Below are 47444 nucleotides of genomic sequence, written 5' to 3'. Positions count from 1 at the left end.
ATCATGGACTGCGCGAGAAGTCGGTACAGTGCATCGGGCCGCACGGTTTCCACCGCATGGCCTATACGGAGTGGGGCGATCCTGCCAACGGCAAGGTGCTGATCTGCGCTCATGGGCTGACGCGCAACGGGCGCGACTTCGACTTTCTGGCCCAGGCGCTGGCCGATGACTATCGCGTTGTGTGTCCGGATGTCGTGGGGCGGGGACGCAGTGACTGGCTTGGCGTGAAGGCCGATTACGGGTTTCCGCTGTATGTGTCGGACATGATTACATTGTTAGCGCGCCTCGATGCCCGGACTGTGCATTGGATCGGCACGTCGATGGGCGGGATTATCGGCATGCTGATCGCGAGCCAGCCGCATAGCCCGATTTCGCGCCTGGTCCTCAATGATGTCGGCCCCGTGATCACCGCCACATCGCTGCGACGAATCGGGGAATATGTCGGCCGTGCGCCGAAATTTCCCAGTATGCAGGCCGCCGAAGCGTGGATCCGCGAAGTCAGCGCGCCATTCGGGCCGCTTACCGACGAGCAATGGCAGCACCTGACGCGCTATTCGGTGCGCCCGGTCGAAGGTGGGTTTGCGATGATCTACGACCCCGGCCTGGGGGATGTCTTCCGTGACGCTCCGATCCTGCTCGACGTCGATCTGTGGGATGTCTACAGGGCGATACACTGTCCGACGCTTGCGATCCGCGGAGCGGAGACCGATCTGCTCGAAGTGGCAACCTTCCAGCAAATGGCCGAGCACGGGCCACGTGCGCGCCTGGCCGAGGTTCCGGGTGTGGGCCATGCGCCGATGCTGATGGATGCCAGCCAGATTGCATTGGTGCGGGACTTCCTGCTCGCAAAGTAAATCGGGAATTCCGCGGAGCGAGCGCCTGATGACCAAGATATCGATTCTCGACTGGGTTGCGCTTGGCTGGTTCCTGGTTGCTTGGGCGGGTTACGGCTGGTTCTCGGAGAACAGCAGGTGGGCGGCGAAGGGCTTGATGGACGTGAGCCACCGCTACCGCCTGCAATGGGCGCGCGAACTGCTGATACGCGAGGTGCGCGTGACCGACGCATCACTGGTGGGTAACCTGATGCAGAGCGTGTCCTTCTATGCGAACACCACGATCTACATCATCGCCGGTCTGCTCGCGGTGCTCGGTGCGCTGGACCAGGTGATCCGCTTTGCCGCCGACCTGCCGTTCGCGCGCGAAACCTCGCGCGAGCTATCGGAATTGAAGCTCGTGCTGTTGTTGACGGTGTTCGTGGTGGCGTATTTCAAATTTACCTGGTCGCTGCGCCAGTTCAACATGCTTTCGATCCTGATCGGCGCAAGTCCGTCCGGCGTTTCGGGTGCCGTGGCCGAGGCTGCGGCGCAGCGGCTCGCGATGGTCAATTCGCTCGCCGGTGACGAGTTCAATCGCGGAATTCGCGCCTATTACTTCGGTCTCGCGGCGGTCGCCTGGTTCATCCAGCCATGGTTGTTCCTGTTGGTCACCACGGTGATTGTCGTCGTGCTGTACCGGCGAGATTTCGCCTCGTCAGTTTTGACGTCGCTCGCGAGCGAAATGGATCGTACCTGAAGGGGCGAGCGCGGCGCGAAACGCTATTCGGTGTCGCTGCCGGAATTTTCCGGGTCGAAGCGAATCGATGCCGAATTGATGCAGTAGCGCAGTCCTGTCGGGGCAGGGCCGTCCTCGAACACATGTCCGAGATGGCCGCCGCACTGGTGGCAAAGCACTTCGGTGCGGTGCATCAAGTGGCTGCGGTCTTCGGCACTGTCGACATTTTCGGGCGCCGCCGCGGTCCAGAAGCTTGGCCAGCCGCAGCCGGCATCGAACTTGTGCTCCGAATGGAACAGCGGAGCGCCGCAGCATACGCAGCGGTACTCGCCCTTGTCCCAGCAGTTCCAGTATTCGCCGGTGAAGGCGCGCTCAGTGCCTTTCTTGCGGGTCACTTCGTACTGTGTCGGGGAGAGTTGCGCGCGCCATTCCGCATCCGTTTTCTCGATCTTGCGGCTCATCAGGATCTCCTTCGCTTGGGACTGCGCGCGCCTGCCGTGTCAATGCAGGTGCCGGGGGGGCTGTTCGCCGTGCTCGTCGGGCATCTCCGCATGCACGATCTCGCCGTCCGGCGATGGGTACAGGGGGGCGCCGCAGTCATCGCAGTATTCGAGCGGGAAACGGTGCTCGAGGTTCACGATATCCGTTACGCCACAGTCGCGTAGCACCGCTTCAATCTCGGCCGGGCCGTCGACATTCTCGTCCTCGGCGCCCAGCAATGGCCACACTACGCCATGCACCACCTGATCCTTTCCACGCAGGGTCAGGCCTACGCGGTACTCCTCGAGCTCACGGTCGTGGAAGGGTGCGATCACCGCGCGCACGCTGGCGGCGGGGGTCTCGAGTTCGGCGCCGAGGAAGGCGACCGAGGCGCGGATCGCATACGGACGGCCATCCTTGTCGGCTTGACGGCTGGCGGCGAAATACGCTTCCGGCAGCACGACTTCCATTGCACAGCCGGGCATCAGCGGTGCCAGACAGGCGCCGCCCTGCATGCGCCACTGGGTCAGTGACTGTTCACGGGTGCGGTCGGCCTCCTGCCAGGCAAACAGGGCTTCGCCCTTGGGTACTGCGATGGCGGCCAGCAGATAGCGTGTGTCCGACAGGAATTGCGCAGTTTCCGGCATACCCTCGGTGTCGATATGCAGATCGCGCCCGCCGATCGCGGCACGCCCGAGTTCGGCCACAAAGGCGGCCGTGGCGGAGTAGCCCTGCGGCAACTGATCCGGGCTGAAGAGGAAATCGGCGAGTGCCAGTTTGACCTTGTTGGCGAGCACATGCGCCTGCAGGTGCACGCGCAGGTTGGCGAGTACCGCGGACGGAATGCTGTTGGCGGGGATGCGGTAGCGCGACCACGCAAGTACCGGCGCAGCGATCAGCAGGATATCGTGCTCGGGCGATACGCCCGGCGCGCTCTCGGCACGCGACTCGATGAAGTCGGCCAGTTCGTCATAGCCGCGCGGTTCGGCGCTGTAGAGATGATCGAGCGCGGCGTTGAGGGTCTCCTCGTCGCCCTCTTCAAGGATGCGGTCGATGGTGTCGCACAGATGCCGGTCCCAATAGCGGTCTTCGGCGCGGCTGCCCGATTCGGCCAGCCCGGTGGCCAGCCAGATCAGCTTTTCGGCATCGCGGCCCAAACCACCGCGGCGTTTTTGACGGGGTCTTTTCATGATGATTCCTGTTTGGGAGATGTTGCAGCCGTGCGCGGCTCAGTAGGCGGGCTTGTTCAATCGCACGGCCTGCAGGATGGTAGCCGAAATCTCTTCGATCGATTTCGTCGTCGAGTCCAGCCACTGGATGTTCTCGCGGCGCATCAGCTTTTGGGCCGCGTCGATCTCGAAGCGGCAGTTGTCGATCGACGCGTAGCGGCTATTGGGGCGTCGCTCCTGGCGAATCTGCGACAGGCGTTCGGCGGCGATGGTCAGGCCGAAGAGTTTGGGGCGATGGCGATGGAGCTCTCCCGGGAGTTTGTTGCGTTCGAAATCCTCGGGGATTAGCGGGTAGTTCGCCGCCTTTACGCCGAATTGCATCGCCAGATACAGGCTCGTCGGCGTCTTGCCGGAGCGCGACACGCCGACCAGGATCACGTCCGCGTCGGCCAGTTCGCCGTCTGTCGAGACACCGTCATCGTGTGACATCGCGAAGTTGATCGCCTCGATGCGCGCCTTGTAGTTCTGGCTGTCGGCAATGCCGTGGAAGCGCCCGACTGCGTGTGTCGAACGCTGACCGAGTTCTGCTTCGAGAGGCACGATGAATTGCTCGAACAGGTCGACGAACAGCGCGTCGATTCCGTGCAATCCGCTTTTCGGGTCGGGGTTGACCAGCGTGCTGAAGACGATCGGGCGCACGCCATCAGTTATCCGTGCCTCGCGGATCTGGCGTGCGGCGTCGAGCGCTTTGTCGAGATCGTCGACGAAAGGGATGCGAACCTGACGCAAGCGCGCATCGGGAAACTGTGCAAGCAGGCTGTGGCCCAGCGTTTCGGCGGTGATGCCGGTACCGTCCGAGACGAAGAAGACGGTACGAATGGGTAGATCGCTCATTGTCCAGGCCAAAAAATGGGGTATTGGGGAAAACCTGCCGTGCGGCAGAGCAGCAATTGCCGGTAAAATCGCATTTTGCTTTCTCCCCAACAAAATCGGAAGGCCATTCATGACCCGTTATGTCATTCCCTTCACTGAACTGCGCATGTCAGACGTAGAGCAGGTCGGTGGCAAGAACGCCTCGCTCGGCGAGATGATCAGCCAGCTACCTGCCAGCGTGCGGGTGCCGGGCGGTTTCGCGACCACTGCGGACGCGTTCCGCGAGTTCCTTGCCCATCAAGGCTTGGCGGAGCGGATTCGTGCTGCACTCGATGCGCTGGACGTGGATGACGTGGAAAAGCTGGCAAAGACCGGCGCGCAGATCCGTCAGTGGATGATCGATACGCCTTTCCCCGCCAGGCTGGAAGCTGAAATTCACGCTGCCTACAACGCGCTGACCGCAGAAGGCGAGGGTAGTTTCGCGGTGCGTTCATCGGCCACGGCCGAGGATCTGCCCGACGCCTCGTTTGCGGGGCAGCAGGAAACCTTCCTCAACATCCACGGCTACGAGAACATCCTGCACGCGATGAAGGAAGTGTTCGCGTCGCTGTATAACGACCGTGCCATCGCCTACCGCGTGCACAAGGGCTTCACGCACGCCGAAGTGGCGCTGTCGGCCGGCGTGCAGCGCATGGTGCGCTCGGACACCGGCGCGTCGGGCGTGATGTTCACCATCGATACCGAGTCGGGCTTCGACCAGGTGGTGTTCATCACCGCTTCGTATGGTCTGGGCGAAACGGTGGTTCAGGGGGCGGTGAACCCCGACGAGTTCTACGTGCATAAGCCCACGCTGGCGCTGGGCAGGCCGGCCGTCATCCGCCGCAACCTGGGTTCCAAGCTGATCAAGATGGTCTTTGCCGACAAGAAGGAAGCCGGCAAGTCGGTGCGCACCGTCGATGTCGCCGAAGTCGAACGCGTCAAGTTCTCGCTGACTGACGAAGACGTGCTGGAACTCGCGCGCTACGCCGTCGTGATCGAGCAGCACTACGGTCGTCCGATGGACATCGAGTGGGGCAAGGATGGCGAGGATGGCAAACTGTACATCCTGCAGGCGCGGCCCGAGACGGTGAAGAGCCAGTCCACCGGCCACGTGATGGAAAAGTACCGCCTCAAGCAGTACGGCAAGGCACTCACCCACGGCCGTGCGATCGGCCAGAAGATCGGTGCGGGCACCGTGCGCGTGGTTGCCGACGCGTCGGAAATGAGCCGCGTGCAGGCCGGCGACATCCTCGTCACCGACATGACCGACCCGAACTGGGAGCCGGTGATGAAGCGCGCCAGCGCGATCGTCACCAACCGCGGCGGGCGTACCTGCCACGCAGCGATCATCGCGCGCGAGCTGGGCATTCCGGCAATCGTCGGCTGCGGCAACGCCACCGAGGTGCTGGCGGAGGGCGATTCGGTGACGGTTTCCTGCGCCGAGGGCGATACCGGCTATGTGTATCGCGGCCGCCTCGACTTTGAGGTCATCACTACCGACATGGGCAACCTGCCCGAGATTCCGGTGAAGATCATGATGAACGTCGGCAATCCCGAACTCGCTTTCGAGTTCGCGCAGATTCCGAACGGTGGCGTCGGCCTGGCGCGCCTCGAGTTCGTCATCAACAACATGATCGGCATCCACCCGAAGGCGATTCTCGAGCTCAGCCAGGTGCCGGCCAACCTGCGTGACGAGATCCTGCGCCGTTCGCGTGGCTACGCGACGCCGAAGCAGTTCTTCATCGAGAAGTTGGTCGAGGGCGTGGCGACGATTGCCGCGGCCTTCTACCCGAAGCCGGTGATCGTGCGCATGTCCGACTTCAAGTCGAACGAGTACCGCAAGCTGCTCGGCGGCGAGATCTACGAGCCGGAAGAAGAAAACCCGATGCTCGGCTTCCGCGGCGCCTCACGCTACATCGCGCACAGCTTCCGCGACTGCTTCGAACTCGAATGCATCGCGATGAAGAAGGTGCGCAACGAACTCGGCCTGACCAACGTGCAGATCATGATTCCGTTCGTGCGCAACGTCGAGGAAGCGAGCGGCGTCGTCGACCTGCTCGCGGCGCACGGCCTGAAGCGCGGCACCAACGATCTCAAGCTGATCATGATGTGCGAGATTCCGTCGAACGCGCTGCTCGCCGACGCCTTCCTTGAGCATTTCGACGGCTTCTCGATCGGCTCGAACGACCTGACCCAGCTTACGCTCGGCCTCGATCGTGACTCGGGTCTTGTCGCCCATGCGTTCGACGAACGCGATCCGGCGGTCAAGCAGCTGCTGTCGATGGCGATCAAGTCTGCCAACCGTCTCGGCAAATATGTCGGTATCTGCGGCCAGGGGCCGTCAGACCATGCCGATTTCGCCGAGTGGCTGATGGACGAGGGCATCCAGACCATCTCGCTGAACCCGGATACGGTCGTCGATACGTGGTTGAAGCTGGCGGCGCACGTCAAGAACTGAGCCTGATCAGTTTGCGGAATGGAAACGGCGGCTTCGGCCGCCGTTTTTGCTCCCGCATTGGGAATCCGCTGTGAGATGAGCCGCGCCAACCGTCACCAAGCAAAAAGATGAATTCGCCTGCGTCGGTACCGACTTTCCTCGGCTTTGACTGGCCCCTTGCCCGCAAGGCCCTGGCGCTTGCACTCGCAGCGTGGCTGTCGTTTGCGATTGCCGCGGCGCTGCATGTTCACAATGCCTATTGGGCGGCGATGCCGGTGTGGGTGCTCACGCAGGCGTCGCGTGGCCTGGTTGTGGAGCGCGCGCTGTATCGGATCGTCGGTACCCTGATCGGCGCGGGCGTGGGTTTTGCCCTGATGCACATTCCGACTTCGCCGTATGTGCAACTCCTCGTACTGGCGGTTTGGATCGCGGTAAATGCAGGACTGACCCATGTCCTGCGCGGTGTGCTCGGGTACGCCGCCCTGTTGGCTGGAATGACGGCGGCGGTGGTTGTAATTCCGTCGGTGCTGATGCCATCCGATTCGATCGATATCGCCATGGCGCGCGTGCTGTGTACGCTGATCGGCGTGGTGGTCAGCACACTGGTGCTGGCGGCGCTGACGCCCGAGTCGCCGCTGTCGGATTTTTATGCCCAGATACGAGCCGTGTCCGCAGAGGCCGTGGCGTATGCGGCGCGCGTGCTGCGCGAGGGCATGTCGGAGCATCATGGCAAGGAAGAGCGCCGGATACTCGGTCTGATCAGCAAACTTGATGCCTCGGCGCGTCTGACTTCGGCCGGATCGGTGGCGGGGTATCGGCGCTTGGGTGACGTGGATCTGCTCATCATCGGATCGCTGACGACGATGGCTGGGGCGCAGGCGATACGCAACAAGAGCATCCCTTGTGATGCGGTCTTGCTGGATCAGTTGGATCGCATCGCGGCCCACCTCCGCAGCGCATGGGACAGCCCTATGGCGGAGGATGAGCGGCGCATCGATACGCGCCAAGACGCAGACTTGCTGCGTTTGAAGGGCGCCATCTGGCAGATTCTCGACGCCGACGTCGCACTGAACCGCCCAGATGCGGTTTCCGGTCCTTCCGTTGCTCCGAGACTGCGTCAGGCCTGGCTGGCACCGCACCGTGAGTGGCGGCTGGCATGGCGCGCCGGTACGCTGGCAGGGGGGGCGAGCTTTGCGGCCGCGCTGCCCGGATTATGGTGGCCGTGGCCACCACTTCAACTGGCAGCTTTGGGCGTGAGCATCTTCGTCATGGTGCTGGGTTCCTTGCCCTTGCCCCAGTTGATCGCGCCAAAGTTGTTGACCGGCGTCGTTGCTGGCGTTGTCGCGGCCGTCTTCTACCGCCTGGCGGTGCAGCCCGAGATCGCCACCACAACGGGGCTATTGCTGACGATCGCGCCGTTCCTGCTCGTGGGCGGATTCGTCCGTGTGCATCCGCAAACCGCCATCCCTGCCGTCGACGCCAACATGTGCTTCCTGCTGGCCTCGCAAGCCGGTATGCCCGCTACAGATGACGTCGGCAGGATCCTCGGCGATTCGGCCGCACTGATCTTGCCTGCGGTCGTACTGGCCGGCGGTTTCATCCTCTTGCCACGCCGTGCCGAACGACAAGCGGTGGATGCGGCGGCAATGATCCGTCGCGACCTGCTTCGCATCGTCGAGTTCGGTGCAAATACGAATCCTGTGGATTGGCACGCCCGGGGCGCACGCCAGATTCTGCGTCTGACGCTGCATCTGGGGCGGGCGGAAGGGCTTGGCGAACGCTGGCCCGAGGGCTTGCTGGCGACGCTGAACGTGGGGCAGTCGCTGATCGACATGCAGCGTCTGGGCATGCCGGACGCCGTGAAAGCGCTGCTCGTCGGGATACTGAAGCAGCAAATGCTGCCGCAACAGACCGCGCAAGCATTGCTCGCGTTGGCGGACGCGGCCGATGACGACACGCACAAGCTAGCGATTCGGTCACTCGCCGGCATGCTCGTCCGCGCGGCCGACCTGTTGAACTTTGGTGTCCCGGCAAGGCCGGACAACCGGGAATAGCCCTTGCGAACTGAATCCCCGGATTGCGCCGCCCCCGGAGGCTGCGCAATCCGGGGGCGAGATTCAGAGTGCTGCCGCGACGCGCGTGCCTTGGTCGATTGCACGTTTGGCATCGAGTTCGGCTGCGACATCGGCGCCACCGATGAGCCGTACATCAATGCCCTCCGCCTGCAAGGGCCCATGCAGTTCGCGCAGCGGATCCTGGCCGGCGCAGACTACGATGCTGTCGACATCCAGACAGCGGGACTGCTCGTCGACGGTAATGTGCAGGCCGGCGTCGTCGATGCGGTCGTAGGTCACTCCGGCGAGCATCTTCACCCCCCGCCGGGTGAGCAGGGTGCGACGGATCCAGCCGGTGGTTTTCGCGAGACCTTCGCCAACCTTGGTGGGCTTGCGCTGCAACAGCCAAAGCTGGCGCGGTCGTTCTTCGTCCTGCGGTTCGCACAGGCCGCCGCGGCCGGCATAGGTCGAATCGATGCCCCATTCGCGCCGGTAATGCTCGATCGGGTCCGTGGCGAGATCGGCGTGGGTGAGGAATTCGCTGACGTCGAAACCAATGCCGCCGGCACCGATGACCGCTACCTTGCGCCCGACCGGCTTTCTGCCCGTAATCACGTCGATGTAGTTTGTGACTTTCGGGTGCTCAATGCCGGGGATATTCGGTGTGCGAGGCGCGATGCCGGTTGCGAGCAGCACCGAGTCAAAGCGTCCGGCAAGGTCGCCGGCCGTCACGCGCTGATTCAGGCGCAACTCGACGCCGGCTTTCTGCAGCCGGCGGCCGAAGTAGCGGAGCGTCTCGGCGAACTCCTCCTTGCCCGGAATCCGCTTTGCGAGATTGAACTGACCGCCAATTTCGGCCGCGCTGTCGAACAGCGTTACGCTGTGGCCGCGTTCGGCTGCCGTTGCTGCCGCGGCCATGCCTGCCGGGCCGGCGCCGACCACCGCGACGCGCTTGCTCGTCGCCGCAGGAGAGATAATGAATTCGGTCTCGCGGCAGGCGATCGGGTTGACCAGACAGGTGCAAGGCTTCGCCTCGAAGATGTGGTCGAGGCAGGCCTGATTGCAAGCGATGCAGGTATTGATCTCGTCGCTGCGGCCGGCTTCCGCCTTGACGACGAAATCGGGATCGGCAAGGAAGGGGCGGGCCATCGAAACCATGTCGGCGTCACCGCGTGCAAGCACCTGCTCGGCCACTTCAGGGGTGTTGATGCGGTTTGACGTGATCAGCGGGATCTTCACTTCGCCCTTCATGCGCTGCGTCACCCAGGTGAAGGCCGCGCGGGGCACCATTGTGGCGATGGTCGGGATGCGCGCTTCGTGCCATCCGACCCCGGTATTGATCAGCGTCGCGCCGGCGGCCTCGACGGCTTTGGCGAGCTCAACGATCTCTTCCCACGGTGCACCGGCCTCGACGAGGTCGAGCATCGATATACGGTAGATGACGATGAATTCGCGCCCTACCCGTTCGCGTACCCGCCGGACGATCTCGACCGGAAAGCGGTGGCGGTTCTCCATGCTGCCGCCCCAGCGGTCCTTGCGGTGGTTGGTCTGCAGCACGGTAAATTCGTTAATCAGGTAACCCTCGGAACCCATCACCTCGACGCCGTCGTAGCCGGCCCTGTTCGCCAGTGCGGCGCAATGAGCGTAGTCTTCGATCGTGCGCTCGATGTCGTCTTCCGTCATTTCGCGCGGAGTGCTCGGCGAAATCGGCGCCTTCAGCGCCGACGGCGCGACCGAACCGCGGTGGTAGGCATAACGGCCAGTGTGCAGAATCTGCATGCAGATTTTTCCCCCCTCTGCATGTACGGCCTCCGTAATCAGCCGGTGATGGGCGACCTCGTCCTCATTGGTAAGTGCCGAGGCCCCGGGGAAGATCACGCCTTCGCTGTTGGGGGCAATGCCACCGGTCACGATCAGGCCCACCCCGCCACGCGCGCGCGCCGCGTAGAAGGCCGCAAGCTTGGCGAATCCGTTGCCCGACTCCTCCAGTCCGGTGTGCATCGAGCCCATCAGGACGCGATTCTTCAGCGTGCAGAAGCCGAGGTCGAGGGGTTCGAGCAGCCGCGGGTAGGCGGCAGTCGGGCGTGCATCGGCGGGGCGCATCATGATTTGTCTCCTTGATATCTTTATGTTATTCGACGTACGGTACCGTATCGTCGCGATACGCCGATGATAGTGCCTTGCCTCCCTCACGGCCAGTAGGAGGGGGCAGCTCGCGGTGATATGACGTGCGTCGGTGAGGCTTCGGGCGGGTGGAAACGTTGGGGAAATGAGTGGACGCCGGACTACGATTTTGGTGATAGAATCGCGCACCTTTGTTCCGGCAAGTTCATTTTGTGCAAATGGATTTCGTCGGAATCCGTTTTCGCCCACCGCGATTTGTTCGTTCGCGGTGCCTGGTCAACGTCTCATCATGGAGGCGACGGATGGCATTTGTCATTCTTTCCGCCGGAACCCTGGCCCAGTCCAACTTACGCACCATCAGCGCGCGTACCTTCCTGGGTGTCTCTGCGCTTGCGGTTATGGCGGCAGTGGGGGGCGGTTTTGCCCTTGGTTATGGTTTCAGCCCCGCGCCGGAAAGCCGTCCGGTGACGGTCGACAGTGCATCGATCGATCCCGCACAGCCGGAAGGCCGTCTGCTCATTGATCGTTTCGGGGAGCTGTCCGGTCGTATGGTTCAGCTCGAAGCCGAGGCTGCCGGCCTTGCAGCCCGCATCGGTCTGATCAAGGATTTCGAGGCCCGTATCAAGGACAGCTCCGCGGCCGAAATCAAGTCGGGCCGAATTGCCAAGACGCCGCCGGCGGCTTCCGCTGGCGGTCCCTGGCTGACGCCGTCGTCCGCATTCTCGCCGCGCGTGGCGGACCCGGTTTCACGCCTTGTCGAAGCATCGCAGCGTGTCGAAATGGGTGAGCCCAGTTTGCTGACCGACGAGCTTTCCCGCATGGAGCAGGACATCGAGCGCGTCCGTGACGCCTTCATGCACATTGATAAGCTTGCTACCACATTCAACCTGGCCTACATGGCGTTTCCGGGCCGTTCACCGGTGGCCGACGTCGACATCACGTCGACTTTCGGCAACCGGGTCGATCCGTTCCAGAGGCGCCCCGCGTTTCACAGCGGCGTCGATTATCCTGCCCTGAAAGGTACGGCGATTGCCGCGAGCGGGGGCGGGCGCGTGAGCTTTGCCGGGTATCGCGCGGAATACGGTAATACGGTTGAAATCGACCACGGCGGCGGTCTCGTAACGCGTTATGCCCATGCTTCGAAACTGCATGCGCGGGTCGGCCAGATCGTGATGCCCGGTCAGAAGATTGCCGAGATCGGGTCCACGGGGCGGTCGACTGGGTCACACCTGCATTTCGAGGTCATCAAGGACGGGCTCGTCGTCGATCCAGCGTATTATCTGGCGCGGTTCTGAGTGTCACCGATGTCTTCGGGGCGCTTCTCGTACAGTTACGACCTCACGCGCAAGGCCTACGCTTTGGCTCCTTCGCGCGGCTATCGGAGGCTGTTCGTGACGCTCCTGCTGGTACTGGGGGGGGTGGTTCTTGCGGTGGTCGGTTTCCGATATTTCGAGAATCATCTCGCGCCGGCGTCCTTTCTTTCGGACGTACGCGCCGAAAACCACCAATTACGGGATGCGTTGGCGAAGTCGCGTTTCGATTTTGAAGTGGAGCTCGCCACCCGCGGCGAGCTGGAGCGTCAGGTGGTGACTCTCAACGAACAGCTCAAGCAAGTGCGCGAAGAGCTGGCGTTTCTCAAGTCTGCGGGCGCGCGTGCGCCGGGCAAGTGAAGGACTCAGGCAAGAACGCGGGGCGGGCAATAAATCAGGAGTGCAGGAGTAATGTTCGGACGCAAGCGCAACAAGTCGATCGAAGTGACCAAACTCTCGAGCCTTGTCGCGGACAATCTGGAAATTGTCGGTGACGTGCTGTTTTCCGGCGGATTGCGGGTGGATGGCAAGATCGAGGGGAATGTGCTCAGCAAGGATGGTGAGCGCAGCCTGCTTGTGCTTAGCGATAAAGGCACGATCGTCGGACGCGTGCGCGCGTACGATGCCGTGATCAACGGAAGCATCTCCGGCGATCTTGAAGTCGAGCATTTTCTCGAACTCCAGTCGAACGCGCGCGTTTCGGGAAATATCACTTACCGCCAGCTGCAGATGGAGTGTGGTGCGGTGGTTGACGGTCAGCTCGAAAAAGCAGTTGAATCGAGTGCGGACGGCAAGGTCATCGATATTTCGGCATCAAGTCCGGCAGCGGCCTCACGCTGACCAGGGCCACCGCGACGGGGAGCTCAGTTTACGTGCTCTGCTTGCAGCGGGTCGGCTGCGGGATTGGGTTCATCCGGTAGCCAGCCGAATTGCCGGAATGCCAGCCATGCCAGCCATGCCGCGAACCATGTCGCGTAGAAGCTGAATACGATATCGCTGAGAAAATGCCCACCCTGCGTGATGCGGCCAAAGCCGAATAGCGCTCCGGCTGCCAATCCAATCAGCGTCCAGCGCCGGCGTGCCGCCGCGCCGCCGAGAAAACCCAGGCTCACCAAGTAGAACCCTGCAGACGCGTGGCCACTGACGAAGGAACAGTTGTTCTGGCACTGATCGGTCGGTTTCAGGGCCGGAGAAAAAATCTGGGTTCCTCCAAAATCGACAATCTTGGCTGGGCGGGCGCGCCCCCAATTGTCTTTCAGTGCGACGTCGATCAGAAGTCCGGGGCCAAGTGCCAGCGCGACGATCAGGTAACCGACCTGAATGCGCCGCCGCGCCCCGGTCTCCCCCCGCTGGATCGAGTAGGCAAACATCGCGATCAGCAGACCAATGATGATCGCGCGCGACATCAGCGGGACGCCTTTGTAGAGCGACTGCACGAAGGCGTCGCGCTCGCCGACGAAACCTTGCTCGGGCTCGAAGAACGCGCGTGACACGGCCAGGTCTATCTCGGGAACGCTCGTGAACAGCACTGCACACGCCAGCAAGCTGACGCACATAACCAAGGTCAGGCGGCTCATCGCGTTGCGCCTCGATGGGTGTTAGAACCTGCCGGTCTGCGTGTCGTGCTGATGTTGCCTGGAGGCATCCGTCTGTTCCGTTGGATTGATAAAGGTTCGAGTCGCGCGGGGCTTTTCAGTCTGGCAGCTTGCGTATCAGCGCGACCCCGCCTTTGCTGTAGAGCATTTCGATACCGCTCGCGGGCAGTCGGTCGGTACGCGTGAGGGCAAGCTCGCCGGGAGCAGGGACGCGATCGACGGTTATGGCCTGACGATAGACACTGAAGCTCGGTGCGTAATAACGCCAGGCTACGACCGGTTCTCCGATTTTCCGTGCCAGCAATGCTGCTTCCTTGACCGGCCCCTGCAGGACAGCGCCAGCCCACGGTACGACCACTGTACTGAGAACCACCACTTGAATTACTGCAGCTGCGGCAACCTTCATCCACGTGGCCGCATTCCAGCGTGCCGCCAGCCAGAGCCAGACCAGCAAGCCACCGATCGTGATCAGATAGTATTCGGGCGAGGCTTCGCCCAGTGCCAGGCCAAGCTGGGCGCGGTAGTACGCATTGCCTGCATCGCTCGCTGCCAGCGCATTGAAGATCAGCGGTAGCAGCGGCAGGGTAATCAGGAACAGTGTTGGTGCAAGCAGGTGGAGCCGCGCGCGGCGCAACTCGTTGCGGTGCACGGCGATCAGCAAGAACAGTGGTGTCGCGCCGTACAGCACGTAATGCGGCAATTTGGTGCCGGAGAGCGAAAAGAACACGACGACAAACGCGGCCCAGACCCACAGAAATCGCCGCACCCCCGTGGCGATGTCCGCGCGCACGTGGCGCACCGTGGCGACAAGCGGCCCGGTCCACGGCAACAGCAGAAGTGGAACCGCCAGCACGTAATAGAACAGGCTGCCGGCGTGGCCTTCGAGTGTGCCGGTAAAGCGCTCGACGTTGTGCTTGAGGATGAAGCCGTCAATAAACGCCTGACCGTGGATCGCCAGCGCCGCTGCGTACCAGGGTACGACCAGTGCCGCGAGAATCACCAGACCCACCGGGTCGAACACCGCACGTGTCCAGCGCTTCCATTCGCCGCGACTGGCACAGTAGAGGAAGCTGACGGTGCCCGGCACCAGCAGCGCGATCGGCCCTTTTGTCAATACCCCCAGGCCGATCCACACGAAGCTGCGCAGCAGCGGCGCACGACGGCCGGATTCGAGGTGTCGCCAGGCGTCGAACAGCGCGAGCGCAAGCAACAGATTGAGCAGCGCATCGGCGGTGGCGGCACGGCCGATCGCGAAGGGCCCGAGTGCGGTGGCGGTGACCGCCAGCGCAGCAAGCGCGGTATTGGCGCCGAAGCGTTCGCGGGCGAAATACCACGTGGCGTAGCTCCACAGTGCGGCGGCGACCGCGGAGGGAAGGCGGAACGCCCACTCGGTGGCACCGAACAGGAGATAGCCGAGTGCCTGCAGCCAGTAGATGAGGATCGGCTTGTCGAAACGATGCTCGCCGTTCAGATAGGTCGACAGGAAATCTCCCCGCTCGAACATCTCGCGGGTGGCTTCCGAGAATGCGCCTTCGTCGACGTCGAACAGCGGCGCCCCGCCGAGGCGCAGGAAGAATGCCACGATCGGCAACAGGAAGATCAGCAGGGCGAGTTGAGGCCTCGGGCGCGGGAGGGCGGTTGCTGACGTGCTCATCGACTGTCGTTCCGGTGCCAGCCGGCCGTGTCGTCAAGCGCCAATGCGGGCCGTGCCAGATAGGCGCGCGACGAGCCGGATTCGTAATAGATGCGTGTGAGCAGTTCGGCCAGCACGCCCGACGTGACCATCTGTACACCGGCGATGACGAGGAAGAAGCCGCCGAAAAGCATCGGACGGGTGCCGATGTCTTCGCCGAGCACGAGTTTCACTGCGAGCAGGTAGGCGAGAATCAGGCTGCCAACGGTACCGAGCGCGATGCCGATGCCACCGAAGAAATGGCCGGGGCGAGTGCGATAGCGCATGAAGAAATACACGAACACCAGGTCCAGCACCACACGGAAGGTGCGCGAAATACCGTATTTCGACTGGCCGAATACCCGTGCGTGATGGGTGACGACCTCCTGCGCGATACGCCGCGGCGTAGTCACCGTTGCCAGCCACGCGGGGATGAAGCGGTGCATTTCGCCGTAAAGCCGCACGCTCTTGATCGCGCTGGCGCGGAACACTTTGAGGCTGCAGCCGTAGTCCTTCAGATGCACGCCCGTCATGCGCGCGATCAGGCGGTTGGCGATGCGTGAGGGAATCTTGCGCAGCAGCAAGCCGTCCTGACGGTCCTTGCGCCAGCCGGCGACGAGGTCGAGGTCTTCCTTGAGCAGGCGATTGACCATCCGCGGGATGTCGATCGGGTCGTTCTGCAAGTCGCCGTCCATGGTCACGATGACACTGCCGCGCGCGGCATCCAGTCCCGCCTGCATGGCGGCTGTCTGCTTGAAATTACGCATGAGTTCGACGATCCGCACGTGCGGCCCGAACTGTTTTGCGCAGCGAACGAGTTCCGCCGGTGTCGCGTCCGAACTGCCGTCGTCAACGAGCACGACTTCCCACGGCCACTCGTAGGGGCCGAGTGCGAGGTGGATGCGTTGGAGGAGCGGTTCGACGTTGTCCGCTTCGTTGTACATTGGTACGACGACCGACAAAGTGTGTTCGGGCATTTCCGCGGGAATCTGCGGTTCGGCCGGCGGCAGGGGAGATTTGTTCATGCGGATCAATATTTTCCGGAAACGGGCGGGCGATCGGGGGGCGCGGTGTCTGCCGCGCGGGCAGGAAGCAGCCACGCCAGGCCTCCGGCGCCGACCGCGCACGCAATCACAAAAAGATGAAGCGCGAGAGCGGCTTGCAGGCCGCTCTCGAATGAAATTCCATGCGGCAGGAGCGCCGCCGCGGCACCCGCCTCGTAGGTGCCGAAGCCGGCGACACCCTGGACAGGCAGGATTGCCGCGAGTTCCGCACCCAGCGCGCCGGCGGCGCCTACGGCCGGTCGGGCGGGCAGCAAGGCGGCAAATAGCCATGCCTGGGTTGCGAGTTTGACTGACCAGTTGGCGATCGTCCACATCCAGCCGAAGCGGGCATGGCGCGTCGACTCCGCAAATGCATCGCGCAGCTTGGCGAATTTGGTCGCCATGGCCCGGCCTTCAGCCCAGTCGTGCGGCGTGCGAGCCCATCGCGGCAGATACCACGCAAACGCGATCAATACTGCGACCGCGGCGCAGCGTAGCGCGAGCGATAGACCGGGCCAGATGATCACTGCGAGCACCGCGACCACCAGCGCATCCTGCAGTCGGAACCAGAACAAGGATGCAAGCGCGCGTCCGAGCGGCGTGCCGAAGGACTGTCGCAGCAGTAACGGAAAGGCAGCTTCGCCGCCGCGGAACGGGACGACATTGACCATCGCGTTGTGGATCAGAACGATGCGCAGGCACACGCGAAAACGGTTGCCCGCGTCGCCGCGAAATTCGTCATGGACGCGTGCCGCACGCAGCACGTAGCTGATGAAGAGGCCCGCGACGCCAACGATGAGAACTGGGACGGTCAGGCGGGCAAAGGCAGCTCCCAGTTCGCGCCAACGCGCGTCGCTCGCCAGCCAGGCAAGCAGGGCAAAACTCGCCAGTAAGGCCAGCACCCGCTTCAATTCACACTCCTGCGGCCGCCGGTCTTCAGCGCAATGAAGGCGCCGGCCAGGCCCCACGCTGCAAGGACGTACTGTGTCCAGACGCCTTGCGGGTAGCCCAGTTCCTCGAAGATCAGCGATATGGACAGGGCAGCCATCAGGATTGCGAGTACTCGAACACCGCCTGGTGTGGTCCAGAACCGCCAGCGTGCCGACCACCACACGCCGATGGCGCCGCATAGCCAGCCGCCGGCGCCACCGGCAAAAATGTCCAGCGGCCAGTGGGCGCCAACCGCGACGCGCGAGAAAGCCACCAGAGCGGCCACTGTTAGCGCGAGCAAGGCAATTCGGCGGGTGCCGGTCATCAGGCTGCACAGGGCGACCACGGCAGCGAACCCGAAGGCCGTTGTAGAGTGACCGGAAGGAAAGGAGCCCGTGCGCAGCGCTTCTCCGATGATTTGGATCTGTTCGGGTGGCAGCACCGCAGCCGGGCGGGGTTCGGCGAAAAATTCCTTGAGTCCGTGCGTGTACGCCGCCCCCGCCGGGACCGCCAATACCGCGGCCGCAATCCAGCGCGGGCGCCATGCCAGCCAGCCGGCGAGCAGCGCAAAGGCTCCCGAGGTCGAACCGATGTTGGTCACGCCGGCCCACAGAAACGCTGGCACCGCAGTGGCGATGCTGTTCCACTCGACGAACCACTCCGTGTTGCGTCCGCTTGCCAGCGTCGCCAGCGCAAGCAAAGCGAGAATCCCGGCGGGCGCCACGATCCAGTACGTGCTTTCATTGCCGGGGAGGGAAGACGGTGTTTCGGAGGTCATCAGGCTGCGCCGGACAAAGGGCGCAATTCTAACCGATCGCCCCGGTCTCGGGCGGAGCGTTGGGGCGCGGAACGACTGGGGCGCAACATGGCGGACGGGATGAAGCCCGGTCGTCGGGTATAATTTCGCGCTTCCGATCGTCGAACCCCGTTCGCGTCCTACTTTACCCTTCGCTCCGACTCAAATGGCCGAAATTCTCAAGCTGCGCGGCGCTGTAGCGCTTTCTTCCTCCCGCCTGGAGCGACTCTCGCGTTCCGTTGCCGATGCGCTTCCCAAGCTCAAGGGCCTTGCAGCCGAGCACTGGTATTTCATCGAGCTCGCCGCACCGCTCGCCAGCGAAGAGCTGGAGCGGCTGGTTGATCTGCTCGGCGCGGTCCCGGCGACGCCACATGCGCCGGCCGGTACGCTGCTGGTGGTTGTTCCGCGCCTCGGGACGATCTCGCCGTGGGCATCCAAGGCGAGCGACATCGCGCGTCAGTGCGGCTTCGACAAGGTGTTGCGCATCGAGCGCGGGATCGTCTATTCGCTTGAGGTGCGCGGCGGTTTCGACGAGCGTCACTTCGCCGCGGTGCTGCCGCTGCTGCACGACCGCATGACGGAGTCGGTGCTGCCGACCGTCGATGCTGCTGAAGCGCTGTTCCATCACTACGAGCCGAAGCCGCTTACCAGCGTCGATGTGATCTCCGGCGGGCGTGATGCACTGGTGGCGGCGAATGCGGAGCTGGGGCTGGCGCTTTCGGACGACGAGATCGACTATCTCGTCGACAACTTCACGCGTATCGCGCGCAATCCGACGGATGTCGAGCTCATGATGTTCGCGCAGGCGAACTCCGAACATTGCCGCCACAAGATTTTCAACGCGGACTGGGTCATCGACGCCCGGGCGATGGACAAAACGCTGTTCGGGATGATTCGCGAAACGCACAAGGCGCATCCCGAAGGCACGGTGGTGGCGTATTCCGACAACGCCTCGGTGATCGAGGGCGCGACCGTCGATCGCTTCTACGCCGACCCCGATGGCCAGTGGCGATTCCGTGCGGAGGAAACCCATATCCTCGCGAAGGTCGAGACCCACAATCACCCGACCGCGATCTCGCCCTTTCCGGGTGCGGCAACCGGTGCTGGCGGCGAAATCCGCGATGAAGGTGCTACCGGCCGCGGCTCGAAGCCGAAGGCGGGTCTGACCGGTTTCTCGGTGTCGAACCTCAGGATCCCGGAATTCGAACAGCCATGGGAAAAGCCCTACGGGAAGCCGGACCGCATCGCTTCGGCGCTCGACATCATGATCGAAGGCCCGATCGGCGGCGCGGCGTTCAACAATGAATTTGGTCGTCCGAACCTCGCCGGTTATTTCCGCACTTTCGAGCAGGAAGTCCAGAACGAGGTGCGCGGCTACCACAAGCCGATCATGATCGCCGGTGGCCTCGGCAGCATCCAGGCGCAGCAGTCGCACAAGGTGCAGTTCGCACCCGGCACGCTGCTGATACAGCTCGGCGGTCCGGGCATGCTGATCGGCCTCGGCGGCGGTGCGGCGTCGAGCATGGCGACCGGCACGAACACGGCCGATCTGGATTTTGCCTCGGTGCAGCGCGGCAACCCGGAAATCGAACGTCGTTGCCAGGAGGTCATCGATTGCTGCTGGCAGCGCGGCGAAGAAAATCCGATCCTCGCGATCCACGACGTCGGCGCCGGTGGGCTGTCGAATGCGATGCCGGAACTGGCGGATTCCGCCAGTCTGGGCGCGCATTTCGAACTGCGCGAAGTGCATATCGAGGAGCCGGGCATGAGCCCGCGCGAGATCTGGAGCAACGAGTCGCAGGAGCGCTACGTGCTGGCGATCGCGCCGGAGAGTCTCGATGAATTCCGTGCGATCTGCGAACGCGAACGCTGCCCGTTCGCGGTGCTCGGCGCGGCGACGGCCGACGGCCATCTGACGGTCAGCGACCGTCACTTCGGCAACAAGCCGGTCGACATGGAAATGCAGGTGCTGCTCGGCAAACCGCCGAAAATGACGCGCAACGTGTCGCGCCGTGGCGTGCATGTCCCGCCGTTCGATGTCACCGACATCGACCTCAAGGAGGCCTGCCTGCGCGTGCTGCGCCTGCCGACGGTCGCGAGCAAGAATTTCCTCATCACGATCGGCGACCGTTCGGTCGGCGGCCTGACGGCGCGCGACCAGATGGTCGGGCCATGGCAGGTGCCGGTCGCGGATGTCGCGGTCACCGCGATGAGTTTCCACGGCTACATGGGCGAAGCTTTCGCAATGGGTGAGCGCACCCCAATTGCGTGCCTCGATGCGCCGGCCTCGGGCCGCATGGCGGTTGGCGAAGCGGTGACCAACATCGCTGCGGCCGACATCGCCGATCTCGGCAAGGTCAAGTTGTCGGCCAACTGGATGGCGGCGGCGGGCCATCGTGGTGAAGATGCAAAACTGTTCGACACGGTAACCGCGGTGTCGCAGTTCTGCCAGCAGGCGGGTCTTTCGATCCCGGTCGGCAAGGATTCGCTGTCGATGAAGACCGCCTGGCAGGAAGAAGGCCAGGATCGCCAGGTCGTCTCACCGCTGTCGCTCGTCGTCACTGCCTTTGCGCCAGTAGACGACATCCGCCGCACGCTGACGCCGCAGTTGCAGTTGCCCGACGGCGTCGACACCGAGCTGATGCTGATCGACCTCGGCAATGACCGCAACCGCCTCGGCGGTTCGGCGCTGGCGCAGGTGTTCGGTTCGGTCGGCGAACATGCGCCGGACGTCGACGCCGCGCAACTCGCCGCGTTCTTCGGACTGATCCAGCAGTTCCGCCGTGACGGTCTGCTGCTCGCCTATCACGACCGCAGCGACGGCGGCCTCTTCGCGACGCTGTGCGAGATGGCTTTCGCGGCAAAGTGCGGCCTGTCGGTGCTGCTCGACACCGTCTGCTACGACGAATACATGAACGACGTCGACGGTCTCGACAAGAAGCCCGATACGATCAAGGGTCGCCTCAACGACCGGCTGTTCGGCGGTCTGTTCGCGGAAGAACTCGGTGCGGTGATCCAGATCCGCCGCGAGGATCGCGCACGCATCACCACGCCGCTGCGCGACGCCGGCATCGCCTACCATTTCATCGGCGAACCGAATCGCAAGGATGAGATCCGCCTGTGGCGCAACGCCAAGCTGGTGTTCAATGCATCGCGTGCGGAACTGCTGCAGACCTGGTCGGAAACCAGCTACCGCATCGCCCGCCTGCGTGACGACGCGGACTGCGCGCGCGAGGAATTCGAGGCGCTTGCCGATGTGTCGAATCCCGGCCTGAGCGTGGTCACGACCTTCAACCCCGCAGAAGACATCGTCGCGCCGATGGTCGCCACCGGCAGCCGGCCGAAGATCGCGATCCTGCGCGAGCAGGGCGTGAACTCGCAGGCCGAGATGGCCGCCGCGTTCGAGCGGGCCGGCTTCGCGCCCTTCGACGTGCATATGTCCGATCTGCAGGCGGGACGCCATCGGCTGAGCGAATTTCACGGTCTCGCCGCCTGCGGTGGGTTCTCGTACGGCGACGTGCTCGGCGCAGGGCAGGGCTGGGCCAAGTCGATCCTGTTCAATTCGGCGCTGCGTGCGGACTTCGAGGCCTTCTTCGCGCGAACCGATACCTTCGCGCTAGGTGTGTGCAATGGCTGCCAGATGATGGCGAACCTTGCCACGATCATTCCCGGCGCACAGCATTGGCCGACCTTCCACCGCAACCGTAGCGAGCAGTTTGAAGCCCGCTTCGTGATGGCCGAAGTGCTGGACAGCCCGTCGATCCTGTTCGCTGGCATGGCGGGTAGCCGTATGCCGATCGTCGTCAGTCATGGCGAGGGCAGGGCAGTGTTTGCCGACGCCACCGACCGAAGGGATGCGCTCGCGGCGGTGCGCTATGTCGACAATCGCGGCGCGCCGGCCGTAGTTTATCCGTTCAACCCCAACGGTTCGCCGGACGGCCTCGCCGGCCTCACCACGGCGGACGGGCGCTTCACGATCATGATGCCGCACCCCGAACGCACCGCGCGTACGGTGCAGATGAGCTGGTATCCCGACAATCTGGGCGAAGATTCGCCGTGGATGCGGATGTTCCGCAACGCGCGGCGCTGGCTGGGCTGATACCGCTCATGCAACCGGCGGCCACACATGACACATGAAAGTGGTTGGCTGCCGGTTTTTCCGCTTGACTGCAATCAAGGGGTTCGGGAGACTAGTCCACTAGGATCGGTGTCCAACATCTTACGTGTAGGCAGCCCAGCTTCCACATGCAAATCAGGCGCACGACTCGCAGCCTTACCGCCTGGATCGCTTTGTTTGCGATCCTGCTGGCTGCAATCGGTCCGGCCCTGAGTCATACACTTTCACTACTTGGCGACGGCGCAGGCTGGGTTGAGGTGTGTACCGTCGCCGGAACGAAGCTCGTTGCCGTAGATGGTTCAGGTGAGAAGGGCAAGGCGGGCGACGTCGACCTGTTCCCGTCCGAACGTTGCGCCTTTTGTTCGACGCACGTCGCAGTGCCCGCGCTGCCGAGCGTGGGGGTAATGCCCTTTGTCCTGAAGAGCAGCTCCGCCGAATTTCCCTCGCTGTATTTTCACGCACCGCGCCCGATGTTCGCCTGGGCTGCGGCGCATCCCCGAGCTCCACCCGTCCTTTCCTGATCGTTGCCGAACACCGGTACTGCCTCCGCCGGAGGCAGTTTACCGATCCGTTTGCCCCCGAACGCAGGATCTCTGAAATTTGCAGCCGCAGTTGGTCGCAGCGAGCAAGGCTCGTTTGCGATGCTTTGTCCACTCGTGCGCTGCAAGCTTGGCCGATGTCCGACCTCGACCTGCCTTCACAGACTTGATGGAGCAGAAAGCATGAAAAAAATCCTTGCGGCAGTGCTGCTGTCGTTTGCAGTGTCCATTCCGGCGCTTGCCGAGGTGAAGATCGAAGAGCCATGGGTGCGGGCGACCGTCGCCCAGCAAAAGGCGACCGGCGCCTTCATGCGTATCACCGCGCCGCAGGATGCGCGCCTTGTCTCGGCGAAGTCCCCGGTCGCCGGCAAAGTCGAGATCCACGAGATGGTGCTGGAAAACGACGTGATGAAGATGCGCCCCGTTGCGGCAGTCGAGTTGCCCGCCGGAAAACCCGTCGAGTTGAAGCCCGGCGGCCATCACGTAATGCTCCTCGAGCTGAAGCGGCCCCTGAGTCCGGGTGATGACGTGCCAATTTCACTGGTGGTCGAAGGCAGCGACGGCAAGCGCGAAACGCTTGAGCTTGCGGCACCGGTTCGGCCGCTGCATTCCACGAGCGGAGGCAATCATGGGCGCTGACAAGATTCGGGCCCTTGCGGCCCTTTCATGCGTATGGGCGACATCATGCAGCTTCGCCGCCGATGCGGATACGATCCTCGATCAGGTAACCGTTACCGCGACGCGCGAGCAGGCGCGGCTGGTCGAAACGCCTGCCTCAGTCGGAGTGGTGAAGGGAGCGGACATAGCGGCCGACAAACCTTCGCACCCGGCCGAAGTCATGAGCCAGATTCCGGGTGCCGCAGTCGCAGTGACGAATGGCGAGGGGCACACGACCGCGATTCGCCAGCCGTTTACGACCAGCCCGGTCTACCTGTTTCTCGAAGATGGCATTCCGTCGCGATCGACCGGTTTCTTCAATCACAACGGGCTTTACGAGATCAACATTCCGCAAGCGGGCGGCATTGAGGTCAATCGCGGTCCGTCGTCGGCGCTCTATGGCTCGGACGCGATCGGCGGAGTGGTCAATGTGTTGACGCGCACGCCGCCGCGGAAGGCGGAAGCGATCGGCTCCGTCGAAATTGGTGAGCACGGCTGGCGACGCGCGCTCGTGTCGGGCGGTGACGGCTACGAAAACGGCGGCTGGCGCGCCGATCTGAATTTCAGCGCGACCGATGGCTGGCGTGACGACACGGGGTACGACCGCAAGAGCGCCACCCTGCGCTGGGACCACTTCATTGGCGACAGCACTTCGCTGAAGACGGTGCTTGGCTTCTCGCAGATCGACCAGGATACCGGTGCGAATTCGCCTCTCGTGCGTGACGACTACAGGCACGATCCGACCAGAAATTATCTGCCGATTGCCTTCCGCAAGGTCAGTGCATTGCGCCTGTCGACGAGCTACGAGCATGAAACGGAGAACGCCTTGCTGTCGATCACCCCGTATGTCCGGGACAACAGCATGGATCTTCTGGCGAGCTTCGCGCTGCGCTTCGACCCGAGCATTGCCGAGACGGAAAACCGGTCTTACGGTTTGATGGCAAAGTGGCGCCAGGACTTTGCGCCGATGCGCGCGCGCCTGATCGCCGGTATCGACGTCGATATGAGCCCGGGCGGACGACGCGAAAATCGCATCAACCCGACGACACGCGGCACCGGCGCGAGCCAGGAGTTCATCGCCTACACGGTGGGTCCGCGCATCTACGACTACGAGGTCGAATATCGCGGCATTTCGCCTTACATCCACGGCGAAATCTCGCCGACCGACAGGCTGCGCCTTACCGCGGGCCTGCGCTACGATGACATGCGCTACGAGTTCAGCAATCGATTCGCCCCCGGTGCGGTTCAGGTCGGCAACAGCTTCTATGGCCAGGCGGCGGACACCAGTGTGAGCTATCACCGCGCGACACCGAAGATCGGTGCGACCTACGCCCTCGGCAAGGACACCCACGTGTTTGCGTCGTACAATCAGGGTTTCCGTGCACCGTCGGAATCGCAGATCTTCCGACCATCGCGTGCCGGCAGCCTGGCGTCCGCGCGTGCGCTCGCGCAGTCGGCGCTGGAACTGGAGGCGATCAAGGCCGATCAGTATGAACTGGGCCTGCGCGGTGTCCTTGCGGGTGTCTCGTATGATCTTGTCGCATACGAATTGACCAAGCGCGACGACATTGTCAGCCAGCGTGATCCGGTCACGACCCAGACGATCACGACCAACGCCGGCAAGACTCGTCATCGTGGCATCGAACTGGGGCTGGGAGCGCCAATCCGGGATGGGCTGCGTCTCGATGTCGCGTTTTCCTATGCCAGGCACGAGTATGTCGACTGGGTGACTTCGCAGGGCGACTTCGGCGGCAACGAGCAGCAAAGTGCGCCGCGTGTCATGTCGAATACACGCCTGACTTGGACTCCGACGAGTAGTGCGCGCGCGCAAATCGAATGGATCCGGATCGGTTCCTACTGGCTCGACGACGAAAATACGGAAAAATATGGCGGACACAGTCTGTTCAATTTCAGAGGCGATCTCGCGCTGACTCGAAGTCTGTCACTGTTCGGCAGCATCCATAACCTAACGGACCGGCGGTACGCCGAAAGTGCGCAGTTGTCGACGGGTCGTACGCCGGCCTACTCGCCGGGACTGCCGCGTACGGTCATCGCCGGCGTCGAGGCAAAATGGTAAGTCGCTGCGCCGTGCGCTTGCTTCCTGAAAGGGGTGGAAAATGACGATCATGCGTATCGGCCGGCTCGTCCGCCCCGCAGCGGTTGCATTACTGACGCTAGGATGTGCCGTTAGCGTTAGTGCGCAAGCGCAGCAACACGAGCATGGCGCGAGTGTGGCCCGGCCGGCAAGACCGGAGCTTGGCACCAGCGCGGCCTTCGCGCCGGACGGTATGCTCTATGCCGTGTCAAAGGAGGGGCAGCACGTGCTGCTTCATCGCAGCACCGACGAAGGCGCCAGCTGGTATGCCCCGGTCGTCGTCAATGCCGATCCGGAAGCGGTTTCCGCGGAAGGCGAAAACCGTCCCAAAGTCGCGTTCACCACCGATGGCGGCGTGCTGGTTTCCTGGACGCGTCCGCTCACCAAGCGCTTTGCCGGTGAGATCCGTCTCGCGCGATCGGACGATGGCCGCCGTTTTGGTACTCCGATCACGGTGCATCGCGATCGGCAGGAGATCACCCATCGCTTCGAGACGATGGCGATCACCGGCCAAGGGCAGGTCGTCGTCGCGTGGATCGACAAGCGCGATCTGGAAGCTTCGCTGGCGGAAAAGCGCGACTATCGCGGTGCGGCGATCTACGCGGCGCTCTCGGACGACGGCGGCCGCAGCTTCCGCCCGGAGGTTAAAGTCGGCGATCACTCCTGCGAGTGCTGCCGCATTGCGATCGCCAACGATACCGACGGTTTGCCGCTGATCCTGTGGCGGCACCTGTTCGAGCCGAACGAGCGGGATCATGCGCTGGCGAAGCTCGGCGCGGACGGCCTGCCGGGCGGCGTTCGGCGGGCGACTTTCGACCGATGGCGCGTCGATGGGTGTCCGCACCACGGGCCTTCGCTCGCGGTGGCAGCCGACGGCACACGCCATGCCGTGTGGTTCAACGAACGAGACGGCGAGGGGCGGGTGTTTTATGGCCGCTTGCAGGATGGCCGGGTCGAAGCCCAACGTACGGTTGGCGGGGAACGCGCGGCACACGCCGACATCGCGGTCAGCGATAAGCGTATTGCGATCGTCTGGAAGGAATTCGACGGCGAACGAACCCGGCTGCGTGCCGACGTATCCGAGGACGGTGGCGCGCAGTTCCGCAGCATGGAATTGGCGGTGACCGCTGGAGCTTCGGATCAGCCGCGCGTGCTGCGGCGCGGGGCATTGCTGTTTGCATTCTGGCGCACCGAAAATGAAGGCATGAAAGGGTACTGGCTGAGATGAAACGACTGACATGTCTGCTGGCTGCATTGCTGTGCAGTAGCGCTACGATCTATGCAGCGGATGACTTCATTGCTCTGGATCGGGCCGGGGCGACAAGGGTGGTCAATGCGGCCAGCCATACGAAGCCGACGATCGTTGCCCTATGGTCATCCGAGTGCATCCACTGCAAGAAGAATCTGAAGCTCTTTGCCGACATGGCAAGAGTGCATCCGCAGTTGAAACTGATCACGATTGCCGTCGAGCCGATGGAAGAGGGGCTTGCCGAGCCGCTCGACCGCCTTGGCGTATCTGGATCCCGTTTCGCCTATGGTGCCGAGGCCCCGGAAGCCCTCGCCCACGCGCTGGATCCAAAATGGCGTGGCGAACTGCCGCGGACGATCCTGTTCGACGGGCGCGGTGGTAAGGTCGCGTTCTCGGGCATCATCACGGAGACAATTGCGCGCGCTTCGCTCGCCCTTTCGGCTGACTAGTAGAAAAAAAGCCGAGCCTTAATGGCCCGGCTTCCCGGTTCTGTGACTAGCGCCTGTCATCCAGTGCACGGCTGAAGCGCCGGCCGAATTACATGCCCTGGTAGATCGGCCCTTCGCCGCCCTGCGGCACGACCCAGTTGATGTTCTGCGTCGGGTCCTTGATGTCGCAGGTCTTGCAGTGCACGCAGTTCTGCGCGTTGATCTGCAGGCGGGGGTTCGAGCCGGACTCGTCCCTCACGATCTCGTACACGCCGGCCGGGCAGTAGCGCTGCTCGGGGGCGTCGTACTTGGCGAGGTTCACCGCGATCGGCACCGACGCATCCTTCAGCTGCAGATGGCAGGGCTGATCTTCCTCGTGGTTGGTGTTCGACAGGAACACCGACGAGAGGCGGTCGAAGCTCAACACGCCGTCGGGCTTCGGATAGTCGATCTTCGCGCACTCGGCCGCGGGTTTGAGCTTGTCGTGGTCGGACGAGTTGTGCAGCGTCCACGGCGCCTTGCCGCGAAACACCTGCTGGTCGATGCCGAAGAGGAGCGAACCCATCCACAGGCCCTTCTTCATGTAGGGCTTGAAGTTGCGCGCCTTGTACAACTCATCGAAGAGCCAGCTCTGGCGGAAGGTGTCGGGGAAGGCGGCGAGTTCGTCGCGGCTGTGCTCGGCCGCCAAGGCGTCGAAGGCGGCCTCGGCGGCGAGCATGCCGCTCTTGATCGCGGCGTGGCTGCCCTTGATGCGTGCGGCATTGAGGAAACCCGCGTCGTCGCCGATCAGCGCCCCGCCCGCGAACACCAGCTTCGGCTGGCTCTGCAGCCCGCCCGCGGTGATGGCGCGCGCACCATAGGCGAGACGCTTGCCGCCTTCGAGGAACTTGCGGATCTCGGGGTGCGTCTTGTAGCGCTGGAACTCCTCGAAGGGTGCGAGGTGCGGATTGGTGTAGTTGAGGCCGACGACGTAGCCCACGGCCACCAGATTGTCTTCGAGGTGATAGACGAAGCCGCCGCCATAGGTGTCGGCGGGCAGCGGCCAGCCGGCGGTGTGCACGACGAGGCCCGGGACATGCCGGTCCGCCGGCACTTCCCACAGCTCCTTCAGGCCGATGCCGTAGGTCTGCGGATCGACGCCGTCCCGGAGCTTGAACTTCGCTTCGAGCTGCTTGCCCAGATGCCCGCGGCAGCCTTCGGCAAACAGCGTGTATTTGGCGTGCAGCTCCATCCCCGGCTGGAACGCCGGGCCGGGCTCGCCTTCGCGGCTCACGCCCATGTCGCCGGTCGCCACCCCCTTCACGGCACCGTTCTCATCGAACAGAATTTCCGCGCCCGCAAAACCCGGATAGACCTCGACGCCCAGCGCCTCGGCCTGCTCGCCGAGCCACTTGGCGACGTTGCCCAGGCGCACGATGTAGTTGCCGTGGTTCAGGAAACAGCCCGGCAAGAGCCCATTGGGGATCTTGCGCCCACCGGTCTCACTCAGGAAGATCACGCGGTCTTCGGTGACGGCGGTGTTCACCGGCGCACCCTGTGCCTTCCAGTCGGGGATCAGTTCGGTGAGCGCACGCGGGTCCATCACCGCGCCGGACAGAATGTGCGCGCCGATCTCGGCGGCCTTCTCGATCAGGCACACCGCCAGTTCCGTGCCTTTCTCGTTGGCCAGTTGCTTCAGCCGGATCGCCGCCGCCAGCCCCGCCGGGCCGCCACCAACGATCAGGACATCGAATTCCATCGATTCGCGTTCCATCCTATTCTCCATCTGAGCACGCGTTTATTGGTCTGTAGTTGAGCGAACGGCAGTGTAATACACGGTGAACGCGCAACGGGGATTCCCGCGCGGGTTTTGCGGTCATCGAAAACATACGGTACCGTATGTTACAGTAGACCGGTGATGTAACCAACAGGGGACCGTTTCATGGAAGATAGTCGCAAACTGCTGCTTACGACCCGCATTCCGGTGCGCTGGGGCGACATGGATTTCTACGGTCATGTGAATAGCACGTTGTATTTCCGGTACTTCGAGCAGGCGCGGGTGGAGTGGATCGAACAGCTGGATTTTCCGGTCGATCCGGGGCAGGGCGAAGGGCCGGTAGTCATAAACGCCAGCTGCACTTTCCTTATCCCCGTGAATTACCCGGCGACCGTGATCGTCAAGGTCTTTGCCGGCGATCCCGGGCGCAGCAGTGTGATGACCTGGTACGAGCTCTACGTCGAAGGCGATGAACGCCTGTTTGCCGAAGGGGCCGCGAAGGTGGTGTGGATGAACATGCGCACCGGCAAGTCTGCCCCTCTGCCGGATAGACTTCGCGCACTGTTCTGATTCATCATCGAGCATATTGAGAAAGCCGGAGACCGTGATGACGAATGTCCTTGATCGCCCCCTGTGGACGCCCTCTGTCGAGCGCACCGCCGACGCGAATCTCACTGCGTTCGCGAGGCAGGCCGAGAAACGCTGGGGCGTAAGCCTGCCTGGATTCGACGCGGTTCATGCGTGGTCGGTGGCGAGCCCGGAGCAGTTCTGGGTCAGTGTGTGGGAGTTTGGCAAGGTCATCGGTACTCGCGGTGATCGAATCCTGAGCGATGGCAATCGCATGCCCGGAGCGAAGTGGTTTCCGGATGCCAGCCTGAACTTCGCGCAAAATCTCCTGCGGAGTCGCGACAGCGGTGACGCGATCGTTTTTTGGGGCGAGGACGAGGTCAAGAACCGCTTGTCGCACAGCGAACTTTATCGCGCTGTTGCACGTTTTGCTGCGGCCTTGCGTGAGCTGGGCGTGGTAAAGGGCGACCGCATTGCAGCCTACATGCCGAACATGCCCGAAACTGTCATTGCAATGCTGGCAGCGGCAAGTATCGGCGCGATTTTCACGTCGGCCTCGCCGGACTTCGGTGTGCAGGGCGTGCTTGACCGCTTCGGGCAGACCGAACCCAAGGTATTGATTGCCGCGGACGGTTATTACTACAACAACAAGGTGATTGACTCGCTCGGCAAGCTCGCCGATATCGTCCGTCAGTTGCCATCCGTCAAGCGCGTGGTGGTGGTGCCGTATGTGCATGCCGAGCACGATCTGTCCGCAATTCCGCATGCACGCATGCTGGTGGATTTTGTGGCTCCGCATCATGATCTGACTGAAATCATCTTTGAGCAACTGCCGTTCGACCACCCCTTGTATGTCATGTATTCGTCGGGGACCACCGGGGTACCCAAGTGCATCGTGCATTGCGCCGGCGGCGCGTTGCTGCAGCACCTCAAGGAACACACGCTGCACAGCGACGTGAAGCCCGGCGACCGGGTGTTCTACTTCACGACCTGTGGCTGGATGATGTGGAACTGGCTGGTGTCCGGCCTCGCGGCGGGGGCTACGCTGCTGCTGTTCGACGGCTCGCCCTTTGTTGGCGACGGTTCTGTCCTGTTCGACTACGCGGAAGCCGAAGGCATGACGCACTTCGGCACCTCGGCGAAGTTCATCGACGCGATCGCCAAGATCGACCTCAAACCACGCGAGACCCACAACCTTGCGACCGTGCGCGCCATCATGAGCACCGGCAGTCCGTTGGTGCCTGAAAGCTTTGACTACGTCTATCGTGAAATCAAATCGGACGTATGCCTGTCGTCGATTTCCGGCGGCACCGACATCATCTCGTGTTTCGTCCTTGGCTGTCCGACGTTGCCGGTGTGGCGCGGCGAGATTCAGTGTCGCGGTCTTGGCATGGCGGTCGACGTGTTTGACGATGCAGGGCGTCCGGTTCGCGGCGAAAAGGGCGAACTGGTGTGCACCAAACCGTTCCCGGCGATGCCGATCGGGTTCTGGAACGATCCGGACGGCTCGAAGTATCGCACGGCGTATTTCGAGCGCTTCGAGAACGTCTGGTGTCACGGCGACTTCTGCGAGATTACCGAGCATGGAGGACTAGTCATCCACGGCCGTTCCGACGCGACGCTGAATCCGGGTGGGGTGCGTATTGGTACCGCCGAGATCTACCGTCAGGTGGAAAGGCTGCCCGAAGTGCTTGAATCCATCGTCATCGGCCAGGACTGGGAAGGCGATGTACGGGTGGTGCTGTTCGTGAAGCTGCGGCAAGGGATGATGCTCGACGATGAGTTGGTCAAACGCATCAGGCAGGCGATCCGCGACAACACCACGCCCCGCCACGTGCCGGCCAAGGTGCTGCAAGTGGGCGACATTCCGCGCACCAAGAGCGGCAAGATCGTCGAACTCGCGGTGCGTAACGTGGTGCACAAGCAACCAGTGAAAAACGTCGAGGCACTGGCGAACCCGGAGGCACTGGAATATTTTCGTGATCGTGCCGAGCTGGGTAGCTGATGGTGTTTCTTGGAGCAAGCCGCCGGGGAAGAAAGCAATGCTGATGAATCGCGAGAAATCCCTGCTGTTGATCGTGGACGTCCAGGAACGTCTTGCTCCGGCTATTCACGAAGGGCAGGCCATCGTCGAAAACTGCGTGTGGCTTGCCGGCGTCGCTGCACGCGTCGGGGTTCCGGTGGTCGTCACCGAGCACTTCCCCGGCAAGATCGGCGGCACTGTCGCACTGCTTCGCTCGGCCGCGGTCGCAGCGGCAGCCCAGTTCGTCTCCAAGGAATGCTTTTCGGCGCAGGCGGATGGCTGTCTCAAGGCCACTGCTGTCGAAGGATGTCGGCAGGTTATTGTGTGCGGCACGGAGGCCCACGTCTGCGTGCAGCAGACCGCGCTTGACTTGCGTTGGGCCGGCAAGGAGGTGTTTGTGGTCGCCGACGCCGCCGGTTCGCGCGACCCCGCCAATCGCGATCTCGCATTCGCGCGCATGCGCAGCCATGGCATTGAAATCGTCTCGCGCGAGATGGTGGCGTTCGAATGGCTGCAACGGGGCGGAACTGACTTGTTTCGCGAAGTGAATCGCGATTTCATACGCTGAGTCCGTGCGCGTCCTTTAGTAGACCGGTACCAAGTCGGATTCCGACACTTTGCGCCAGCGACGTGGGGAAGCATGCCACGTGTCGATGTAGGCCGCTGCCTTGTCACTGTCGTGGCTTACCAGACAGTGTGCGGGGACGCCAAAACTGTTGGCGACAATCCAGCCATGCAGGCTGGTGCCCAGATACGCCCGGGCTCCCGAGAGTAGCGCGCAGACGTCCAGCACGTGGGCCGATTCAAAAAGATTGACGGGTAGGCCTGCGAGACGTCGAAAGAGGCGTTCCAGCGTCTCACGATCGTCATGCCAAGGAGCGAGGCCTGCCCGGAACAGCACGATGCCGACATTCGCGTGTATAGCCCGATTTCGCAACGCGCTGGCGATGCGATCGAGGGTCGCATCGTCCCCATAGTGCGCGGCGAGTTGGACTGCAATCCAGCATGGTGTGCGGCGGGCGATGGCGGCGACTTCTCCATTCCGGGCCCGCAGCGAAATCAGCTCGCCGAACAGTCGGGGCGTTGCGCTGGCTGGGTCACATGCTAGCTCGGCTGAGATGCCGGCCCGCTTCAGAGCAGCATGGGTAACGGCATCACGCACACTCACGGTTCCTGCTGTCCTCAGGGCGCGTAGCACCTCTGCATGTTCTTCGGTCGGCAATTTGGTGAGGGCAACGCCCCCGACGGCATTGAAATGGACCGTCCAGCCAGTTGGCAGTTCGGCGGCAGAAATCGCATAAGGGATACGGCGATCGGTCGTGAGCATGGTCTGGGCCCACGCGCGCCGTGTTTCCGGGCTTCGGTCATACATGGCAATCGCACGTGCTGCATCGGCCGGGGACTGCAGCATCACCGCAGCCTCCCACGCCGTCGTCGTGAGCAACTCGCCACCGACATGCACGAAATCGGCGGCTTCATGGCGATATGCCGCGATGATCTCTGCGAGAGACCGTACTCGATGGCCGCCGAATACCGTCAAGTCGCGGGAAAGCAGTCCGGCGAACACCGGGGTGCGACCACGATGTGCCGCCACGGCGCAGTGTGCGAGAAGAATATCGCCGAAATTGTGGCGGTCGAAAGCACCGAAAAGGATCAGTCGGCGGCTCACGGAGCGGCCGGCATGGGCGTTCGCAGTCATCGTGCACCAGCTTCGCACCGATCGCTTGCGGATGAAAGGACGCCGGTGAGGCGCTTCCGGACGGGGGGCGTCTTCGGTTATCATCGCGCTTTCCCGCAGCAGCGTTCCCATGACCAAATACGTCTTCGTTACCGGCGGTGTCGTGTCCTCCCTGGGCAAAGGCATCGCAGCGGCCTCGCTTGGGGCCATTCTCGAATCCCGCGGCATCAAGGTTACCCACCTCAAGCTGGATCCCTACATCAACGTTGATCCGGGCACAATGAGCCCGTTCCAGCACGGTGAGGTGTTCGTCACCGAAGACGGCGCGGAAACCGACCTCGATCTGGGCCACTACGAGCGCTTTACCAGCGCGCGCATGAGCAAGCGCAACAATTTCACCACCGGCCAGATCTACGAGTCGGTGATCAAGAAGGAACGGCGCGGCGAATATCTCGGCAAGACGGTGCAGGTAATCCCGCACATCACCGACGAGATCAAACAGTACGTCAAGCGCGGCGCCGAAGGCGCCGACGTCGCGATCATCGAGGTTGGCGGTACGGTCGGCGACATCGAATCGCTGCCTTTCCTCGAGGCAATCCGCCAGATGGGCATCGAAGAGGGGCGCAACAGCACCTGCTTCATCCACCTGACGCTGGTGCCCTACATTCCGACTGCCGGTGAACTCAAGACCAAGCCAACGCAGCATTCGGTCAAGGAACTGCGCGAGATCGGCATTCAGCCCGACATCCTGCTGTGCCGCGCTGACCGCTCGCTCCCGGTGGATGAGCGGCGCAAGATTGCGCTGTTCTGCAACGTGATGCCCGAGGCGGTCATCGAGTGCCTCGATGCGAGCTCGATCTACAAGATTCCGGGGCAGCTGCACGACCAGATGCTCGACGAGATCGTCTGCCACAAGCTCAACATCCTCGCCCGTGCCGCCGATCTGACGGTCTGGGAAAAACTGGTCCAAGCGCTGGAAAACCCGAAGCAGACGATCGACGTCGCTTTCGTCGGCAAGTACGTCGACCTCACCGAATCGTACAAGTCGCTGATCGAGGCCGTGTCTCACGCCGGGATGCACACCGAAAGCAAGGTAAACATCCATTACATCGATTCCGAGGATATCGAGCGTGAAGGCTGTGCCGTGCTCGAGAAGATGGATGCCATCCTTGTTCCCGGCGGTTTCGGCAAGCGCGGTACCGAGGGCAAGATCGCTGCGATCCGTTACGCGCGCGAGAACAAGGTGCCCTACCTCGGCATCTGCCTTGGCATGCAACTCGCAGTCATCGAATTCGCGCGCAACGTCGGGGGTATGGCCGGCGCCCATTCCACCGAATTTGAACGCGAAACGCCCTATCCGGTAATCGGCCTGATTACCGAATGGAAGGACCGTAGCGGCAAGGTCGAAAAGCGCAACGAGGCTTCCGATCTTGGCGGCACCATGCGCCTTGGTGCCCAGCTCTGCCATCTTTCCGATGGTTCGCTTGCCCGCGAAGTCTATGGCGCGCCCGATGTGGTCGAGCGTCATCGTCACCGCTATGAAGTGAATAACACCCTGCTTGCGCAGCTTGAAGACAAGGGGCTGCGCGTATCCGGCCGGGCGCCCGGCACCGACCTGTGTGAGATGATCGAATTGCCCACCGATGTGCATCCGTGGTTCGTCGGCTGCCAGTTTCACCCGGAATTCACCTCCAACCCGCGCAAGGGGCATCCGTTGTTCACGGCATACGTGAAGGCGGCGCTGGCGCGCAAGGCGGCCGCAGTGGCGGCCTGAAGGAGTCGCGATGAAACTTTGCGGATTTGATGTCGGCCTCGACAAACCCTTTTTCCTGATCGCCGGCCCGTGCGTGATCGAATCGCGCGACATGGCGTTCGAGACTGCCGGCGCCTTGAAGGAAATCTGCGCCGAACTCGGTATCCCGTTCATCTACAAGTCGTCGTACGACAAGGCCAATCGCAGTTCGGGCAAGTCTTATCGCGGGACGGGGATGGAAAAGGGCCTGGAGATCCTGGCTGACGTGCGCAAGCAGCTTGGTGTTCCGGTACTGACCGACGTGCATGCGATCGACGAGATCCCCGCCGTGGCGGCCGTCGTCGATGTGTTGCAGACGCCGGCTTTCCTGTGCCGGCAAACCGATTTCATCCACGCGGTAGCGGCGAGCGGCAAGCCCGTGAATATCAAGAAAGGCCAGTTCCTGGCGCCGGGCGACATGAAGAACGTTGTCGACAAAGCGCGCGAGGCCAATGGCGGCGCCGACACCATCATGGTGTGCGAGCGCGGTGCATCGTTCGGTTACAACAATCTTGTGTCGGACATGCGCAGCCTTGCGATCATGCGCGAAACCGGTTGCCCGGTGGTGTTCGACGCCACCCATTCGGTGCAGCTGCCCGGCGGGCAGGGTACCGCATCGGGCGGACAACGCGAATTCGTGCCGGTACTGGCGCGCGCAGCGGTGGCAGTCGGCGTGGCGGGCCTGTTCATGGAAACCCATCCGGACCCGGCGAAGGCGCTGTCCGATGGTCCCAATGCGTGGCCGCTGCCGAAGATGAAGGCGCTGCTGGCGACGCTGAAGGACATCGATGCGCTGGTCAAGCGTGACGGTTTCATGGAGATCGCAGGCTGAACCATACAGCCGCGGTTTCCGGCGTTTCGATCCAAACATTTTTCGACCCCTCCTAGAAGGACAGGAAGACCCATGAGTGCAATCGTTGATGTCATTGCCCGCGAAATACTGGATTCGCGCGGTAACCCCACCGTCGAAGCCGACGTTCTGCTCGAATCCGGCGTGATGGGGCGTGCCGCTGTGCCGTCCGGTGCGTCGACCGGTTCGCGCGAGGCCATCGAGCTGCGTGACGGCGATGCGGCGCGTTATCTGGGCAAGGGTGTCCTGCGCGCTGTCGAGAACGTCAACACCGAGATATCCGAGTCCATCATTGGCCTGGATGCCGAAGAGCAGTCCTTCATTGATCGCACCCTGATCGAACTGGATGGTACCGAGAACAAGTCGCGTCTCGGCGCCAACGCCATGCTCGCGGTGTCGATGGCCGTGGCGAAGGCGGCCGCTGAAGAAGCGGGCCTGCCGCTGTACCGCTATTTCGGCGGTTCCGGTCCGATGGCCATGCCGGTGCCGATGATGAACGTCATCAACGGCGGTGCGCATGCGAACAACAGCCTGGATATCCAGGAATGCATGATCATGCCCGTTTCGATGACCAGCTTCCGCGAGGCGCTGCGCTGTGGTGCGGAAATCTTCCATCACCTGAAGAAGCTGACCGACAAGAAGGGCTTCCCGACCACCGTCGGTGACGAAGGCGGCTTTGCACCGAACGTCAGTGGTACTGAAGAAGCGCTGAACCTGATCCAGGAAGCAATTTCGGCTGCCGGCTACGAGCCCGGGCGTGACGTGCTGCTGGCGCTGGACTGCGCCGCCTCCGAGTTCTACAAGGACGGCAAGTACGTGCTGGCAGGGGAAGGGCTGACGCTGTCCTCGGAAGGGTTCGCCGATTACCTCGCGACGCTGGCGGATCGTTTCCCGATCGTGTCGATCGAGGATGGCATGGCGGAAAATGACTGGGCGGGCTGGAAGACGCTGACCGACAAGCTCGGCCGCAAAATCCAGCTGGTCGGTGATGACCTCTTCGTGACCAACACGAAGATCCTCGAGCAGGGCATCGACCAGGGTGTCGCCAACTCGATCCTCATCAAGATCAACCAGATCGGTACGCTGTCGGAAACCTTCGCAGCGGTCGAAATGGCCAAGCGCGCCGGTTACACGGCAGTGATCTCGCATCGTTCGGGCGAAACCGAAGACTCGACGATCGCCGACATCGCGGTAGGTCTCAATGCGATGCAGATCAAGACGGGCTCGCTGTCGCGTTCGGACCGCATCTCGAAGTACAACCAGCTGCTGCGCATTGAAGAAGATCTCGGCGATACCGTCAGCTACCCGGGTCGTCGCGCTTTCTACAACCTGCGCGTGCGCTAAGCGTTTCGCGCGCGGTGGTCGGCCTGTCCGGCTGGCCGAGCGTTTTCAAATCAAAGGCCGACGGATTTCCCGTCGGCCTTCTTTTAGTTCAGGCAAGGTTCATTGAGTATGCGCTGGCCCGTCATCTTCCTGGCCCTGCTGGTGGTCGCCCTGCAGTACCCGCTATGGTTGGGTAAGGGCGGCTGGCTACGGGTATGGGACGTCGACCGTCAGTTGCAGTCCCAGCGCGAAACCAACCGTCAACTCGAACAGCGCAATGCGGGTCTTGAAGCGGAAGTGCGTGACCTCAAGTCCGGCAACGAAGCTATCGAGGAACGTGCGCGTTTCGAGCTTGGCTTGACCAAGCCGGGCGAAATCTTCGTTCACACCCCGCAGAAGCCATAAGCAGGCCGCTGCGGGGTGCTGAACCGTCCGCTACAGCAGTTCGGTAATTGTTTCACGTTGCTGCAGTTCGCCTTCGAAGGCAACGATTTCCGGACCGAGTGCATCGCGCGCCGATACCATGCCGACCGGGCGGCCGTTTTCGACTATTGGAACGTGGCGGAATCCGCCTTCGTTCATCATGTGCAACGCATGACCCAGTGGGCTTTCCGGACTGGCGGTGATGGGGGTGGATGTCATGACCTGCGCGAGCGTAGTGGTCTCGGGGTCGAGACCGGCCGCGAGGACGCGTACCAGTCCGTCCCGCTCGGTAAAAATGCCGGCCAGCGTGCCGCCGTCGGTAATCATGATCGAGCCGACCCGCGTTGCTGCCATGCGGCGAGCCGCCTCTCGTACCGAGAGATCCGCGCTGGCGGTCAGAATGGTCTGATGGGTGATGACGTCGCGGATTTTGCGTGTGGGCATGGCGCTTCCTCCTGCAGTAGGGGGCTAATGAATGTGCTTCCTGTCTGCGTCGGCTTCCTGCTTGTCGCCGCCCCGGCTTGTAAGCGTCCGGGTCGCCTAGCTTGATGCAATCAATGTGCGCGCACCGTCTATCCTTGGTCCGAAGTACGGATTGTCCAGACGCTCGACGCGTATACGCCCGCGGCTGGAGGGAGCGTGCACAAATTTTCCTTCGCCCATGTAGATGCCCATGTGCGAGTGGCGCCGGTTTGCGGTATTGAAGAACACGAGGTCGCCGGCTTGTAACAATGAGATTGAGACCGGTCGTGTCAGTTCCGCGATTTTTGCAGCATTGTGAGGCAATCGACGCCCTGTTATCTGCTCGACGATGTAACTGACCATGCCGCTACAGTCCATACCCGCGTCCGGGTTGCGGCCGCCGAAACGGTAGCCGGTATCCAGCAGACCGAGGGCGAAGATCACCATTTCCTGTGAATGCTGTCGATCCTCGAAAACGAAGTAATCCTGGTCGAGCGGATCCGGTCTGCTAGCCTCCCGCGTCAGAGATGCGTTGCCCGGCGAGGTCGTCGGGATGCTGCTGCATGCTGCGAGCACGCTGGCGATCAGCGCAAGCAAGATGCCGGTGAGAGCCGGACGGGGAAAGATTCGGACAGTCATCGGCGGAGATCCGGACGCGGTTTCAGCAAAGATATTTGAATCCACCCTGCCGTGTCCAGTCCGAAACGCACAGCAGCTTCGCATGAGCTGTCCCGCGCCGTGGAAAAAAGAAATTGCGGCGTGGCTTGCCAGTCGTCAGAGGATTTACAACTGGCGTTCGCGCGCGCTGCAATCCGTGTGACGGGGCAGTCCCTGGCGTTCGAGTTGTGCGTAGTCGCCCTTGCTCCAGAAGACGGTCTGGCCGTCAGAGTATTTTTCGCCTGACGCCGCCGGTTCGTTCGCGAGGGCGAAGACTCCGGCACCCGTTCGCAGGCGGATATGATCTCGCAGGTATTCAACTGTAAATTGCTCGCCGCTCGGACAGGCGTAACTGACGATGCGCGATGCATCACGTGTGTATGCCGAGTTTGCAAGCATGCCAGCTGTGCCCAGCAGGGCCGAGAGTACGACGAGGTGGCGATTCAGATGCATATTCTTGTTAAATAGTGGGGGGCAGGAGCGGGTCTGCGGACCGCAGGGTCAGTCGCTGAGTTCGATGGTGCCGCTGACCGTGACGGCGATTTCGCTTTCGCCCGCTTCGACGGCCATTGGTGCGGCATCGGCGGCGAATGCGGCCGATTTCATGACCGGGAAAACCGGGCGTTGATTGCCGCCATAGGTTACCGAGAGATGGCGGATGCGGTACGGCTTGCCCAAGGTGCCGGCAATCGATTGGGCCCGTGCCTGAAAGGCGTGGATGGCATCGGTAGCGGCGAGATCGGCGGTGCTCTTGCGCGTATCCGGTGCTGGCTGCATTGCGAGGCTGGCGAGGGCAAGGCTGCTTTGGAGCTTGCCGAGCAATTCGGACAGCGCGGCAATGTCGCGGCTTTCGAGATGTATCTCCGATCGCATCCGCCAGCCTTCGATCTTCCGTCCTTCCTTGCCATAAACGGGGAAGGTGCTCGCGCCGGAGGTCTTCGCCTTGACTGCGGGATAGGTACGTGTCTGTTCGAGCGCAGCGGCGATCGCCGCATTCACCTGGCGCGAGAGTGCAGCCGGGCTCTTGTCGTCGGCCTGGAAATACAGGATTGCGGTGGCCATGTCGTTCCGGGCCGGGCGGCTCGCCTCCGCGGACAGTTCGACGGTGGTTGGCGCGCGCGCCGGTTCTGCCGCGGCGGCATGGACGTTGCCGAGCAGAAGGAGAGCTAGCGGTAACGCAAGCAGATGTCGTCGCGGAATGAAAATCATGAGGGCAATCCCCTGCGTGAGTGCCTGGAGGCGCGCAGTGTAACGCCACTCAGCGCACGGGCGCACGGGTGCGTGTAATGTCTTGTAAATAATGATCGTCGCACAAGCGTGCGGATGCGGATTCGGGTGCGGCGGGAAAGCTAGGCGCGTGCCGGTACGCCGCGTCCGCGGCTAATTCCGACATGGCGGTAACTCTGCGGGCGCAGCATTGACCATGCCTTGTGGCGTGGGCAAGCATATCGATTTTCATATCCGGAGGTGGCATGAGCAACGGGCGCTTTGTCGGGGCTCTGTATATCGCGGTTTCGGCGACGGCATTCGGTGCGATGGCGATTTTCGCGCGTTTTGCTCGGGACAGTGGCGCGGATGTCGTGACGGTCCTGTTTCTGCGCTTCCTGATCGCTGCGGTGCTGATGTCGGTCGTAATGCTGGCCAGCCGCCGCCGCTGGCCCTCGTCGCGGAACCTCGTGATTCTTGCCGCGATGGGTGGAGTCGGGTACGTCGGGCAGTCTTTCAGCTTTTTCTCCGCGCTGAATTATGCGTCGGCCGGGCTCGTCGCGCTGTTGCTCTATCTTTACCCGATCTTGGTAACCGTGATCGGCGCGGTAATTCTTCGCCGGCGACTGACTGCGGGGCGCCTTGCCGCGGTGCTGGCGGCGCTGGCCGGGACCGCGTTGACGATTGGTGGCAGCGTCAGCGGCCAACCTCTGGGGATTGCACTAGGGGTCGGGGCGGCGGTGATCTACTCCATATATATTCTGGTCGGGAGCCGGGTGATGAACGAGGAGGCACCACTGGCCTCGGCTACCGTGGTGATGATTGCCGCGGCAGTGGTATTCGGTGCACTGGCGGCGCTGAATGGGCCGTTATGGCCGCAGGGCGCGACCGGCTGGCTTGCGGTCGTGCTGATCGCTGTCGTGTCGACGGTGATTGCGATGGTGAGCTTCTTCGTCGGCATGCAAAAGCTGGGTGCCGCCGATGCGGCGACGCTGTCGACACTCGAGCCGGTGGTGACCTTCGTGCTGGCTGCGACTTTTCTCGGCGAACCGATCCTGCCGAATCAGATTGTCGGCGGCGTCGTGATACTGGGGGCCGTCGTCTGGCTCACTCGCGCCGGCACGCCCAACAGTGCCTGAGTCGGAGAGACCGTCAGGGGCCGTGCCGACGGTCCCTGTGGTGCTGCCGGTACGGCCGACGACATGCGTGAGAGGGGCTCAGCCCGGTCGCTTGGGCAGAACCGGGCTGATGTGGCGAAGTTCCGCGGCGTACATGTGGGCGTTCTGAACGTAGTTGACCGCATTCTGGCGTAGGCCGGCGATGTCCTCGTCGGTCAGTTCACGGATGATTCGCCCCGGCGAACCGACGACCAGTGAACGATCGGGGATGACCTTGCCTTCCGGGATCAGCGCATTGGCGCCGATGATGCAGTCCTTGCCGATCACGGCGTGGTTGAGGACGACGGCGTTGATACCAATAAGCGATCCGTCGCCGACGGTGCAGCCGTGCAGCATCACCATGTGGCCAACGGTCACATTGGAGCCGATGACCAGCGGCACACCGTCGTCGTTGTGCAGGATCGAGCCGTCCTGGATGTTGGTATTATCGCCAATCGTGATCGGGTCATTGTCGCCGCGAATCACCACGTTGTACCAGACACTAACGTTGCGGCCGGCTTCCACCTGGCCGATTACTGTGGCGTTGTCGGCAACCCAGCAGCCTTCTCCAAAGTGCGGGGTGCGTTCGCCGAGGGCGTAAATCGCCATTATTTTGTCTCCGTCGGGACCGGCTGCGCGTGCGCCGGCAGGGGCGCAATCATAGCAGGCAGTGTTAGCATTCGCCGCCTACTCAGGATTCTTCCTTTCATGCTCAGTTACCGCCACGCCTTCCACGCCGGCAACCACGCCGATGTTCTCAAACACTTTGTGCTGATCGAGCTTCTGCGCTATTTCAACCGCAAGGACAAACCGTGGTGGTATGTCGACACCCACGCCGGGGCGGGTTGCTATGCGCTGGACAGCGAACAGGCGGGGAAGAACGCGGAATTTGTCGACGGAATAGGGCGGTTGTGGGGGCGCGAAGACGTTCCGCAAGCCATGCAGGCCTATCTCGATGCGTTAGCCCAGTTCAATCCGCATGGCCGCCTGACCTTCTACCCGGGTTCGCCGGCATTGGCGATGACGCAATTGCGCGAGCAGGATCGCATGCGCCTGTTCGAACTCCATCCCGCAGATGTGGACTTGCTTGGCCAGACCTTCGCCCGCGATACCGATCGCGTCGTGGTTCGCAAGGCCGACGGCTTTGCAAGCCTGCGCGGATTGTTGCCGCCACCCTCGCGCCGCGTGGTGGTGCTGATCGATCCGCCGTACGAGGTGAAGGACGATTACCGCCGTGTGGTCGACACGCTTGCTGACGCGATAAAGCGATTTCCTGGCGGGACCTATGCAGTGTGGTACCCCATGCTTGCCCGGCCGGAAGCGCGGCAGTTGCCAGGCCGGCTGGCAGACCTCGGGGCGGAAAACTGGCTCGACGTGCGCTTGGCGGTGCGCAAGCCGGCGCGTGACGGCTTCGGCATGTTCGGTAGCGGACTTTACATTGTGAATCCGCCATGGGTGCTGCCGGAAACACTGGAATCGGTTATGCCATGGCTGGCGCGCACGCTCGGCGAGGATGACAGTGCCGGTTTTGATCTAGAGCATCACATCGAATGAGCGCCGCCGACTCGTTGCACGAACTCCGTGATGCGCTGCGCGTGTTTGCCGCGGAGCGTGAGTGGGATCGTTTTCACACGCCGAAGAATCTTGCGATGGCGCTGGCAGGCGAGGCCGGTGAGGTAATCGAGCACTTCCAGTGGCTCAGCCCCGAGGAATCTGCCGCGTTGCAACCTGAACAACGGGCCGAGGTTGCGCTCGAGCTTGCCGACGTGCTGCTTTACCTGGTCCGTCTGGCGGATGTGCTCGACATCGATCTTGCCGATGCTGCACGGCGCAAGATCGATGTCAATGCCGCTCGCTACCCCGGCGACAAGTCCCGTGGCCGTTCGGACAAGTACGACCGCCTCTGATCTGCCGCTTCCTTCGGGCCGCACAGTTTATTGCGATTTGGTTAACGGCGTATCTCTGGAAGAATACGCAGCTTCCTATATCCCGGGCGTTGCGACGTGGAGCTCAAGCACATCAGCGAGATCGAAAAAGCTACCAGAAAGGGGCGGGCGGAGCTCGTTCGGCTTGGCATCGGGCTGATGTTTGTCGTTGGCGTCATGCTGTACGCCGCAATGAATGGTGAAGGTCACGGTGGCATCATGCTAGTGATCGCCGCGATGCTCGCCGCGTACATGGCGATGAATATCGGTGCCAACGACGTCGCCAACAATGTCGGGCCGGCGGTCGGCTCGCGGGCTCTGACACTGGCCGGCGCATTGACCATTGCTGCCATTTTCGAGGCGGCCGGTGCGCTGATCGCCGGTGGCGAGGTGGTTGCCACGATCCGCAGCGGCATCATCGATCCGTCGAAGATTCCCGATACGGATACGTTCGTCTGGGTAATGATGGCGGCGCTGCTCGGGGCGGCCTTTTGGCTCAACTTCTCCAATGCGCTAGGCGCCCCCGTATCCACCACGCATTCCATTGTTGGCGCGGTGCTCGGCGCCGGAATCGCGGCCAGCGGTGTGGAGATCGCTAACTGGAATTCGGTGGGCGCGATTGTCGCGAGCTGGGTGATTTCGCCGCTGATGGGCGGCGTCGTCGCGGCGGCCTTCCTCTACCTGATCAAACGCAGTATCACTTACCAGCCCGACATGGTGGCGGCAGCCACGCGCATGGTGCCGTATCTTGTCGCATTCATGGCATGGGCTTTTGTTACCTACGTGTTGCTCACAGGGCTACGGCACGTCTTGACGGTGAGTTTTATCGTCGCGGCCCTTGCGGGTCTCGCCTGTGCGGTGACAGCGCTGGTGTCGGTGAGGTTGCTCCTCGCGCGCCGCGTGCACCTGATTGCGAACACGAAGCGAAGTGTGAATGAGCTATTTACCGCGCCGCTGATTTTTGCCGCGGCGTTGCTGAGTTTTGCGCACGGTTCGAATGACGTGGCCAACGCCGTCGGCCCGCTGGCAGCGATTCTCGATGTGCTCAGCACGGAGACTGCGGAAATCTCGCGTACGGCGCCGGTTCCGCTGTGGGTGATGATGGTGGGGGCGCTAGGATTGTCGGTGGGGCTTACCCTGTTCGGGGCCACCGTGATCCGGACGGTAGGTTCGGAAATTACCGAACTGGACCAGATGCGTGCGTACTGCATCGCAATGTCGACAACGGTCACGGTGATTATCGCCAGTCAGTTCGGCTTGCCGGTGAGTTCGACGCATATCGCCGTTGGCGGCGTATTCGGTGTGGGTTTTCTGCGCGAATACCTCAAGAGCAACTACGCCCGCATGGTGGCCGACATCAAGGCACATCACCCCGCGGGAGATCAGGAAGCGATCGACGCGTTTCTTGATCGCTTCGCCCGGGCGTCGATCGACGTTAAAGGGGAAATGCTGGCGGACCTGAAGCTCCGGTCCAAGCAGCGACTCGACCCCGCGAATTTTTCCAAGACCGACCGCAAGAACCTGCGCAATATATATCGCCATGAACTGGTCAAACGTTCGCAACTGCTTCGTGTCGGCGCCGCATGGGTGATTACGGTGCCAGCCTCGGCGCTCATGGCGGCCATCCTGTTTTACATGATGCGCGGCATGATGCTCGATTGATGAATATGCGCCGCACGGCGATCAGGAACGACTTCCGATGTCAGCTCTCGAACTTTTTGCGTTGATTGGGCTGTGCCTGGGCGGCTGGCTTTGGCTTGACGGCGTCCGGACGCGGGAAATCGGAGTGTTGGCGGCGCGCAACGCGTGCGCACGTGAAGGGGTACAGTTTCTCGACGATACCGTGTCTCTACGTTCGCTGCGTCTGGTGCGTAACGACGAGGGGAGAATGTGTCCGCAGCGGGTCTATGAGTTCGAATATTCGGTTTCAGGAAACGACCGGCTGCGCGGTTCGGTGATGGTGCGAGGCAAAGAGGTGATCATGCTCGAGATTGCGCCACGGGGGGCGCCGACTACCTTCACGCTGCATTGAGCGGGTGGCCCGGCCGACCGCCGAACGGACTTTAGCGCGGGCTGCGATTGCCGATCGCGTGCAGGAACTCGCCGCGCAGATGTTCGCGCGTTTCGAATTCACCGGCGAAGGCCTGGGTGACAACGCGTTCGTCACCCCGCCGGTCTTCACCGAGCAGCAGACACAGTTGTTCGGCTTCGATGATGCAGGCCGCGCCGCGCGCGTGGCCATGGTGCAAGAGCGCGTCGGCGATGTCGCGGGTCATCCATTCCTGGTAGGTGAAGCGGTGGCCTATGGCATCGACAAGGCGCGCAATGCGTCCGAAGCCATGCAGGCGCCCGCCTGGCAGGTAGGCGACATGGGCCACTCCGCGAAACGGCACAAGATGATGCGGACACACGCCGTGCACTGCGATGCCGCGAATGACCACCATATCCTTGCGGTCGTCCGGGAAGCCTTCGCCGAGCGCTTCGGCCGGGTCCATGTCGTAGCCGCCGAGCAGCCGGCGCTGCCATAGTTCGCGCACACGTGTCGCGGTCCGGCCGGTGTGGGTGGTGTCGGTAGCGACGCCGCAGGCGGCCAGCAGGTCATTGACGGCACGCTCGAAGGCCACGGCGTCGAATTCGCGTGTGCGGGGGATGCCCACTCCGATTTGCGACGAATGGGGAGGAGGATGATCGTGGCAATCGTTCATGATTGAAACTCCGGTCCTTTTGGGGCAGCGCGCAGCATTCAGGCGATGAATACCGGATCGGAGAATACCAGCGTGCCGTCCGCGCGCATCATCAGGTTGTTGGCGTTGAGGATGTCCGGCAGTACCTGATATTCCTCGACGAAGTCGGATAATGCTTTGACCGCTTGCGTGAGCGTTTGGCCGACGTCCGGTGGATTGAGGCTCAGGTGATAGAGCGCAATGCGCCCCATGTCCGCGCCCAGCTGGCTCCACTGCTGGCAGGCGGACCAGTATACGTCGACCAGGCGCATCGCCAGGTCGGCGGGCGGCGTGCCTTCCGTCAAGGGATAGAGACGCTCCATTTCCAGCAGGTGGAACGGATAGCCCGAGACGGCGCGGCCGATGATGCCGTGGCTGGCGTAGACGACGGGAAAGTGCATGCCGCGGGGGCGGTCGTCGGCGGTGTACAGGAACACGTCGGCGGGCGAACTGATGACTTTGTACACGCGCTCGGGGTCCGGATGCTCCAGAACGATGCTGTACTCGCCGCGACCGATCTCGGCCTTGCCGTCCAGCAGGGAATGAGCGGGTACCGGATCTGGCAGGATTACCGATTCCCGGCCCATCTTGGCGCGCGCTTCAGCCAGATCGATCACGACTTGGCGTTCCGGCGTCAGGCCATGATGTTGTAGCCGGCATCCACAAAATGTACGCCGCCCGTCACGAGACGCCCGGCGTCGGAAACCAGGAAGGCAGTCAGTGCGCCGATGTCTTCCGGGGTGACGAGGCTGTGCATCGGCGAGCGTTCGACGGCAGCGGCCATCAGACCATCGAAGCCGGCGATGCCCGAGGCCGCACGGGTCATCAGCGGGCCGGGGGACACGGCATTGACGCGGATGTTCTTGCTGCCGAGTTCAAAGGCCATGTAACGGGTGGCGGCTTCCAGCGCGGCCTTGCACAGGCCCATCACGCCGTAGTTGGCGATAACCTTTTCACTGCCCAGGTAGGTCATCGTCACCAGCGAACCGCCGCCGGCCTTTTCCATTAGCGGCTCGACCATTTTGGCGAGGCGGACAAAGGAGTGGGTGGAGACGTCCATCGCCATTGCGAAGCCGTCCTGCGAAGTGTCGACCACCCGGCCGTGCAGGTCGTCGCGCTTGGCGAATGCCATGCTGTGGATGGCGAAATCCAGTTTGCCGTAGCGAGCATTGATCTTCTCGTAGACGTCGGCGAGCGTTTCCGGGCGGGTCACGTCCATCAGATAGGCATCCTTGACGCCCAAGCGGTTGATGACGGGCTCGATGAAGGCGCGGGTCTTTTCGTTCTGATAGGTGATGATGAGCGTGGCGCCGGCTTCCACGCAGGCCTCGGCAACGCCGGTGGAGATGGATTTCTCATTGGCGATACCGGTAATCAGGCCGACTTTGCCTTCGAGGTTGAGAAGGGATTTCATGGGGGAGCTCCGAGGGAGGTTCGTCAAATTGGGGTGCGGGAACATGCCTGGATATATGTAGCCAGGCACCGGGCGATCGGCCGGAATGTCCCGAAATACGGGCGCTTGCAGTAATTTGCGCAATGCAGCATTCTAACACCCCAGGCGGTGAAGCGCCTTTCCTGCCAACGAGCAAGCAATGACCCAGACAGCTTATATATTCATGGATTTCGATGGCGTGACCCACCCGTGGGGCGAGGTGGAGGACTTCCGCTGCCTGCCGCTCATCGAAGCGGTGCTGCGCGATTACGATGAAGCCAGAATTGTCATTGCATCGGACTGGAGAATGCT

45 protein-coding genes (1 of these 45 cut by a window edge) are annotated in these 47444 nt (G+C 62.6%); 26 read left to right on the top strand and 19 right to left on the bottom strand.

The features are described from left to right. Together GPA25_RS12405 and GPA25_RS12400 are read left to right on the top strand one after the other, a co-directional pair. A partial coding sequence (locus GPA25_RS12405; RefSeq protein WP_246265645.1) for an alpha/beta fold hydrolase occupies positions 1-854 on the top strand: 854 nt, incomplete at its 5' end. A gap of 28 nt (positions 855-882) precedes the next feature. Next, positions 883-1572, top strand: coding sequence for a DUF599 domain-containing protein (locus tag GPA25_RS12400; protein WP_169260704.1), 690 nt, complete (start codon positions 883-885; stop codon positions 1570-1572). Between the two features lie 23 nt (positions 1573-1595). On the opposite strand, the gene msrB is transcribed toward GPA25_RS12400, so the two are convergent. From msrB to ppsR, 3 genes are read right to left on the bottom strand one after another with little or no spacing between them, the layout of a single operon-like run. Then, the gene (gene msrB / locus GPA25_RS12395) at positions 1596-2012 is read right to left on the bottom strand and encodes a peptide-methionine (R)-S-oxide reductase MsrB (protein ID WP_169260703.1); all 417 of its coding nucleotides are present in this window, start codon (positions 2010-2012) and stop codon (positions 1596-1598) included. 39 nt (positions 2013-2051) lie between these two features. Next, on the bottom strand, positions 2052-3221 hold the full coding sequence (locus GPA25_RS12390; RefSeq protein WP_169260702.1) for a DUF2863 family protein: 1170 nt from the start codon (positions 3219-3221) through the stop codon (positions 2052-2054). 39 nt (positions 3222-3260) lie between these two features. Beyond that, positions 3261-4094 (bottom strand): posphoenolpyruvate synthetase regulatory kinase/phosphorylase PpsR, encoded by an 834-nt coding sequence (ppsR, locus tag GPA25_RS12385; protein ID WP_169260701.1) that lies wholly within the window; start codon positions 4092-4094, stop codon positions 3261-3263. A 109-nt stretch (positions 4095-4203) separates the two neighbouring features. On the opposite strand from ppsR, the gene ppsA reads away from it, so the two are divergent. Next, positions 4204-6570, top strand: coding sequence for a phosphoenolpyruvate synthase (ppsA, locus tag GPA25_RS12380; RefSeq protein ID WP_169260700.1), 2367 nt, complete (start codon positions 4204-4206; stop codon positions 6568-6570). A gap of 107 nt (positions 6571-6677) precedes the next feature. After that, positions 6678-8603 (top strand): FUSC family protein, encoded by a 1926-nt coding sequence (locus GPA25_RS12375; protein WP_169260699.1) that lies wholly within the window; start codon positions 6678-6680, stop codon positions 8601-8603. 63 nt (positions 8604-8666) lie between these two features. Here the strand turns inward: GPA25_RS12375 and GPA25_RS12370 are convergent, their stop codons facing one another. Further along, complete coding sequence (locus GPA25_RS12370; protein WP_281357715.1) at positions 8667-10709, bottom strand: oxidoreductase; 2043 nt, start codon at positions 10707-10709, stop codon at positions 8667-8669. Positions 10710-11029: 320 nt separating this feature from the next. Here GPA25_RS12370 and GPA25_RS12365 point away from each other — a divergent pair, with 320 nt between their 5' ends. From GPA25_RS12365 to GPA25_RS12355, 3 genes are all read left to right on the top strand, one after another. Next, on the top strand, positions 11030-12022 hold the full coding sequence (locus GPA25_RS12365; RefSeq protein ID WP_169260698.1) for a M23 family metallopeptidase: 993 nt from the start codon (positions 11030-11032) through the stop codon (positions 12020-12022). A 96-nt stretch (positions 12023-12118) separates the two neighbouring features. After that, positions 12119-12397, top strand: a complete 279-nt coding sequence (locus tag GPA25_RS12360) for a hypothetical protein (protein ID WP_169260697.1) — start codon at positions 12119-12121, stop codon at positions 12395-12397. 51 nt (positions 12398-12448) lie between these two features. Continuing rightward, positions 12449-12877, top strand: a complete 429-nt coding sequence (locus tag GPA25_RS12355; protein WP_169260696.1) for a bactofilin family protein — start codon at positions 12449-12451, stop codon at positions 12875-12877. Positions 12878-12900: 23 nt separating this feature from the next. Here GPA25_RS12355 and GPA25_RS12350 read toward each other — a convergent pair whose 3' ends face one another. The 5 genes from GPA25_RS12350 to GPA25_RS12330 form a co-directional block, all read right to left on the bottom strand. Further along, positions 12901-13614 (bottom strand): phosphatase PAP2 family protein, encoded by a 714-nt coding sequence (locus tag GPA25_RS12350; RefSeq protein WP_169260695.1) that lies wholly within the window; start codon positions 13612-13614, stop codon positions 12901-12903. 115 nt (positions 13615-13729) lie between these two features. Then, the gene (locus GPA25_RS12345) at positions 13730-15286 is read right to left on the bottom strand and encodes an ArnT family glycosyltransferase (protein ID WP_169260694.1); all 1557 of its coding nucleotides are present in this window, start codon (positions 15284-15286) and stop codon (positions 13730-13732) included. Further along, positions 15283-16329 (bottom strand): glycosyltransferase family 2 protein, encoded by a 1047-nt coding sequence (locus GPA25_RS12340; RefSeq protein ID WP_169260693.1) that lies wholly within the window; start codon positions 16327-16329, stop codon positions 15283-15285. Before GPA25_RS12340 ends, GPA25_RS12345 begins: the two co-directional genes overlap by 4 nt. A gap of 5 nt (positions 16330-16334) precedes the next feature. Continuing rightward, positions 16335-17249: a lysylphosphatidylglycerol synthase transmembrane domain-containing protein gene (locus GPA25_RS12335; RefSeq protein ID WP_343034916.1), complete on the bottom strand. Its 915-nt coding sequence runs from the start codon at positions 17247-17249 to the stop codon at positions 16335-16337. A 5-nt stretch (positions 17250-17254) separates the two neighbouring features. Then, positions 17255-18055, bottom strand: coding sequence for a phosphatase PAP2 family protein (locus GPA25_RS12330; protein WP_169260691.1), 801 nt, complete (start codon positions 18053-18055; stop codon positions 17255-17257). 184 nt (positions 18056-18239) lie between these two features. Between GPA25_RS12330 and purL the strand changes: the two genes are divergently transcribed. The 6 genes from purL to GPA25_RS12300 all read left to right on the top strand — a co-directional run bounded on the left by purL (position 18240) and on the right by GPA25_RS12300 (position 27179). Further along, positions 18240-22172 (top strand): phosphoribosylformylglycinamidine synthase, encoded by a 3933-nt coding sequence (gene purL / locus GPA25_RS12325; RefSeq protein ID WP_169260690.1) that lies wholly within the window; start codon positions 18240-18242, stop codon positions 22170-22172. Positions 22173-22318: 146 nt separating this feature from the next. After that, complete coding sequence (locus tag GPA25_RS12320) at positions 22319-22711, top strand: DUF2946 domain-containing protein (RefSeq protein ID WP_169260689.1); 393 nt, start codon at positions 22319-22321, stop codon at positions 22709-22711. A gap of 201 nt (positions 22712-22912) precedes the next feature. Next, complete coding sequence (locus GPA25_RS12315; RefSeq protein ID WP_169260688.1) at positions 22913-23368, top strand: copper chaperone PCu(A)C; 456 nt, start codon at positions 22913-22915, stop codon at positions 23366-23368. Further along, a complete protein-coding gene (locus GPA25_RS12310) occupies positions 23358-25463 on the top strand; it encodes a TonB-dependent receptor (protein WP_169260687.1) in 2106 nt (701 codons plus the stop codon). The genes GPA25_RS12315 and GPA25_RS12310 overlap by 11 nt, the downstream gene beginning before the upstream one ends. Before the next feature lie 244 nt (positions 25464-25707). Next, entirely contained in the window at positions 25708-26709 is a 1002-nt protein-coding gene (locus GPA25_RS12305) for an exo-alpha-sialidase (protein ID WP_343034915.1), read from the top strand. Continuing rightward, positions 26706-27179, top strand: a complete 474-nt coding sequence (locus GPA25_RS12300) for a TlpA family protein disulfide reductase (protein WP_169260686.1) — start codon at positions 26706-26708, stop codon at positions 27177-27179. Before GPA25_RS12305 ends, GPA25_RS12300 begins: the two co-directional genes overlap by 4 nt. A gap of 88 nt (positions 27180-27267) precedes the next feature. On the opposite strand, the gene GPA25_RS12295 is transcribed toward GPA25_RS12300, so the two are convergent. After that, positions 27268-28911, bottom strand: coding sequence for an electron transfer flavoprotein-ubiquinone oxidoreductase (locus tag GPA25_RS12295; protein ID WP_169260685.1), 1644 nt, complete (start codon positions 28909-28911; stop codon positions 27268-27270). 168 nt (positions 28912-29079) lie between these two features. On the opposite strand from GPA25_RS12295, the gene GPA25_RS12290 reads away from it, so the two are divergent. From GPA25_RS12290 to GPA25_RS12280, 3 genes are read left to right on the top strand one after another with little or no spacing between them, the layout of a single operon-like run. Beyond that, complete coding sequence (locus GPA25_RS12290; protein ID WP_169260684.1) at positions 29080-29484, top strand: acyl-CoA thioesterase; 405 nt, start codon at positions 29080-29082, stop codon at positions 29482-29484. A gap of 37 nt (positions 29485-29521) precedes the next feature. Continuing rightward, positions 29522-31486: an acetoacetate--CoA ligase gene (locus tag GPA25_RS12285; protein ID WP_169260683.1), complete on the top strand. Its 1965-nt coding sequence runs from the start codon at positions 29522-29524 to the stop codon at positions 31484-31486. A gap of 37 nt (positions 31487-31523) precedes the next feature. Then, positions 31524-32072 carry an isochorismatase family protein gene (locus GPA25_RS12280; protein WP_169260682.1) on the top strand — a complete coding sequence of 183 codons (549 nt, stop codon included), beginning with the start codon at positions 31524-31526 and terminating at the stop codon, positions 32070-32072. A gap of 15 nt (positions 32073-32087) precedes the next feature. On the opposite strand, the gene GPA25_RS12275 is transcribed toward GPA25_RS12280, so the two are convergent. Continuing rightward, complete coding sequence (locus GPA25_RS12275; RefSeq protein WP_169260681.1) at positions 32088-33314, bottom strand: polysaccharide pyruvyl transferase family protein; 1227 nt, start codon at positions 33312-33314, stop codon at positions 32088-32090. Between GPA25_RS12275 and pyrG the strand changes: the two genes are divergently transcribed. The 4 genes from pyrG (at position 33313) to ftsB (ending at position 37552) form a co-directional block, all read left to right on the top strand. Beyond that, positions 33313-34956, top strand: a complete 1644-nt coding sequence (gene pyrG / locus GPA25_RS12270) for a CTP synthase (RefSeq protein WP_169260680.1) — start codon at positions 33313-33315, stop codon at positions 34954-34956. The genes GPA25_RS12275 and pyrG overlap by 2 nt on opposite strands. 10 nt (positions 34957-34966) lie before the next feature. Beyond that, entirely contained in the window at positions 34967-35806 is an 840-nt protein-coding gene (gene kdsA / locus GPA25_RS12265; RefSeq protein ID WP_169260679.1) for a 3-deoxy-8-phosphooctulonate synthase, read from the top strand. 72 nt (positions 35807-35878) lie between these two features. After that, positions 35879-37168, top strand: a complete 1290-nt coding sequence (eno, locus tag GPA25_RS12260; RefSeq protein WP_169260678.1) for a phosphopyruvate hydratase — start codon at positions 35879-35881, stop codon at positions 37166-37168. A 108-nt stretch (positions 37169-37276) separates the two neighbouring features. After that, entirely contained in the window at positions 37277-37552 is a 276-nt protein-coding gene (gene ftsB / locus GPA25_RS12255; protein WP_169260711.1) for a cell division protein FtsB, read from the top strand. 30 nt (positions 37553-37582) lie between these two features. Here the strand turns inward: ftsB and GPA25_RS12250 are convergent, their stop codons facing one another. The 4 genes from GPA25_RS12250 to GPA25_RS12235 form a co-directional block, all read right to left on the bottom strand. Further along, on the bottom strand, positions 37583-38014 hold the full coding sequence (locus GPA25_RS12250) for a CBS domain-containing protein (protein WP_169260677.1): 432 nt from the start codon (positions 38012-38014) through the stop codon (positions 37583-37585). Positions 38015-38110: 96 nt separating this feature from the next. Beyond that, positions 38111-38671: a C40 family peptidase gene (locus GPA25_RS12245; protein ID WP_169260710.1), complete on the bottom strand. Its 561-nt coding sequence runs from the start codon at positions 38669-38671 to the stop codon at positions 38111-38113. A 144-nt stretch (positions 38672-38815) separates the two neighbouring features. Next, positions 38816-39142, bottom strand: a complete 327-nt coding sequence (locus GPA25_RS12240) for an MliC family protein (protein WP_169260676.1) — start codon at positions 39140-39142, stop codon at positions 38816-38818. A gap of 48 nt (positions 39143-39190) precedes the next feature. Further along, positions 39191-39898 (bottom strand): SIMPL domain-containing protein, encoded by a 708-nt coding sequence (locus GPA25_RS12235; protein ID WP_169260675.1) that lies wholly within the window; start codon positions 39896-39898, stop codon positions 39191-39193. A 263-nt stretch (positions 39899-40161) separates the two neighbouring features. Here GPA25_RS12235 and GPA25_RS12230 point away from each other — a divergent pair, with 263 nt between their 5' ends. After that, positions 40162-41034, top strand: a complete 873-nt coding sequence (locus GPA25_RS12230; RefSeq protein ID WP_169260674.1) for a DMT family transporter — start codon at positions 40162-40164, stop codon at positions 41032-41034. A 78-nt stretch (positions 41035-41112) separates the two neighbouring features. On the opposite strand, the gene GPA25_RS12225 is transcribed toward GPA25_RS12230, so the two are convergent. Then, the gene (locus GPA25_RS12225; RefSeq protein ID WP_169260673.1) at positions 41113-41661 is read right to left on the bottom strand and encodes a gamma carbonic anhydrase family protein; all 549 of its coding nucleotides are present in this window, start codon (positions 41659-41661) and stop codon (positions 41113-41115) included. 99 nt (positions 41662-41760) lie between these two features. Here GPA25_RS12225 and GPA25_RS12220 point away from each other — a divergent pair, with 99 nt between their 5' ends. From GPA25_RS12220 to GPA25_RS12205, 4 genes are all read left to right on the top strand, one after another. After that, positions 41761-42606 (top strand): 23S rRNA (adenine(2030)-N(6))-methyltransferase RlmJ, encoded by an 846-nt coding sequence (locus tag GPA25_RS12220; RefSeq protein WP_169260672.1) that lies wholly within the window; start codon positions 41761-41763, stop codon positions 42604-42606. Continuing rightward, positions 42603-42959, top strand: a complete 357-nt coding sequence (locus GPA25_RS12215; protein ID WP_169260671.1) for a nucleotide pyrophosphohydrolase — start codon at positions 42603-42605, stop codon at positions 42957-42959. The genes GPA25_RS12220 and GPA25_RS12215 overlap by 4 nt, the downstream gene beginning before the upstream one ends. Before the next feature lie 96 nt (positions 42960-43055). Then, on the top strand, positions 43056-44639 hold the full coding sequence (locus tag GPA25_RS12210) for an inorganic phosphate transporter (protein WP_169260670.1): 1584 nt from the start codon (positions 43056-43058) through the stop codon (positions 44637-44639). Positions 44640-44676: 37 nt separating this feature from the next. Next, a complete protein-coding gene (locus GPA25_RS12205; RefSeq protein WP_169260669.1) occupies positions 44677-45009 on the top strand; it encodes a DUF3301 domain-containing protein in 333 nt (110 codons plus the stop codon). Positions 45010-45040: 31 nt separating this feature from the next. On the opposite strand, the gene folE is transcribed toward GPA25_RS12205, so the two are convergent. The 3 genes from folE to fabI are packed head-to-tail and all read right to left on the bottom strand — an operon-like array spanning position 45041 to position 47114. Next, complete coding sequence (gene folE, locus GPA25_RS12200; RefSeq protein ID WP_169260668.1) at positions 45041-45682, bottom strand: GTP cyclohydrolase I FolE; 642 nt, start codon at positions 45680-45682, stop codon at positions 45041-45043. 38 nt (positions 45683-45720) lie between these two features. After that, positions 45721-46317 carry a hypothetical protein gene (locus GPA25_RS12195; RefSeq protein WP_169260667.1) on the bottom strand — a complete coding sequence of 199 codons (597 nt, stop codon included), beginning with the start codon at positions 46315-46317 and terminating at the stop codon, positions 45721-45723. 17 nt (positions 46318-46334) lie between these two features. Next, positions 46335-47114 carry an enoyl-ACP reductase FabI gene (gene fabI, locus GPA25_RS12190; RefSeq protein ID WP_169260666.1) on the bottom strand — a complete coding sequence of 260 codons (780 nt, stop codon included), beginning with the start codon at positions 47112-47114 and terminating at the stop codon, positions 46335-46337. 178 nt (positions 47115-47292) lie between these two features. Between fabI and GPA25_RS12185 the strand changes: the two genes are divergently transcribed. Then, positions 47293-47444 carry the beginning of an HAD domain-containing protein gene (locus GPA25_RS12185; RefSeq protein WP_169260665.1) on the top strand. It continues 352 nt past the right edge of the window, so only the first 152 of its 504 coding nucleotides appear in the window; its start codon is at positions 47293-47295; the stop codon falls past the right edge of the window.

The organism is Aromatoleum diolicum, from assembly GCF_012910955.1.
Taxonomy (GTDB): Bacteria; Pseudomonadota; Gammaproteobacteria; order Burkholderiales; family Rhodocyclaceae; genus Aromatoleum; species Aromatoleum diolicum.
This window is presented reverse-complemented; position numbering and strand designations above follow the sequence as displayed.

Bases quoted from the DNA above. Each gene is read 5' to 3' on its own strand.
- GPA25_RS12345 (WP_169260694.1), bottom strand. From the start codon at position 15,286: ATGAGCACGTCAGCAACCGCCCTCCCGCGCCCGAGGCCTCAACTCGCC.
- GPA25_RS12355 (WP_169260696.1), top strand. From the start codon at position 12,449: ATGTTCGGACGCAAGCGCAACAAGTCGATCGAAGTGACCAAACTCTCG.
- GPA25_RS12245 (WP_169260710.1), bottom strand. From the start codon at position 38,671: ATGACTGTCCGAATCTTTCCCCGTCCGGCTCTCACCGGCATCTTGCTT.
- GPA25_RS12230 (WP_169260674.1), top strand. From the start codon at position 40,162: ATGAGCAACGGGCGCTTTGTCGGGGCTCTGTATATCGCGGTTTCGGCG.
- GPA25_RS12250 (WP_169260677.1), bottom strand. From the start codon at position 38,014: ATGCCCACACGCAAAATCCGCGACGTCATCACCCATCAGACCATTCTG.
- GPA25_RS12225 (WP_169260673.1), bottom strand. From the start codon at position 41,661: ATGGCGATTTACGCCCTCGGCGAACGCACCCCGCACTTTGGAGAAGGC.
- GPA25_RS12285 (WP_169260683.1), top strand. From the start codon at position 29,522: ATGACGAATGTCCTTGATCGCCCCCTGTGGACGCCCTCTGTCGAGCGC.
- GPA25_RS12295 (WP_169260685.1), bottom strand. From the start codon at position 28,911: ATGGAACGCGAATCGATGGAATTCGATGTCCTGATCGTTGGTGGCGGC.
- fabI (WP_169260666.1), bottom strand. From the start codon at position 47,114: ATGAAATCCCTTCTCAACCTCGAAGGCAAAGTCGGCCTGATTACCGGT.
- GPA25_RS12290 (WP_169260684.1), top strand. From the start codon at position 29,080: ATGGAAGATAGTCGCAAACTGCTGCTTACGACCCGCATTCCGGTGCGC.
- GPA25_RS12350 (WP_169260695.1), bottom strand. From the start codon at position 13,614: ATGAGCCGCCTGACCTTGGTTATGTGCGTCAGCTTGCTGGCGTGTGCA.
- GPA25_RS12375 (WP_169260699.1), top strand. From the start codon at position 6,678: ATGAATTCGCCTGCGTCGGTACCGACTTTCCTCGGCTTTGACTGGCCC.
- GPA25_RS12205 (WP_169260669.1), top strand. From the start codon at position 44,677: ATGTCAGCTCTCGAACTTTTTGCGTTGATTGGGCTGTGCCTGGGCGGC.
- eno (WP_169260678.1), top strand. From the start codon at position 35,879: ATGAGTGCAATCGTTGATGTCATTGCCCGCGAAATACTGGATTCGCGC.
- GPA25_RS12370 (WP_281357715.1), bottom strand. From the start codon at position 10,709: ATGATGCGCCCCGCCGATGCACGCCCGACTGCCGCCTACCCGCGGCTG.
- folE (WP_169260668.1), bottom strand. From the start codon at position 45,682: ATGAACGATTGCCACGATCATCCTCCTCCCCATTCGTCGCAAATCGGA.
- kdsA (WP_169260679.1), top strand. From the start codon at position 34,967: ATGAAACTTTGCGGATTTGATGTCGGCCTCGACAAACCCTTTTTCCTG.
- ftsB (WP_169260711.1), top strand. From the start codon at position 37,277: ATGCGCTGGCCCGTCATCTTCCTGGCCCTGCTGGTGGTCGCCCTGCAG.
- GPA25_RS12235 (WP_169260675.1), bottom strand. From the start codon at position 39,898: ATGATTTTCATTCCGCGACGACATCTGCTTGCGTTACCGCTAGCTCTC.
- GPA25_RS12240 (WP_169260676.1), bottom strand. From the start codon at position 39,142: ATGCATCTGAATCGCCACCTCGTCGTACTCTCGGCCCTGCTGGGCACA.
- GPA25_RS12390 (WP_169260702.1), bottom strand. From the start codon at position 3,221: ATGAAAAGACCCCGTCAAAAACGCCGCGGTGGTTTGGGCCGCGATGCC.
- purL (WP_169260690.1), top strand. From the start codon at position 18,240: ATGGCCGAAATTCTCAAGCTGCGCGGCGCTGTAGCGCTTTCTTCCTCC.
- GPA25_RS12330 (WP_169260691.1), bottom strand. From the start codon at position 18,055: ATGACCTCCGAAACACCGTCTTCCCTCCCCGGCAATGAAAGCACGTAC.
- GPA25_RS12315 (WP_169260688.1), top strand. From the start codon at position 22,913: ATGAAAAAAATCCTTGCGGCAGTGCTGCTGTCGTTTGCAGTGTCCATT.
- ppsA (WP_169260700.1), top strand. From the start codon at position 4,204: ATGACCCGTTATGTCATTCCCTTCACTGAACTGCGCATGTCAGACGTA.
- GPA25_RS12340 (WP_169260693.1), bottom strand. From the start codon at position 16,329: ATGAACAAATCTCCCCTGCCGCCGGCCGAACCGCAGATTCCCGCGGAA.
- msrB (WP_169260703.1), bottom strand. From the start codon at position 2,012: ATGAGCCGCAAGATCGAGAAAACGGATGCGGAATGGCGCGCGCAACTC.
- GPA25_RS12300 (WP_169260686.1), top strand. From the start codon at position 26,706: ATGAAACGACTGACATGTCTGCTGGCTGCATTGCTGTGCAGTAGCGCT.
- ppsR (WP_169260701.1), bottom strand. From the start codon at position 4,094: ATGAGCGATCTACCCATTCGTACCGTCTTCTTCGTCTCGGACGGTACC.
- GPA25_RS12310 (WP_169260687.1), top strand. From the start codon at position 23,358: ATGGGCGCTGACAAGATTCGGGCCCTTGCGGCCCTTTCATGCGTATGG.
- GPA25_RS12320 (WP_169260689.1), top strand. From the start codon at position 22,319: ATGCAAATCAGGCGCACGACTCGCAGCCTTACCGCCTGGATCGCTTTG.
- GPA25_RS12220 (WP_169260672.1), top strand. From the start codon at position 41,761: ATGCTCAGTTACCGCCACGCCTTCCACGCCGGCAACCACGCCGATGTT.
- GPA25_RS12365 (WP_169260698.1), top strand. From the start codon at position 11,030: ATGGCATTTGTCATTCTTTCCGCCGGAACCCTGGCCCAGTCCAACTTA.
- GPA25_RS12280 (WP_169260682.1), top strand. From the start codon at position 31,524: ATGCTGATGAATCGCGAGAAATCCCTGCTGTTGATCGTGGACGTCCAG.
- GPA25_RS12215 (WP_169260671.1), top strand. From the start codon at position 42,603: ATGAGCGCCGCCGACTCGTTGCACGAACTCCGTGATGCGCTGCGCGTG.
- GPA25_RS12400 (WP_169260704.1), top strand. From the start codon at position 883: ATGACCAAGATATCGATTCTCGACTGGGTTGCGCTTGGCTGGTTCCTG.
- GPA25_RS12275 (WP_169260681.1), bottom strand. From the start codon at position 33,314: ATGGGAACGCTGCTGCGGGAAAGCGCGATGATAACCGAAGACGCCCCC.
- pyrG (WP_169260680.1), top strand. From the start codon at position 33,313: ATGACCAAATACGTCTTCGTTACCGGCGGTGTCGTGTCCTCCCTGGGC.